Raw genomic sequence first — 55,314 nt, 5'->3', positions numbered from 1 at the left:
GAGCTGCCGGTACCGAAGTCCGGTCCGGCAACGAGCACAGTCGCGCCGTCGAAGCGCGACTGGTTCAGCACGAAGTCGGGCTCGTTCGCCCGCCAGGCGTTGAACAGGCCGTCCTCGAAGCCGGTGCGCGTCACTCGCTTGAGATACACCGCCGGGATGATCTGGTCGGTGTCGACGTTGGTGCGCCGCAGCGGCACCGCGGTGCCGACATGTACCGAGAAACTGTCCATCGTCGGGTCTCCTACAGGTCTGCGGGGCTGGCGAGGTGGCCGGTGAGGGCGGTGGCCGCGGCCACGAGCGGCGACACCAGATGCGTGCGTCCACCCTTGCCCTGCCGGCCCTCGAAGTTGCGGTTCGACGTACTGGCACTGCGCTCGCCCGGCTTGAGTTGATCGGGGTTCATCCCCAGGCACATCGAGCAGCCGGCCTGGCGCCATTCGGCGCCGGCCGAGGTGAAGATCGCGTCGAGACCCTCGCGCTCGGCCTGCTGCCGCACCCGTACCGAGCCCGGTACGACGAGCACTCGCACACCGTCGGCGACCCGCTTGCCGTCGAGCACCTGCGCCGCGGCACGGAGGTCTTCGATGCGACCGTTGGTGCAGGACCCGACGAACACGGTGTCGACCTTCACCTCGCGCAACGGTGTGCCGGCGGTCAATCCCATGTAGGCAAGGGCTTTCGTGGCGGCTGCGCGATCGCCCTCGTCCTCGAAATCGGCCGGGTCCGGAACCGTGGCCGACAGCGGCGCGCCCTGCCCCGGGTTCGTGCCCCACGTGACGAACGGGGCCAGCCCGGCAGCGTCGATCACAATCTCGGCGTCGAACTCGGCGTCGTCGTCGGTGCGCAGGCTTGTCCAGTACTCGACCGCTGCGTCCCAGTCGGCGCCCTTCGGCGCGTGGTCGCGACCCTGGACGTAGTCGAAGGTGGTCTGGTCGGGTGCGATCATGCCGGCCCGCGCACCCCACTCGATGCTCATGTTGCAGACCGTCATGCGGCCCTCCATGGACATCTGCTCGAAGACCGAGCCGCGGTACTCGACCATGTAGCCCTGGCCACCGCCGGTACCCGTGCGGGTGATGACCGCGAGGATGACGTCTTTCGGGGTGACGCCAGGGGGCAGCTCGCCGTTCACCGTGACGGCCATCGTCTTCGGGCGATCCATGGGGAGCGTCTGGGTTGCCAGCACATGCTCGACCTGGCTGGTGCCGATGCCGAAAGCGAGCGCGCCGAACGCACCATGCGTGCTGGTATGGCTATCGCCGCAGACAATCGTCATGCCCGGCTGGGTGATACCGAGCTGCGGGCCGATGACGTGCACGATGCCCTGCTCGTCATCGCCCATCGGGTAGATGGTGACGCCGAACTCGGCGCAGTTGCGGCGCAGGGTGTCGATCTGCGTGCGGCTGACCTCGTCCTTGATCGACTCGGTGCCGATCAGCGGCAACACATAGTCGGTCGGGGTGTTGTGGTCCTCGGTGGCGAGCGTGAGATCCGGTCGATGCACGGGGCGACCCTCGAGGCGCAGGCCGTCGAACGCCTGCGGGCTCGTCACCTCGTGTATCAGGTGCATGTCGATGAACAGCAGGTCGGGCTCGCCCGCGGCAGCGTGCACCACGTGGCTGTCCCAGAGCTTCTCGGCGAGCGTCTTGCCCATGCCTCACACCTCGCGTGTTGGTTGCTTGTCTCATCCTGCGAGACAGTAGTATCGCTGTATGGGACAGCCTAGCAGCGCGGAGCGACCGGGCGACAGCGGCCAGAGCGGGATCGGCGTCGTCGACAAGTCAGTGGCGATCCTGGCCTCGGTGGCGCTGGCCCCGCGGGCGCTGGCGGACCTTGTCGCGGCCACCGACCTGCCCCGGGCCACCGCGCACCGGCTGGCCGTCGCGCTCGAGGCGCACCGCCTGTTGGCCCGCGACGCCGAAGGCCGCTTCATCCTCGGCCCGCGCCTCGGTGAGCTGGCCGCGGCGCTGCCCGACCCGGTGGTCGCGGCGGCCGGACCGGTGCTGGCGTGGGTGCGCGACGAGTGCGGCGAGAGCGCCCAGCTCTACCGCCGCGATGGCGCGGAGCGAGTGTGCGTAGCCGCCGCCGAGCGAGCACACGGCCTGCGTACGACCGTGCCGCTGGGCACCCGGTTGCCGCTGAACGCGGGTTCTGGTGCGCAGGTGCTGTGCGCGTGGTCGGACCCGGCCTCGCTCGTCGGGGTCGAGACGTTCTCCGAACGCTCGCTCGCCGAGGTGCGGCGCCGCGGCTGGGCGCAGTCCATCGGGCAGCGTGAGGCCGGCGTCGCGTCTGTGTCGGCACCGGTGCTTTCCCCCGAGGGCGAGCTGCTCGCCGCCATCTCGGTCTCCGGCCCGATCGAACGCCTCGGCCGCTCCCCCGGCACCCGCCTCGCCCCGCTGCTCACCCGCGGCGCGCACCGCATCACCACGTCCCTCGCTACCTGACCCCTCGCCCTCCGGTCAGTGGTCACTTACGTACGTCCGTGGTCACAAGAGACCGACCATCGACAACAGCAACTGACCACTGTTGTTACGGCAGCAAGTGCGGTGCCCGCTCCGACATAACGTGACGCACCTCAGGTTTGATCTGCCACGGCCGCCCCAGGAACCTCGGCTGGCCCGAAGTACAAGCACAGCCAACGCTCGGACGCAGGTCAGCGGCGCGAGTGATGTCCTTGCGCATGCGAATGGGGTCGGCGTGATCGGCGCCCTGGTACTCCAGGGCGAGCTTGGCTGCGGCCAGTAAACCGCCTCGTTCACCTCGAACACCGGCATGTCGGGCCCGTGCAGTGCCACGCGGAGGTGACTCTCGGGCCGGGACCTCGAACGCTGGTTCACCAGGGTCAGCGCGAGCCTGGCGCGCCTGACGTGGTGGCGTTGGGATCCAGTGGCTACTGCGGACGCCAGATCATCCACGGTGCGCCGGAACGCAGTGCGCTGTCCCCGGTGTCCGTGGCCACCGCGCGCCGACCATTGAGTGCCCCAGGTGATGATCGGCCCCAGGTGACTAGGGTCAACGGACGAGGGACGGACGGCCGAAGCGGGCGCGGACGCCTGGCGACCAGAGCGCTCTGAGAGGCACCCCGGCTGCGCGCACTCCGCTGGCCGCAAGCAGGTCGTCGTCCAGCTCGAGGAGCGATGCCTCGCGTAGCGGCCACGGCGCGTGCTCGTTCGGCACCCACACCGTGCGTCCGGCCACCCGGCTGTGCGCACCCCACCGCGACGTCAGCCAGGTCTCGAGCGGCGTCGGCTCGACGACCTCGCCGAGGCGCAGTGACAATCGGCTGCGCAGACCGCGCCGGGGCCAGCGGCGCACGCTGTCGTAGGTGACGACGTCGCCGTCTCGACGCGACGTCGCGTCCAGCGACATCCGCGCCCACGTGTACGGCATGCCGAACCCGATGCGCGCGAACGGCACGATCGCGAACCGCGCCGCCTCGAGCGAGCGGAACAGCACGCCGTGCCGACCAGCGTCGTCCACCGAGTACAGCCGGATGTTGGTCTCCAGGAAAGAGCCGAAGTACGGCACCGGCAGCCCCCGGCCGAATCCAGCTCGCCGCATCGCGAACGGCACGAGCGCGACGTAGGTCTGCCCATCGCTCCACACGTCGGGCCGCGTGCCAGGCGGGAAGAACCGAACCACGCTCGCCGGCTCGACCGGCCAATGGATGAAGGCGAGGTCGTTCCACCACTGGTCCATCAGCACCGGCCGCGGCAGCGGCGGCGCGAGTGCTGGGTACTCGGCGGGCAGGTTCACCAGTTGGTGGCGACGTACGTGGTCTCGAGGTACTCCTCGATGCCCTCGAACCCGCCCTCCCGACCGAGGCCGGACTCCTTAACGCCACCGAACGGTGCGGCCGGGTCGGACACCAGTCCGCGGTTCAGGCCGACCATGCCGACCTCGAGCTTCTCGCTGACCCGGAGCCCGCGCGCGAGGTCGCGGGTGTAGACGTAGCCGGTGAGTCCCATCTCGGTCGCGTTGGCCACCGCAATCGCGTCGTCGTCGTCCTTGACGACGATGATCGGCGCCACCGGCCCGAAGATCTCGTCGACGGCCACCGGCGCGTCACGTGGCACGTCGGTCAGCACAGTCGCCGGGTAGAAGAAGCCGCTGCCCTCAGGCGTCGACCCGCCGAGCACCGCCTTCGCCCCGGCCTGCACCGAGCGGGTCACCTTGTCGGCGACGCCGTCGCGCTGCTTGGCGTTGATCATCGGCCCGAGCTTGGTGCCCTCGGCGGTGCCGGGACCCATCGTCAGCTCGCCCATCTTCGCGGCCAGCTTCTCGGCGAACTCGCCGGCCACCGACTCCACCACCAGGAACCGGTTCGCCGCCGTGCAGGCCTGCCCGCCGTTGCGCATCTTGGCCAGCATCGCGCCCTCGACCGCGGCGTCCAGATCGGCGTCGTCCAGCACGAGGAACGGTGCGTTGCCGCCCAGCTCCATGGACGAGCTGACCACGTGCTCGGCCGCTTGCTTCAGCAGCAGCGACCCGACCCGCGTCGAGCCGGTGAACGACAGCTTGCGTACGCGCTCGTCGGCCAGCGCGTGTTCGACGAGGTCGCCCGGCTTGTCGCAGGTGATCACGTTGACGACGCCGGCCGGCACGCCGGCGTCCGTGAGCACCTGAGCGAGCACGAGCGCGGTCATCGGCGTGTCCTCGGCGGGCTTGAGTACCACTGAACATCCTGCTGCCAGGGCGGGTCCGAGCTTGCGGGTGGCCATCGCGGCCGGGAAGTTCCACGGGGTCAGCAGCAGGGCGACCCCATACGGCTTCTTGAAGGTGACGATCCGGTTCGCGCCGGTCGGCGACATCCGCACCTCGCCGCCGACGCGAACGGCCTCCTCCGAGTACCAGCGGAAGAACTCGGCGGCGTAGGTGACCTCGCCGCGGGAGTCGGTGAGCGACTTTCCCATCTCCAGCGACATCAGGAACGCGATGTCCTCGCTGCGCTCGATCATCAGCTCGTAGGCCTTGCGCAGCACCTCGGCGCGTTCGCGGGGCGCTCGTCCGGCCCAGTCCGGCTGTGCAGCAGCGGCCGCGTCGATGGCCGCGTCCAGGTCGTCCAGCCCTGCCCGGGCGACGGAGGTCAGCACGTCGCCGGTCGATGGATCAACGACCTCGAAGGCGCCCTGCGACCCGTCTCGCCACTGACCGTCGATGTACAGCTGGGTGGGGATGCCGGCCGGCAGTGCTGTCATGAGAAATCCTCCGCTTGCGTGGGGCGCATCGTCATCGTTCAGCTTGCCACTCGCACGAGAACCACGGTCTTGCGCTTCAGTGCACAGTCGTTCACTGTGTATGCATGAGGTCGGACGAGATCCGCGACGCCGGTGGCTTCGCCGGCCACGCCCTGGGCGACATCACCACTGCAGTGCGTGACACGCACGTCGCCGTCGCCGGGCGCATCTTCGGTCTGCTCGGCTCGGCCGGCGCCCCGATCAAGCTGCTGCACGACAGCATCTCGACGGTCGCGTACATCTCAACCCGATTGGGTTTGACCTATGGGCCGCAGGCGGCGGGCCTGCTCGCCGAGGCGCTCGGTCACGGGTCGGACGAGTCGATGCACGACCGGCCCAGGGCCCGGCTCGCGATCGGCGCGATCAACGGTGTGCTGGGCGACCAGATCGCCGACGAGCACCCCGCGCTGGCGCCCGAGCTGCGTTTACGCCACCACGCCGGACCGCTGCGCCGGTTGCCGGTCAACCTCGCGCACGACGCCGACGAGCGGGCGACCGGCCGCATCGTCGTCTTCCTGCACGGGCTGTGCGAGACGGACCTTTGCTGGTCGTACTCGGCCGTCAAACGGTGGGGCGATGGCACCGTCACCTACGGTTCCAAGCTGCGTGACGACGACGGATGGACTCCGCTCTACGCCAACTTCAACACCGGCCTGCACATCTCGGCGAACGGCCGCGAGTTGTCGGACCAGTTGACCGGCCTCGTCGAGGCGTGGCCGGTGAAGGTCACCGAGATCGCACTGGTCGGCCACTCACTCGGCGGCCTCGTGGCGCGCAGCGCGGCGCACCAAGGGCACGAGGACGGCATGCGCTGGACGAAGCTGCTGCGCCACGTGGTCGGGCTCGGCACGCCGCACCACGGCGCGCCGCTGGAACGCTTCGCCAACTGGGGCGCACAGCACCTTGCCCGACTGCCCGAGACCAGGGCCGTCGCCGGCTTGATCCATCGACGCAGCGTCGGCATCAAGGACCTGCGGCACGGCTCCATGCTCGAGGCCGACTGGCTGGACTGGCATCCGAACGACCCCCAGAACCGGGTCACCGAGGCGCCCCTCATCCCGGGCGTCGCGTACTCGATGGCCTCGGCGACGCTGTCGCGCCGGACCGAGGGGTTGTTCGCAATGGACCTGCTGGTGCAGCACAGCAGCGCGCACGGCAAGGGCAAGTCACGGACGATTCCGTTCGACGCCGCTCGCACGCACCACATCGGCGGCGGCAAGCACCACTTCGACCTGCTCGCCGACGCCACGATCTACACCGCGATGCGCGGGTGGCTGGCCGGCGCCGACGGTGCCGGACGAAGCAACGAGGACACCGCCGCCACGCGGCGCGAGAACCGTCGCACCGGGCGCACTCGCCAGCAGCATCGCGCCGGCTGATCACGACTGCGCGAGCAGCGTCCTCAGCTGGCGCACGAAGGTGTCCTGCTCGCGGCCGAGCGCGGCGAAGAACTGCCGGTCGCAGGCCTCGACGGCGACGAACGCCCGGTTCACCAGTTCGACACCGACCGCGGTCGCGTGCAGGGCGACGGCCCGGCCGTCGTCGGGGTGGGCTCGCCGCTCGACCAAGCCGCGGCCGGCGAGGGCGCGGGCGACCTGAGAGGTCATCATCGGGTCGGTCGCCGCGTGCTGGGCGAGCCGCACCTGGGTCACCGGGCCCTCGTCGACGCTGTTGAGCCAGGTGAGTGAGGCCAGCAGCACGAACTGCACGTGGGTCAGCTCGAACGGGCGCAGCTCGGCCCTGACGGCCGACTGCCAGCGGTTCGTGACCTGCCACATCAGCAGGCCGGCACTGTCACCGGCCTCGGCGTGCGCAGTGGCGAGGCGGCCCCGCGACGTCATGCAGCCTGCGACTCGAGTACCGCAGCACCGAGCCGGTCGAGGTCGGGCTGCATTGACGCGCGGATGCCGCGGCCGAGGATGCGTCGCCAGAAGAAGGCAAGCGGGCCGTCGAGGCCGACCTCGACCGCGACGTGCGTGCCCCGTGCATCGGTGGACACCCGGTGGTCGAAGGTGAGCCGGGCACCGAACAGCAATGAGACGTCGGTAAAGCGCCGACCGGGCTCAAGGCGCTCGATGATGAAGCGCACCTTCGGCCCGCCCTTCGGCTTGAGTATGCCGGTGGCGCCCTCGGTGAACTCGCCGTCGAGCCGTACCCACTCGGTGTCGAGATTCCATTCCGGCCACGTGGCCATGTCGGCCCACCTCGCGAAGAACGCGGCCGGGGCAGCGGACGAGTCGATGGCAGCTGACGCAAAGACAGGCATGGAAATAGTATGCACGCATAGTAACTAGTGCACAAGCCTCACCCCGCCGTTTCCTTCGTCCGGCAACCGGCCAGAATCGCAGGGAGTCCGAACCCGCGAACTAGGAGGCACGCCGTGAGCCGAAACCCCTACGACGATCTACCGCAGGTCGCGAGCTTCGAGGTGACGAGCGCCGACGTCACCGACGGCGAGGCATTGAACGCGCCGCAGGTGTCGGGCGTGATGGGCGCGGGTGGCGAGGACGCCTCGCCCCAGCTGTCCTGGACGGGCGCGCCCGAGGGCACGCAGAGCTATGCCGTGACCGTCTACGACCCCGACGCACCGACGGCCAGCGGGTTCTGGCACTGGGCGGTGTTGAACATCCCGGCCGACGTCACGGAGCTGGCGGCCAACACGAGCAAGACCGGCCTTCCGGACGGTGCGGTGCAGCTGAACAACGACGCGCGCTTCCCCGGATACGTCGGCGCGGCCCCCCCGGCCGGCCACGGCACGCACCACTACTGGGTGGTCGTGCACGCCGTCGACGTGCCCAGCCTAGACATCCCAGAAGAGGCAACGCCCGCCTACCTGGGCTTCAACCTGTTCAGCCACACGCTGGGCCGCGCCACGATCGTGGGCACCTACGAGGTCGCAGAATGAGCCAGCAGGTGAAGGGCGTGATCGCGCGGTCGAAGGGCGCCCCGGTCGAGGTGGTCACGATCAACGTCCCCGACCCGGGCCCAGGCGAGGCGCTGGTGACGGTGCAGGCCTGCGGCGTGTGCCACACCGACCTGCACTACCGCGAGGGCGGTATCAACGACGAGTTCCCGTTCCTGCTCGGCCACGAGGCCGCCGGCGTCGTCGAGGCAGTGGGCCCCGACGTCACCGACGTCGCACCGGGCGACTTCGTTGTCCTCAACTGGCGCGCCGTCTGCGGCGAGTGCCGCGCCTGCAAGCGCGGCGAGCCGCAGTACTGCTTCAACACCCACAACGCCACCCAGAAGATGACCCTCGAGGACGGCACCGAGCTGTCGCCGGCGCTGGGCATCGGCGCGTTCGCCGAGAAGACCCTCGTCGCCGCCGGACAGTGCACCAAGGTCGATGCTGGCGCTCCGCCCGAAGCAGCCGGCCTGCTCGGCTGCGGCGTCATGGCCGGCATCGGCGCGGCCATCAACACCGGCGCGATCAAGCGCGGGCAGAGCATCGCGGTCATCGGTTGCGGCGGGGTAGGTGCGGCGGCCATCGCCGGCGCACGGCTCGTCGGCGCGAACACGATTATCGCCATCGACATCGACGACCGAAAGCTCGAGACGGCCAAGGAGTTCGGCGCCACCCACACCATCAATTCGAAGGGTCTTGATCTCGACGCCGTCGTCGAGGCGGTCCAGGACCTCACTGGCGGTTTCGGTGCCGACGTCGTTGTCGAGGCCATCGGCCGGCCCGAGACCTACAAGCAGGCGTTCTATGCCCGCGATCTCGCCGGCACGGTCGTCCTCGTCGGGGTGCCGAATCCCGAGATGATGCTGGAGCTGCCGTTGATCGACGTCTTCGGCCGCGGTGGTGCGCTCAAGTCGTCCTGGTACGGCGACTGCCTGCCCAGCCGCGACTTCCCGCTGCTCGTGGACCTGTTCCAGCAGGGCCGCTTCCCGCTCGACAAGTTCGTCACCGAGAAGATCGGTATCGACGACATCGAGGCTGCGTTCGAGAAGATGCACAAGGGCGACGTCCTGCGCTCGGTGGTGATGCTGTGAGCGACGCTTGCGGAGCGAACCGACGGCATCGTGCTTCAGCAGAGTCGAACGAAGTGAGGCTCTAATGGCGGCTCGGGTCGAGCACACCGTCACGAGCGGAACGTTCAGCCTGGACGGCGGCACGTGGGACGTCGACAACAACGTCTGGGTGATTGGCGACGACACCGATTGCGTGGTCATCGACGCGCCACACCAGGTCGAGCCGATCGCCGAGCTGATCGGCGAGCGCAACCTGCTGGCCGTGCTGTGCACGCACGCGCACGACGACCACGTGACGGTGGCCAATGAGCTTGCCGACCGCTTCGACGCGCCGGTCCTGCTGCACCCCGACGACTCACCGCTGTGGCGGATGACCTACCGGCACGGTTCGTTCGAGGAACTCGCGGACGGCCAGACCTTCGACGTGGGCGGCACGCAGCTGCAGGTCTTGCATACGCCCGGGCACGCACCCGGAGCGGTGTGCTTCTACGCGCCCGAGCTCGGGTGCGTGTTCACCGGCGACACGTTGTTCAACGGCGGTCCCGGCGCAACCGGCCGATCCTTCTCGGACTTCGACACGATCGTTGGGTCGATCCGCTCGCGGTTGCTGACCCTGCCGGCCGAGACGGTCGTGCACACCGGGCATGGCGACGACACCACGATCGGTGCCGAGGCTGCCGCTGCGGACGGCTGGACCAAGCCGGAATAACGATCAGGCCGGGACGCCACCAGGTTCAGGGTCCGGGTCACCGTCGGGGATGAGCGGCTGACTCGGCGAAATCGCCGGCACCGGATCGGGACCGTCCGGCCCGGGCTCACCCGGCGCCGGCTCGATCGGTGCGGGCGGCAGTTCGACCGGTGCGTCGGGATCCAGCTCACCGGGGTCGTCGGGCACCGGCTCGGTGGGATCGATCGGCGGCAGGTCGTCCGGATCGGGCGTCGGCAGGGCCATGGGCCTAGTAGACACCACGAGGCGGAGATCGTCGTAGCGGTTCCGGACGGTGGCAACGCGCTGAGTACGTTCTGGTGAACCCACCCCTGACATCAAGGAGCACCATGCCCACTCGCACCGCACGCACCGCCTGGAACGGCACCCTGCAGGACGGCTCCGGCCAGGTCGAGCTGACCAGCTCGAAAGTCGGCACCTACGAGGTTTCATTCCCGAAGCGGGCCGCCGACGACGCCGACGGCACCACCAGCCCTGAGGAGCTCATCGCCGCGGCGCACTCGTCCTGCTACGCCATGCAGCTCTCGGCCCTGATCGCCGAGGCCGGCGGCACCCCGCAGGCTCTTGACGTGACCGCCGACGTCTCGCTCGGCCCGGACTCGGGCGGCGGATTCAAGCTGACCGGCATCAAGCTCACCGTTCGCGGCGAGGTCGACGGCCTCGACGCGGACGGTTTCGCCAAGGCCGCCGCCGACGCGAAGGCCGGCTGCCCGGTGAGCAAGGCCCTCACCGGCGTCGAGATCACCCTGGACGCCGCGCTGGACAGCTAGACCCCTGGCTGATCAACAGCGCTGAAACGTCAGATCGTGCCGTTTCAGCGCTGTTGATCACCGGAGGGGTGGCGGGGGCCCCACAATGTCGCCATGCAGACCCGAGCCGATGCCGTGGTGCTCTTCGGAGTCACCGGCGACCTGGTGTTCAAGAAGCTCTTCCCGGCGCTCTACCAAATGTCCCGGCAGGGCCGGCTGGGCGTGCCGGTCATCGGCGTCGCCCGCTCGGCCTGGGACGACGAGCAACTGATCGAACGGGCCCACAAGTCCATCGAGGCCGCGGTGGGGCAGCCTGACGACGCCGCCTTCCGGGAACTCGCGGCGCGGCTGACGATGGTCACCGGCGACTACGCCGACCCGGTCACCTACGAGCGGCTCGCCGAGCAGCTGCGGGAGTCGACGCGCCCGGTCTTCTACCTGGCCATCCCGCCGTCGGTCTTCGGCGACGTCGTTGCCGGCCTGGTGAAGGTCGGACTGGCCGAGAAGGGTCGCGTCATCGTCGAGAAGCCCTTCGGGCGCGACCGCGAGACCGCTGCCGATCTCAACCAGACCCTGGCCGGCGCGTTCACCCAGTCCGACATCTTTCGTATCGACCACTACCTCGGCAAGGAGTCGGTCGAGGGCCTGCTGGTCTTCCGCTTCGCCAACGCCTTCCTGGAACCGGTGTGGAACCGCAACTACATCGCCAGCGTCCAGGTGACGCTGGCCGAGGAGTTCGGCACCGAGGGCCGCGCCGGCTTCTACGACGGTGTGGGCGCCGTCCGCGACGTACTCCAGAACCACTTGCTGCAGGTCGCGGCGCTGCTGGCCATGGAACCGCCCATCGCCGACGATGCCGACGCGTACCGCGATGAGGAGGTCAAGGTGCTGCGTCAGGTCGAACCCCTCGACCCGGCCACCACCGTGCGTGGTCAGTACGTCGGCTACCTCGACGAGGCCGGGGTGGCGGCCGGTTCCACGACCGAGACGTTCGTGTCGACCAAGCTGTCCATCGAGTCCTGGCGTTGGGCCGGTGTGCCGTTCTACCTGCGGGCCGGCAAGTGCATGCCCGGTACCGCCACCGAGGCAGTCGTCGAGCTGCGGCGGCCGCCGCGGTTGCTGTTCAGCGAGATCGACGCGCCGCTGCCGGAGGCCAACCTCGTGCGCTTCCGGCTCGGGCACAGCGACGGCGTCACGATGTCAGTACAGGCCAAATCACCCGGCACCGAGACGGTCAGCCAGCCCGTCGACCTCGGGGTGGATTTCGCCACCGCGCTCGGCCACCGGCAGGAGGCCTATGAGCGCCTGCTCGACGACGCCATGGACGGCCGGCGGCACCGGTTCGCCCGCGCGGACACCATCGACCAGGAATGGCGCATCGTTTCGCCCATCCTCGACGTCGCAGAACGACCGGTGCCCTACTACAAGGGCACCTGGGGGCCGGCCCAGGCCGACGTTCTGGCCGGCGGCTGGCACGACGTCTCGCTAAGAATCAAGAACCAGGGGTGACGAGCCACTGACGCTCGCGTCGGCGGGGCCGTGTTGGATCGGGACGTGCCCACCGAACCGGACGCCCTGTTCTCCGCCGCCACTGCACTGACACCCGCCGGACCAGCTCTGGACGGCGTGCGCACGTTCACCGCTGACGCGCATCCGCGGTGGACGATCGGCGGCAAGCCCAACGGCGGCTACCTGCTCGCCATGCTCGGCCGCGCCGCCGCCGAGACGTCGACCCATGAGCACGTCATCGCCGCGAGCGCGCACTACCTGCGGGCACCCGAGGCGGGACCGGTCGAGGTGACCGCCGAGCTACTGCGCGCGGGCCGCTCGGCCAGCCAGCTGCGGGCCCGCCTCGTGCAGGACGGTCGCACGTGCGTCGAAGCGCTCATCACCACCGCCGACCTGAACCCCGAGGCCGATCCCTACTGGGCCGATGGCGTGCCCGATCCGGGAGCGAGCAACCGCGAGGCAGCACACCGGCTGCCCGCGGTGAATCCCAGCGGGGTGCAGGTCGACATCATGGGCCTCGTCGACATCCGCATAGACACTGAGACGTTCGGCTGGGCCCGCCGCGAACCCAGCGGTCGCGGCGAGCTGCGCGGCTGGCTGGCGCTGCCCGGCGGCGAGGACTTCGACCCTATCTCGCTGCTGTACGCCGTCGACGCGTTCCCGCCGGCCACCTTCGACATCGCCCTGACCGGCTGGGTGCCGACCCTCGAACTCACCGCCTACGTGCGCGCCCTGCCGGCGCCCGGCCCGCTGCGGGTGCTGCAGCGCGCGAGCCTCGTCGACGACCAGCGCGTCGACGAGCAGTGCTGGGTCTGGGACTCGCGAGGTCGGGTGGTGGCGCACGGCAGCCAGCTCGCCGGCATCCGGCTCGGCTGAGACTCCGCCGCGACTCCCCCTCCGGGGTGAGCCGCCAACCCCGCCTGTCGGGCACACTTCACTCGTGCCCCACTTTCCGCCGCAGCGCCTGGTGGAGAACCGCCGCGTCGTCGCGGGGCGCGCGTGGTGGGATCAGAGCATCGCCGGTCAGGGCGTCAGCCGGATGCGAGAGCTGGACCTCGACACCCACGCCCTCGCGCTGTGCGCGCAACAGGTGCTGTGCACCGCTCCGTTGGTGGTAGCGATGTCGGCGGTGCTGCAGCGCACCACCGGCCACAACGTCAGCGTCGTCATCGCCCGGTTCTTCGGCCTGACCCAGAAGTCGCGACATGACCTCTCGCTGCTGTTCGGTCGCGCGTCGCCGTCGATCAGCACGTCCGTGCTCGTCCTCGGGCTCGTCACCGCGGTGATCTTCATGACCAGCGTCGGTGCTGTGCAACAACGAGCCTTCGAACTGATCTGGACGCTGCCCCGTGCGAGCGGCGTGCGCACCCACTTTCGCCTGCTGCTCTTCGCGCCCGCCTTTACGGCCTTCATGGTGGCCGTCCTGCTGGCCGGTCGCATCGGCCGCTCCGTCGACGCCGAGTTCGCGCACGTGGGGCCCGTCTCCATCGCTGTCCTGCAGGCCGCGCTGGCGTTCGTCTTCTACTGGTGGACGCAGTTCTGGCTGCTGAGCGGACGCGTCTCGTACCGAGCGCTGCTGCCGGGCGCGGTCGCTGTCGCGGTGCTCACCACCGTCCTGGTGCGCCTGTCACGGCTGATCGTGCCCGGCCAGATCTCCTGGCAGGTCGACGCCTACGGGCTCATCGGAGCCGTGTTCGTACTGTCGGTCTGGCTGATGGTGCTCAGCGCGGTCATCTTCGCGGGTGTACTGATCGGTGCGCTCGTGGCTGAGCGGCGTACCAAGCCGAACGCAGAGGACGACGCGCTCGAGCCGACGCCACTCACCAGTGCGGGTCTGACCTCGGCCGCCGAAGAGCACGCACCGACCGGGAGCTAGCTGTTCGCTGCGATGTACTCCTCGGGATCGCGCTCACTGGTGTCGATGCCCTTGCCCTCAGGGTGCTGGCGCCAGAAACGCAGCCACTGCATGGCGAGCTCGTGCCGCACCTCGCGCGAGGCGCTCTTGATGAAGTCGGGCATGCCCTCGCGCTCCTCCTCGTCGAGGTGCTCGCCGTTCTCGGTGCGGGCCTTGCCGACTGCCTCGAACCACTCGTCGGATCCGGTCTCGTGCTCGCCAGCCGCGCGTACCGCCTCGCGGATGCTGTTGTGGTCGCTGATCGCGTCCTCGGTCTCGTCCTCGGGGTCGCCCTCCTTGCCGCCAAGCTTCAGCAGAGCCGGGTAGAACACCGTTTCCTCGGCCTCGGCGTGGATATCGAGCCGGGTGGCCAGCGGCTCCCAGATCGCGTCGAGCTCGGCCACATTGCTGGCCTCGTCGAGCAGGAAGAACTGCCGGCGGAACCAGTCGTGGTCGGCGTAGATCAGTTCGATGATGTCGGCCATGAGTCGTCACTACCCACCGGGGCGAGGCGGGTCACCGGAGGGTGACGGCAGTGGGTGGCCGGGGTACCAGGCTCCCGTGCAGATACTGGTGACCGGCGCGTCCGGCTTCGTGGGCCGGTCGCTCGTCCTGGCTCTGGTCGACGCCGGCCATGAGGTGCGGGCCATGACCCGTCGCCCTGAGGTGTACGACGGGACGGGCGAGCCGGTGTTCGGCGACGTCGACAACCTGGACTCGCTGCCCGCGGCCCTGGCCGGCTGCGACGTCGCCTACTACCTAGTGCACTCGCTGAACCACCGTGACTTCGTCACGCGCGACGCGGCCGCCGCGCGCGGCTTCGGCGACCTGGCCGCGGCAGCCGGGGTGCGGCGCATCGTCTACCTCGGCGGTCTCGGCGATCCGGACGACCGGCTGTCGGCCCACCTGCGGAGCCGCCAGGAGTGTGAAGGCCTGTTGGGCCTGGGGGGCGTACCGGTGAGCACCCTGCGGGCCGGCATCATCATCGGTCACCGCGGTGCCAGCTGGGAGATCATCCACAACCTCGTCGGCAAGCTGCCCGCGCTGACCGTTCCGCAGTGGGGCCGCACGCTCACCCAACCCATCGCCCTGTCCGACATGGTGCGGTACCTCGTCGGTGTGCTCGACGTCGACGACCGCGAGACCTACACCTTCGAGGTCGGCGGTGCCGACGTGCTGCGTTACTCGGACATGCTCAGCCGGGTCAGCGTCCTTGAAGGCCGGACGTCGATCTTCCTGCCGATCTGGCTGCCCGGCGGCACCCGGCCGGCCGCCCGGGCGGCGGCCGAGGCGTTGCCGCTGCTCACCGGCGTCGACCGGCACACCGTTCGGGCGCTGATCGAGTCGATGAAGAACGAGGTGGTCGTGCGCGACGACCTCGTGCGCAGCGTGGTGCTCTTCGAACCGATGGGCTACGACGACGCCGTGCTGGCCGCACTGCGCGACAGCGCCCAGGACAAACTGCGCGACAGCGCCCAGGACAAACTGCGCAACAGCGCCCAGGACAAAGTGCGCAACAGCGCCGCCGACGAACTGCGCCGGTAGGGGGAGCGCCGGGAACCTCGCTGGCGAGGTTCCCGGCGCAACCGCCGCTGCGCGTCGCGATCGCGCGTGCTGCCCCAGGTCCCCCGATCCGGAACATGCAATGCGGAGTGCAGACAGCGTTGCGGGTCGAGTTCAGCACTGTCAATCACCAGGCGGCGTGTTCGGCGCGGATTGCCTGCTGGCAGGCTGGAGGTGTGCTGGGACTTCCCGACTCCGTCCACGTCTGCTTGTTCGACCTCGACGGCGTACTGACCGACACCGCCTCGGTGCATCGCGCCGCGTGGAAGAACACCTTCGACCCGGTGCTCGACAAGCACGGTCAGCAGCCGTTCACCGATGACGACTACGCGCAGTACGTCGACGGCAAACCGAGAATGGACGGCACGCGGGACTTCCTGCGCTCACGCAACCTCGACATCCCCGAGGGGGGCAAGGACGACGGCCCCGACGACGAGACCGTGCACGGCATCGCGGCCCGTAAGAACGACGAGGTGCTCGCCAAGATCGCGAAGGACGGCGTCAAGGTCTATCCGGGATCCCGGCGCTACCTCGAAGCTGCCCAGCAGGCGGGGTTGCGGCGCGTCGTCGTGTCCTCCAGCGCGAACACCGAGCAGGTGCTTCGGGTGACCGGTCTGGACGCCTACCTCGAGGGCCGCGTTGACGGCAAGACGATCGAGGAGCAGGGATTGCAGGGCAAACCGGCGCCGGACTCCTTCCTGGCTGGGGCCAGGCTCGTCGACGCCGCCCCGGACACCTGCGCAGTGTTCGAGGACGCGACCGCCGGCGTCCAGGCCGGGCACCGCGGGAAGTTCGGTTTCGTCGTGGGGGTGAATCGCATCGACGCCCACCACGCCGCGGACCTTGCCAAGCAGGGCGCCACCGTCGTCGTCGACGATCTCGCCGATCTGCTCGAGGGCGACGCATGAGCACCTCGTTCGCCGACCGCTTCCCGGCCGACCCCTGGATCCTGCGCGAGGTCGGCCTCGACCACCGTGAGCTGGCGCAGTCCGAGTCACTGTTCGCACTCGGCAACGGCCACATCGGCGTTCGCGCCAACCTCGACGAGGGTGACCCGAACGGGTTGTCCGGCACCTACCTCAACTCGTTCTACGAGACCCGGCCGCTGCCGTACGCGGAGGCCGGTTACGGCTACCCCGAGACCGGCCAGACGATCCTGAACGTCACCAACGGCAAGATCATTCGCTTACTCGTCGACGACGAACCGCTGGACCTGCGTTACGGGCAGCTGATCTCGCACGAGCGCATCCTCGATCTGCGCCGCGGGGTACTCGAGCGCCACGTCGAGTGGGAGTCGCCGTCGGGCACCCGCGTCAAGTTGCACACCGAGCGGCTGGTGTCGCTGGCGCGGCGGTCCATCCTGGCCATCCGCTACCGCGTCGAGGCCATCGACACCCCGCTGCGGATCGTCCTGCAGTCCGAGCTGGTGGCCAATGAGCCGCTGCCTACACAGTCGGGCGATCCGCGGGCTGCGGCGGCGTTCAAGGATGCCCTCGAGTCGATCACCCACGACTCCGAGGGCAACCGCGCCCACCTCGTGCACCAGACCCGCTCAAGCGGACTGCGGGTGGCTGCGGCGATGGGCCACCAGCTCGACGCGGCGCAGGCGTGCGCCACCGAGATCATCGACCACCCGGATTGGGCGCGGTACACGGTGTCGAGCACGCTCGCGCCGGGTGAGACCACGGAACTGGTCAAGTTCGTGGCCTACGGCTGGTCCGCCACCCGCACGACCCCGACCCTGCGTGACCAGGTCGACGCCGGGTTGATCAGCGCCGACCAGGCCGGCTGGGACACCATCGAGCAGGAGCAGCGCGAGCACCTCGAAGAGTTCTGGTCCGGTGCCGACGTCGAGATCGACGGGCCGGTCGAGATCCAGCGCGCGGTGCGGTTCGGCATCTTCCACGCCTACCAGGCCAGCGCCCGCGCCGAACACCGCTGTATCCCGGCCAAGGGCCTCACCGGTCCCGGTTACGACGGCCACGCGTTCTGGGACACCGAGATGTTCGTCCTGCCGCTGCTGACCGCAACCGCGCCGCACGCCGCAGGCGACGCCCTGCGCTGGCGGGCCGACACCCTCGACGCCGCCCGCGACCGGGCCCGCACCCTTCGGCTGCGCGGCGCGGCCTTCCCCTGGCGCACGATCGCCGGCGAGGAGTGCTCGGGGTACTGGCCCGCGGGCACCGCCGCGCTGCACATCAACGCCGACATCGCTGCTGCGGCCGCGCGGCACTTCTGGTGGACCCGCGACGACGACTTCGCCCGCACGGTGGCCGTGCCCCTGCTCGTCGAGACCGCCCGGCTGTGGTGCTCGCACGGTTACGACGGGCCGGACGGGCAGTTCCACCTCGACGGCGTCACCGGTCCCGACGAGTACACGGCCGTCATCGACGACAACGTCTTCACCAACCTGATGGCCAAGCGCAACCTGACGTCCGCGGTCGAACTGGCCCGCCAGTTCGCCGAAGACGCGCAGGCCCTCGACGTCGACGACGACGAGATCGAACGGTGGGCCGACTGCGCCGCGCGCATGGCGGTGCCTTACAACGAGCGGCTGCAGGTGCACGAGCAGGACCGCGGGTTCACCTCTCGCGAGATGTGGGACTTCGAGCGCTCGGAGCGCAACGACGAGTACCCGCTACTGCTGAATGCGCCCTACTTCGAGCTCTACCCTAAGCAGGTCGTCAAGCAGTCCGATCTCACCCTCGCCCTGCACTGGTGCGGCAGCGACTTCGACGCCGAGCACAAGGCCCGCGACTTCGCCTACTACGAGCCGCTGATCGTGCGCGACTCGTCGCTGTCGGCCTGCACGCAGGCCATCGTCGCCGCCGAGTGTGGGCACCTCGACCTCGCCGCCGACTACCTTGCCGAGGCTGCACTCATGGACCTGCACAACCTGCAGCACAACGCGCGCGACGGGCTGCACATCGCCTCGCTTGCCGGCGGTTGGCTGGCGCTCGTCGCAGGTTTCGGTGGCATGCGCGACATGGGTGACCAGCTCATCTTCCGCCCGCAGCTGCCGCCGGGGTGGACGGGCCTGCGCTTCGCGCTGCGCGTCGGGCAGCAGCGGCTGCGGGTCGACATCGGGCCGGACACCGTGCGCTACAGCACCGACGGCGACGCCACGATCCCCGTCCTGCACCTCAGCGACGACGACGAGCACGAGCTGGTCGAGATCAAGGCCGGCGCCGACGTCGAGCGGCCGTGGACACCTGTGGTCCCGCAGACGCCCACGCCGACGCAGCCCGCCGGGCGACCACCGTTCTCGCTGTCGGACATGGCTGCGCGGTCCTGATGGCCACGCGGCGGAAAGGCCCCGATGAGAACCGTAAGCGGTTGGCCGCCGAGCGGGCGGCCGAGGCGCGCCGGCGCATAGCCGAGGAGCAGCGCCGCCGCCGAATGATCACGGTGGCCGGCGCCGTGGTGGCCATCGTCGTGGTCGTTGCGGTCTTCGTGGTGGTGAAGGTGGTTTCCGACGGCACCGCCCGGAAGTCGGGGACGAAAGCCACCGCGGCGGGCGCCGCCGTCACGACACAAATCGCGACAATCCCGAACTCGGTGTTCAACACGATCAAGCTGGGCGACGCCCGCGCGGCACCCAAGCCGACCACGGGGGCCCCGCTGACCGGCGACGGAAAGCCGCGGGTGCTGTTCGTCGGAGCCGAGTGGTGCCCGTTCTGCGCGGCCGAACGATGGCCCCTTGCCGTGGCGCTCGAGCGGTTCGGTGATCTGCACAACCTGCAGGAGGTCTCGTCGTCGCCGGACGATTCGTACCCCGACACCGCGTCGCTGGGCTTCAGCGGCTCCACTTACACCAGCAGCTACCTCGCCTTCACCGGCAAGGAACTGGAATCGAACCAGGTGTCCGGCGGGAAGTACACAAAGCTCGACACCCTGACCAGCAGCGACAAGGCCCTCTACGAGAAGAAAGCCAACGGCTACCCGTTCATCGATCTCGGCGGGTCCTCCTTGATCGAGGGAGCGCAGTACGACCCGGCCGTCCTGAAAGGCAAGACGCAGGCTGAGATCGCCGCCGCGCTCGCTCGGCCCACGACCAGCATCTCGCTCGGCATCGTCGGTTCGGCCAACCTGATCACGGCGAAGCTCTGCACCCTGACAAACGGCGCACCCGCGGCGGTCTGCTCGTCGTCCGGCGTCAGGGCCGCTGCCGCGGCACTGCCCACGGAGTAGCAATGAGCCCCGATCGCTCGGCTCCGCGGCGCTGGGGTGCGCTCGCACCGGCCGTCCTCGGGCTCGTCGCGTCCGGCTACCTGACCGTCGAGCACTTCAGCTCGTCGACGACCTTCGCCTGCCCCGAGAACGCGACCGTGAACTGCCAGAAGGTGACGACGAGCAGCTACTCGCACCTGCTCGGTGTGCCGGTGGCCCTGGGCGGGGCGCTGTACTTCGTGGTGATGGTGGCACTGGTCAGCCCGCCGGCCTGGCGGGTGCCGATGCTGAACCGGGTGCGGCTCGTCGCCGCCGTGCTGGGCGTCGTAGCTGTGCTCTACCTGGTGTGGGCGGAGCTGTTCCGCATCGACGCGATCTGCCTGTGGTGCACCGTCGTGCACGTGTGCACGGTGTGGCTGTTCGCCGCCGTGCTCTGGTACGCACCACTCACCGACCCAGCGATCACTCCCAGCGATCACTGAGCGGCGAGGTAGCCCATCAACCCGGTGAGGTGCAGCAGCCGGGTGACCCGCTCGGGCACCTGCCGCAGCGCGAAGTGCGCGCCGCGGTCCTCGGCAAGCTGACGCAGGCTGACCAGCAGTCCGAGTCCGGACGAGTCGATGAACGCCACCTCGGCGAGGTCGACGATCAGGGTGTGCGTCCCGGCCGGGCGCAGCAACTCACGGGCCTGGCGCAGGGTGGGCGTGACGTCGGCCTCGTCGAGCGAACCGGACAACCGCAGGGTGACGACCCCGTCGGTCTGGTCCGAGGTCTGCAGGTCGGCCACAGGGCGACGATACCGAGTCCCGCAAGATCGGCTTGGATGGTGTGGTGACCGATCTCGAGACTCTGCACGCGTTGGCCGGGACGTACGGCATCGACACCGAGTACTGGGACTGGCAAGGCCAGCACCGGACGGTGCCTGACTCGACGCTGATCGCCGTGCTCGGCGCCATGGACGTCGACGCCTCGACGTCGCAGCGCTGCGCCGAGGCGCTGGCGGCTCGCCGGGACCGCGACGACTACGGCGTGCCGCCCTGCATCGTGCTGCGTGCCGGGCAGTCGTGCGCCGTTCCTGCGCCGGGGCGCGTCGAGCTGGAGGGCGGCGGCAGCCGAGCTGTCGGGGATGAGCTGCCCCGCGACCTGCCGTTGGGTTACCACACCCTCGTGCTCGACGACGGGGGCTCGACCCCGATCATCGTCACCCCTGAGCGTCTCGAGTTGCCCACGGCCCTGCAGGAGCAGCCGGGCTGGGGCCTGGCCGTCCAGCTCTACAGCGTGCGCTCGCGCGACTCGTGGGGCGTCGGTGATCTTGCCGATCTACGCACCCTGGCCACGTGGTCGGCCTACGAGCACAGCGCCGACTACGTGCTGGTCAACCCTGTGCACGCCGGTGAGGCCGTCCCGCCGCTGGACCCGTCGCCATATCTGCCCGCGAGCCGCCGATTCGCCAACCCGCTCTACCTGCACCTCGAGGACCTACCCGAGTACGGCGCGCTGGCCGCGGCACAGCGCGCTGAGGTGGACCGGCTCGGGGCCGAGGTGCAAGCGCGCTCGGACGAGCGCATCGAGCGCGATCCGGCGTGGACGGCCAAACTCGCGGCACTGGAGATCCTGCTCGCGCCCGAGCCGCCACCCGAGCGTGAGAGCAGCTTCGCCGCGTACCGGGAGCGGCAGGGCGCTGCCCTGCCTCGCTTCGCGACCTGGTCGGCGCTGTCCGAGGCGTACGGCAACGACTGGCGCGTCTGGCCCGAGCGCTACCGCGACCCGGCCGATCCGGGCGTGGCCGAATTCGCTGCTGAACACGCCGCGCGCGTCGACTTCTTCGCGCGCGTGCAATGGTTGCTCGACGAGCAGCTGACCGCGGTGCAGGCTACGGCGCGCGACGCAGGCATGGCGCTGGGCATCGTGCACGACGTCGCGGTGGGGGTCAACCCGGCGGGAGCGGACGCCTGGGCCTACCAGGATGCGATGGCGACAGCGGTGACGGTCGGCGCGCCGCCGGACGCGTACTCGCAGCTCGGCCAGGACTGGCGGCAACCGCCGTGGCGGCCTGATCGGCTGGCCAGCATGGGATACGCGCCGATCCGCGAGCTGTTCGCAACGGCACTGCGCTACTGCGGTGGCCTGCGCGTGGACCACATCATCGGGCTGTTCCGGCTCTGGTGGATTCCGGATGGGCGGCCATCGCTCGAGGGCACCTACGTGCATTACGACCATGAGGCCCTCATCGGCGTCCTCGCCCTCGAGGCCCACCGGGCCGGCGCCGTCGTGATCGGCGAGGATCTCGGCAACGTCGAGCCGTCGGCGCGTGCCTACCTGCACGAGCGCGGGCTGCTGGGCACGTCGATCCTGTGGTTCGAGACCGATGTCGACGGCGCTCCACTCCCCCCGCAGCGTTGGCGCGCGCTGTGCCTGGCGTCGGTGACCACTCATGACCTGCCGCCCACGGCCGGGTACCTCGCCGGCGAGCACATCCGCCTGCGTGACCAGTTGGGCCTGCTCACCCGCCCGGTCGAGGACGAACTTGCGGCCGCGGAGACCGAACGCACCGCGTGGACAGCAGAGCTGGTCCGCGAAGGACTACTACCCGCCGGTAGGACACCGTCGACGGAGCAGGTGGTGCTGGCCCTGCACCGCTTCCTGACGCTCACGCCGGCACGGTTGCGGTGCGTGGCCCTCACCGACGCAGTCGGGGACCGCCGGATCCAGAACCAACCCGGGACGGGCGACGAGCAACATCCCAACTGGAAGGTGCCGCTGTCCGGACCCGACGGTGTGCCGCTGCTGCTGGAGGACGTGCTGACCGACGCCCGAACCGCAGCCGTGCTGGGCGTGTTCCGGATCTAGGGTTCCGGGCCTAAGGCTTCCGGGCCTAAGGCTTCCGGGCCTAAGGGTTCCGGACCTAGGCCGACGCGGCCCGCAGCTTTTCCAGCAGGGGCCCAGCAGCCTCGGCCAGGAACTGCTCCTGGCTCTCGTCGCCGGCCTGCACGATCGCGATGTCGGTGAAGCCGGCCGCCCAGAACGGCCGCACGGCCTCGACGATCTCGTCCAGGTCAGGCCCGCACGGGATAGCGTCGGCGACGTCGTCGAGGGTGACGAACTGGCTGGCCGCGTCGAAGGCCACCGGCGTCGGGAGGTCGGCGTTGACGTGCCAGCCCCCGCCGAACCAGCGGAACAGCTCGTGGGCCCGCTCGACAGCCCGGTCCTTGTCGGGGCCCCAACAGATCGGGATCTGACCGATCTTGCGGCTCTCCGGCAGCCCGGCGGACGAGCGCGCGGCGTCCCAGTTCTGCACGAACTCACCCTCGGGCTCGACGGCGATCAGGTGGTCGACCAGCGGGGAGAACTTGGTGATCGACGAATCACCGGATACCGCGGCGGCCAGGGCGATGGGCTGATCGGGCAGGTCCCACACCTTTGCCGAGTCGACGCGGAAGTGCTCGCCGACCCAGGTCGTCTGCTCGCCGGTGAGCAGCGCCTTGATGATCTCGATTGCCTCGATGAGGCGCTCCTGACGCACCGAGGCCATCGGCCAGGGCGCGCCCACGACATGCTCGTTGAGGTTCTCGCCCGAGCCGAGCCCGAGGGTGAACCGGTTGTCGCTGAGCAGCGCGAGCGTTGCGGCCTGCTGGGCCACGATCGCCGGATGGTAGCGGAACGTCGGACAGGTCACGTAGGTCATCAGCTCGACGCGTTGCGTCACCTGCGCGACGGCGCCGAGCATCGTCCAGGCATGCGGCGCGTGACCCATCTCGGTCAACCACGGGAAGTAGTGATCGCTCGAGACCTCGAAGTCGAAGCCGACGTCCTCGGCGCCCTGCGCGTAGCGCACCAGCTCCCGTGGTCCGCTCTGCTCGGTCATGAGCGTGTAACCGAACTTCGTCATGCGTCGTGCCCTTTCTGGCTTGTGCCGAGCGGCGTGTGCGCCCAGCGTTCGAGCAGGTCGGCAGGATTTCGGAAGACGTCCGTGGCCCCGGCTTCGCGCAGCTCGGCCTCGCTCGTACCGCCGCACTCGACGCCGAGGCATTCGACGCCGGCCTTGGCCGCGGCCTGGACGTCCCACACCGAGTCGCCGAGGAACACCATCTCGTGCGGCTGCAGACCGGCCTTGTCCAACGCAACCTCGACCAGGCCGGGGTCGGGCTTGCTCGCCTCGCTGTCGTCGGAACTCGTGACGTGGTCGAGCACGTCGTCGAGGTCGAGGACGGCGCGCAGCACCCCCAGCTCGGTGCTGCTGGCCGACGACGCCAGCACGGTGCTCAGGCCGGCGTCATGGCAGCGCCGAACGAGTTCGCGAGCGCCCGGCAGCGGCTGCAGGCGGTCCCAGTAGGTGGCATAGAGCGCGTCGTGCGAGGCGATGAGCGCGGACAGCTCGTCCGCGTCCATGTCGTCGGCCGCCTTGCCGAGCACGTGCGGCACGAGCTGGTCCCCGCCCATGCCGACCGAGCGATGGATCAGGGCCGTCGGGATGTCGTGGCCGTGCTGACGCAGTGCCTGCCACCAGCAGACGGCGTGGATGTATCCCGAGTCGACAAGCGTCCCGTCGACGTCGAACAGCACTCCGCGTGTCCTCATGCGAGATTGCCTACCCGGAGTGCGGTCGGGACACACCCGCGGCGAGCTTGCCGAGGTAGCTGGCGAAGCCGTTGGGTGCGCGCCCACGGGTGCGCGAGCTGGTCTCGACGACGACGTCACCGCAACGGCGCACCTGGGTAGCTGGGTGCTTCTCGACGCGTGCCGTCAGGTCGACGTCCTCGTGGCTGCGCAGCGGCGCCCAGCCGCCGACGGCGTGGTAGGTCGATGCGCGGATGCCCAGGTTTGCGGCGTGGACGTGCTCGTGTCCGTCGCCGAGCCGGTGCGCATCGAACCAGGCCCGGCGCACCGTGTCGGGCAGGCCTGCGGCCGACGGCCGGACGGTGCCCAGCACGAGGTCGGCGCCGTCGTCGGCGTGGGCGAGCATCCGCACCAGCCAGCTCGTGGGTACCCGGCAGTCGGCGTCGGTGCTCGCCAGCCAGTGCTGCGGACTCGCCGGTAGGTCCGCAGCACCGATCCGGCGGGCCGCCCCGACCGACCGCTCCTGCGCGGTGCGCAGCTCGACATCCGGGTACCCGCCCGCGACCACGGCCGTGGCGTCGCGGCAGTCGTCCAGGACGACCACCACACGCGAGCGGACCGACGTGCGGCGGTGCAGCTCGGCACACGCCACGGCGAGGGACTCGAGACACCCCCTGATCTCGTCCTGCTCGTCGCGCGCAGGCACGACGACGGAGACGTCGGTGATCACGCGGCGCCCCTCGTCACGACAGGACACCGGTCTCGACGGCCACCGAGCGGCCGGTGCGCGTCCAGACGTGCAGCAGGAAGTCGTCCTCGATGTGCGTGACGATCGCATGCAGCCGCTCCTCGAACACCCGGTGAACGGCCTGTGCGGACTGCGCGTGTCCGGGCGCCGGATGCCGCCAGTGGCAGGCGACAACCACACCGTCGTCGGACAGGCCGGCCAGGGTGCGCTCGGCCAGCGCCGTGAGGTCGGCACAGTAGTAGCCGACCTCGCTGAGCAGGACGAGGTCGAAGCAGCCGTCCGGCCAGTCGTCGGGGATGCGCCCCCGGGCCACCGTCACCGGCAGACCGGCCACCCTCGCGCGGGTCTGCTGCAACGCGCGGTCGGTGACGTCCCACGCCACCACCTCGTCCGCGCGGGTCGCGAGCCGTTCGGCGAACAGGCCGGTCGCGCAGCCCGGTTCGAACGCGCGCCGGAAGTGCGGCCGGGGCAACGCGGCGAGCACCAGCTCACGCTTGCGCTGCTCGTAGAACCGCCCGGCCAGCCCCCATGGGTCGTCGGTCTGCGCGTACAGGGCCTCGAAGTCAACCGGCGCCCCAATCTCACGCGCACGCCCGCTGGTGGCGACGAAGCACTCGAACGGGCGGGTGAAATGGGCCAGCATCCGCGGCGGCAGGATCGCCTCGTCGCCCGCGTGGTCGGACAGCGCGGCGTGCTGCGACTGATGGCAGGCCAGAGCGCGGGCCTTCGCCGCGCAGGTGTCCGAGTCGAGGTCGAGACGGGCCAGCCCTGGCACCGCCGTCTCGGCGGGATCTCCCCAGTGCCACCACCAGATCGGGTATTGCCAGTGCCCAAGGTCGTGCTCGGTGGCGACCTCGGCCGCGGCACGAGCACACGCCGCGTGATCGGGATGCCGGTCTCCGGACCAGGGGCTGACGATCAGCGTGCAACCCGCAGCGTGGTGCGCCACCTGCGCCTGCAGCGCGGCCCGGTGCTCGGCCAGCTGCCCGTCGGGCAGCCCGAGGAAGCGCACCGCGCAACCGGGTACGAGCTCGGCCACCGCGGCCTGGACCTCGAGTCGACGCCGGGTCGCGAGCTGGGCCGGCGTGGTCGTCGGCGACTGCGGGTGCGAGGCCTCGCCGTCGCTGGCCACCACGACGATCACCGCAACGTCGCGCTGTGCGCAGGCCGCCAGCAGCCCCCCTGCGCCGAGCGTCTCGTCGTCGGGATGGGCGGCCAGCACCAGCACTCGCTCGCCGCCGCCGGGCGCCACCAAGCGGGGCAGGCCGTCGAGGACCCAGAGCGCCTCGTCGGTGCCGGCAGCGAGGTGGTCGAAGGCCGTCATCGGGTGCCGGCCACGAGCCCACCCAGGGCGGCCAGGTCGCGTTCGGCGTGGTGCTGGCGGACGTAGAGCGTCAGGTCGGCCACCCGTGCCGCGTGCTCGGCATCGAAGGCCAGCGGCGTAGGCCCGAGCGCGTGGCCGACGTGGCGAAGCACGTCCTCTACGCAGCCGGCCACCACCGCCCGTGTACGCAGCGCTAGCACCTCGGGCTCGGTGACTCCGCCGTCGACGGCGCGAGCGGCCGAGTCGAGGACACACTGCGCGGCGTGCAGGGCGGTGTCGACGGCGCCGCGGTGCACGTCGTCGAACGGGCGTGGGCGCGCGGCGAACAGCGTGTCGGCCAGCCCCAGTGCTCCACCGAGCCAGCAGGCCGCCACGCCGATGCCGCCCCATGCGAAACCGGGCCGGTGCAGGTACCACCCGGGTGCGCCGATCCGCTCGGCCGGGCTGTCGGTGAAGGTGACAGGCCCGCTCGTCACCGTGCGCAGCCCGCGAGCCACCCAGCGCTCAGGCGGGTCGGCCCGCACGTCGCAACGCTGCAGCTCGACCGCGTACAGACCCCGCTCCGTGCCCAGGTAGGCGGTGACCAAGGCGGCGTCGAGGGCGCCGCCGAGCGAGCACCAGGGCTTGACGCCGCTGAGCGTCACGCGGCCGTTCTCAGCCGGCTCGGCGGCCAGGCGCACCCCGGGCGCCTCGGCTGCGAACACACCCCACGTCCGATGCTCGGCGCGCATGTCGCGCCCGCTCTCGGCGAGAATGGCCAACGCGTCGGTGTGCGCCTCGACGACCCGGGCGACGGTCAGGTTCGCGCGACCGAGCTGCGTCAACACCTGCCAGCGTCCGGCGGTGTTGCCACTGCCCGGCAGCGGCAGGGCCGTGCCGATGTCACGGGCGAGTTCGAGCGCCGACGCGACGTCCTCGCCGCAGGCGCGCGCTCGGGCTGAGAGATCAGCCGAGGACGCGCCGGGGCCATGCTCGATCGGCTGGGCAGCTACTCGCGCGGACATTGCGACTCCGGTTTGAGTCGGGAGGCGAGCATCTTCACCTTGCTCTGACCCTAACCCCGGATACCGACACCGTGCGGTTCAGCACCTGTGTTCGCTCCGCAAGCGTCGCTCGCGCCTTGTTGTTCGCTGCGCAAGCGTCGCTCAGCTCGGCAGGACTCCCGTGCTGGCCACCTCTTCGGCCACCGAGGCCACCTTGCGGTTGGAGCGTTGGGACGCGGTCGAGAGCAACGTGAAGGCGACGTCGGCGGTGATGCGGTGACGTTCCATGAGGATGCCCTTGGCCTGGCCGATCAGGTCACGGTTCTTCAGTGCGAGTCCGAGGTTGTCGATGCGCTGCGCATCCGAGAGCACGACCGCCGCATGCACGGCCAGCAGCTCGGCAACGCGTTGCGCGCGTTCGCCGAAGGCGTTGGGGGTCGTGGAGTACAGGCTCACCGAGCCGAGGCGGTGCTCATCCACCCAGAGCGGGACACACAGCATGCTGCGCACCCCGAGCACGATTCCCCGCGCTGTGAAGTCGGGCCAGCGCGGATCTCGGGCGAGATCATCGACGACGATCGGTAGCTGCGAACGCGAGGCCTCAATGCACGGACCCTCGCCGGTGCGCTGCTGGATGACGTCGAGCTCATTGGGCGGCTCGCCCAAGGCGGCCTGCGGCTCGAACGAGCGGCCGCGCAGGATGTTGACGCCTGCGAAGTCGACCAGCTCGATACAGTCCGTGGCCGCGAGCAGGATCGCATCGAGCGTCCCTTGCAGGCCTGCGGTGCGGGCCCGGAGGGCGCGCCCGATGGCGTCGACGGCGGTGACACCGTCGCTGATCGTGTTGCCGTCCATCTCATCGAGTTCCATCGCACACCTCCATGGCAGCTGAGTATCCCCCGCGCGCACCCGAAGATCGACAGGGAGGGGACGCGCTGCGGCTCCAAGGCACAAGCATGTTCCCAGCGGAAACCGGTAGGTTCGGGTAGTCGAATACACGGCTGCCCCGGGCATCACCTGCCCCGGTTCTGGGAGCTCTGCTCGTGCCGGCCTCGGCCAAATCCTCTGCGACCTCCGCCCTCGTCGATTTCGTCCACGCCCGGCTGGACGACGAGGACAGTGACATCGCCCGTAGTCCCGATTCAGACGAGCGGCAACGACGCGCCGTCGACGTTCGCGCCCGCCGCGAGGTGGTCGCCTCGGTGCAGGAACTGCTCGGCCTGCGCGACCAGCCGAACGAGAAGGCGGTCCGCGACCTCGCAATCTCGATCCTGCGCTCGCTGGCCACGCCGTTCGCCGATCATCCAGCCTTCCGCGAGGAGTGGCACGCCGCCACCCGCTGATCAGCGTTCAGGTGGCGTCTCACCCATATTCACCGAAACTGATCCTTGTCCCGTAGCGGTTTCAGTCTTGCTAAATACAACGTCAAGCAGAATGGAGGTTCTTGACGTCGCGTCAGCTCGATTCCAGCGCGCGACGCGCGTAGATTCAACGACATGAACACCTCACGCCCCTTCACCGCCGACAGCAACAAGCTCGCCTACGCCCAGGTCTTCTCGCGCACCACCGCGGGTCACCCGCACACGACCGATCAGCGCACGTCGTCGCTGCGCGGGCTCGCCGCCCGCCTGCGCTCGGGCAAGCCCACCCGCTGACCCCGCCGCTCGACATGTTCGACGCCGTCGTCTTCGACTTCGGCGGGGTGATCATCGACAGCCCGTTCGACGCGTTCAGCGAGCTCGAGCAACGGGACGGCGCCGCCCCCGGCAGCATCCGGGCCATCAACGCCCGCAATCCCGACAACAACGCCTGGGCGCGCATCGAGCGCGGCGATGTCGACACCGACACCTTCGTTGCCCTGTTCGAGCAGGAGGCCGCCGCGGCCGGGGTGACGCTGCCCGCCCGCGACGTCCTCGCTGTCGTCACCGGCGCCTCCTTGGCACGCCACGTCGCCCGGCCGGTGATGCTTGACCTGCTCGCCGAACTGCGCTCCCGTGGGCTGAAGCTGGCCCTGATCACCAACAACATCCGCCCGCTCGGTGACAGCCCCGACGTCGCCTGGGTCTTCGACGCCTTCGACGTCGTCGTCGAGTCCTCGCTGGTGGGCCTGCGCAAGCCCGAGCCGGGCATCTACGCGCTGGCTCTGGATTCCCTGGACGTTCCCGCCGAGCGCGCCGTGATGCTGGACGACCTGGGCATCAACCTCAAGCCGGCGCGGGCACTCGGCATGGCCACGATCAAGGTCACCGACCCCGACCGGGCCGCTGGCGAGCTGCGTCAGCTGCTGGGCTGGTCGACCGGCTGAGAGGCCTCGGCGCCCGCCCTGATCCGCGCCCGCGCGCGAGCGATCGTGATCGCGCTCTTGAGTGAGTGGATGTCGTAGGCGCCGTAGTGCCGCTGACCGTTGACGAAGAACGTCGGCGTGCCCGACACCCCGCTGAGGTCAGCCGAGTCGACGTCGCGGGCCACCCTTGCCGCGAACCGGTGGCTCATCAGGTCCTCGAGGAACCGGTCAGTGTCCAGCCCCAGATCCTTGGCGTAGCCGAGCAGATCGGCCGTCTTCAGGTGCTCCTGCCGGGTGAGCAGCAAGTCGTGCATCTCCCAGAACCGGCCCTGCGCGTGCGCGGCCTCGCTGGCCTCGGCGGCGAGCTGGGCCTGCGGGTGGACGTCCGTGAGCGGCAGGTGGCGCCATACATAGCGGAGGTCGAGGTCGTCGAGCAGTTCCCGAACAACGGGCTCGGCCTGGCCGCAGAACGGACACTGCAGATCGCCGTACTCCACTAGCGTCACGCTTGCCTCGGCAGGCCCGCGCACGTGATCATGCTCGGGCTCGACCGGCGCCTCGAGGTCGACGAGCTGATCGGCGTCGCCGAGCAGGGCACGTGCCCGGCGGGCCGCCGGCAGCCGTGAGGTGATCGAGTAGACGACCCAGGTCAGCGCGGCGGCGATGACGCCGGCCGCAAGGACACCGAATTTGGCTTCGTCGAGCTCGCGACCCGACAGCGCCCGCGCCGCGATCACGAACGACACCGTGAAACCGATGCCGGCGATGGTGCCGCTGCCCGCGACCGCCGCCCAGCCGACGTCCGGTCGCAGACGTCGTGAGCTGACCCGCTCGATGAACCAGGACGCTGCGACCACCCCTAGTGGTTTGCCCAGCACGTAGCCGACGACGATGCCGAGCGTGATCGGCGACGCGATCGCATCGCGCAGGAACGCCCCGTCCAGCACCAGCCCGGCGTTGGCCAGCGCGAACAGCGGCACGATGACGTAGCTCGTCCACGGCAGGTACAGGTCCTGCGACCGAGCGTTGGGCGAGAGCGTCTGGGTGAGTCCGGTGCTGGCCGAGCGGGCGAGTTCAGCCGTCGGCTGCTCACGGAAGAGCCGGAACAGCCCGCTGGCGTTCTCCAGGTCGGAGCGCGAGGGCGTGTAGTCGGTCGTGGCCAGGCCCATGATCAGCCCGAGCACGATGGGGTCGATCCCGCTGCCGAGCAAGGCGAACCACCCGACCACGCCCAGCACGGCGAACGTGACGCCCGAGCGCAGCCCGCTGGCCCGCACGGCGAAGATGACGCCCACCACGACCAGGGCCGTCAGCAGCGGCCCGACCTGGATCGGGTCGCTGTACACCACCGTGACCACGATCAGCGCAATGACGTCATCGACCACGAACACGGTCAGCAGGAAGATCCGGACCCGATCGGGCACGTCGCGCCCGACCACGGCCAGCAGGCCCAGCGCCAGCGCGGTGTCGGTGGACATCGCGATACCCCAGCCGGAGGACCCGGCTCCCCCGTGCGTAATGACCAGATACAACGCGACCGGCACGATCATGCCGAGTGTGCCGGCGGTGGCCGGCAGCAGGAAACGACGCCGCTCGCGCAGGTCACCGAGGTCGAACTCTCGACGCGCCTCGAGACCGACGACGAAGAAGAACAGCGTCATCAGCCCGCTGTTCACCCACGTCCGGACGTCGCGCACGACGCCGACGTCGCCGAGGCGCAGCGACAGCTTGGCCTCCCACGCGCTTGCGTAGGAGGCGGCGTCGAGGTTGCTCCAGATCAGCGCCGCCACGACAGCCGCCAGCAGCACCCCGGCACTGCCGGACTCGGTGCGCAGGTAAGCCCGGACCGGAGCGGTCATGCCGCGGGTCCACTGGGTCACCCCACGCAACGTCGGTTCGCTCATCGCACCCGTCACCCGCTCAGGACGTAGCGGCCAGGCCTACGCGCGTGCAACTGCGTCCAGCCCTTACCGTCGGGCTTCAACGCACCGGCCGGACCGCGCAGGTCGAGCAGCGTCGACCAGCGGACTTTGAGCCGATAGACGCCGGCCGCGGGCACCGCCACGGTCAGCTGGGCCTGGGTCGAACGGACCATCGTCGCGGGTGTGGCCACAATCGGCCTGGGCGAGGTGACCGCGTACAGCTCCCACTTGCCGTCGGACCAGACCCGGTGCAGGTAGGGCAGCCGGCCCGAGCGCACCAGGGTGTCCTCGGGACCGTGCTTCAGCGTGCGGTGGTCAATGGCTACGTAGCCGACCGCGTTGTCGTCCAGCCAGCGTCGATACCTCGCGGCGTCGAGCCTCGGCGAGGCCAGCACGCTGTCGTAGGCGTTGTCGGCCTGCGTCTCGAAACCGCGGGCCAGCTGGGCGTGTCCCAGCAGCGCGTATGCGGCCACGTGCGTGCCGTCGGGCACCGTCTCGACCCGGTAGTTGTCCAGGCCGCGGACCGAGTCGAGATGCCGTACGAGGCCGGCCACGTAGGCCTGCTCCGACATCGGCTGAGCGGCGACCCAGAGATCCTTCGCCGAGCCCACGATGCCGATCGACACCGCGAAGGCGGCAACAAATGCGGTGACGCGCCAGCCCGCGCGGGAGGTGGCCACGACCGCCGCGGGCAACACGATCCAGGCGAAGCGCTCGAAGTTGGAACCCAACCCGTTCGGGACGAGAGCCACGATCGGGCAGGCCACCAGAGCCAGCAACACCACGGTGCGCACGTAGTCGGGCGGTCGGGCGAGCAGCATGGCCGCGAGAGCGGCTGCCGTGAACCACGCCTGCACCGGCTGGAAGCCCTCCGGTCCGGGCGTAGCGAAGTACACGACGACGAACAGCAGGCAGACACCGGCTGCGCCCACGGCGGCCAGCGCAGCGAGTCGCCGGCGGCGGTCGTGCAGGAGCACCCCGGCCACGCCGAGCGCGAGAAACGCGCCGGACACCGGTGACACCAGAGCCGTCAGCGCAGCTACGGCCCCGGCGAGCCACGGCCGGTTCGCGCGCACGCACAGCAGTGCCACCAGCATGAACACCGAGCCGAACGCGAAGGGCACCCGACCACTCCACAGGCTGAAACCGGTGGCGATCGCCGAGGTCCAGGTGGCGGCGACGGGGTGGCGCGTCCCGCGCGCCAGGACGTGGACGAGCGCGGTGACCGCGATCGTCGAGGCTGCCCCCAGCAGTCCCGGCTGCACGACCTTCGAGACGTACGGCGTCAGCACCGAGTAGTGGCCGGGCACCGTGCCGCCGAACCACGCGAACCAGTAGTGCAGCCCGACTCCGTGCGCCGCCGCGGACGAACGGGCGCGAGCGGCCCAATAGTCGCCCACCGGGGGGTCGATGACGAGGAAGGCCACCGAGACGAGGACGGCGAACGGCAGGGCCGCAAAACGCAGCCCGGTTGCCCGGATCTTCAGATCCCGCAGTGTCATGCGACGACGCAGTCAGAGCAGGATGGGGGGGCGTGGCGTTCGGCGCCCAGAGCGCAGCGGAGGGCGGTCATCCGCCTAGGTCATCGAATGTCGCGTCGGAATGCAAGCCGGCCGGCCGGTGAGCTCAAGGACGATGCCCGATTTAGCGGTTTTGCGCAGAGTGCGTGACTTCGCGGCGGTCGGGTCGTTAGACGAAGAACAATGCCGCGCCGCCCCGTACAGGACCCGGGACGGTGCGGCGTTGCTGTGTGCGGAGCGACGCGGCGCCCCGGTCAGGTTCGGTCGAGGTCTGCCCACACCTGTTTGCCGCCGTCCCGGCTTTCCGAACCCCATTCGGTGCACAGGGCCGATACGAGCATCATCCCGCGTCCGCTGGGACGCTCGTGCGACAGTTCGGCGATGACCGGCTTGATCGAGGAGCCATCGGCAAGGGCGATCCGGACCCCGGCGTCGCGTTGGACGAGGAGCAGTTCGAACCCCGCAGTCCCCTGGGCGTGCCGGTAGGCATTGGTGACCAGCTCGCTAGCGATCAGTTGGGCATCGGAGATGAGGTCGCCCAGATCCCATGCCGGGAGCAACGCCGCGACGATGTTCCGCGCCGCTTCCGGCGCGTGCACGTCGGCCGGGATCTCGATCGATGCTCGCCATCGATCCACTGCGTCCTCCAAGTTGGTCACGCGTTCCAGCGGGGAGTAACCCGCCAAATCCCCCGGGGCAAGGCGGGTTACTCCCCTCACCGATCCGCGTGCAATTACCGCGCATCGATGCCCCCACGACTCGGGCCTTGTGCCCGTCATCGGGAGTTTCGTACCCCGGCCGCGGACCGGACAGAGATCACGTCAACGCGGACACGAGGGCACCGGATCAACCACGGAATGACGTCGTCCGGACGTCATGGACGTCGCGCCAGGGGCTGCTATCCCAACCCGCGCATGATCGTTCCACAGCGCCTGCTACGGCGCAAGGACCGGATCTCGGGTGTTCCCGACAGCGTAGGCTTGGATTACTGAGGGTCCTTCGTGTGTCGCCACAGGCGGCGTCGCCTTTGGCGAACGCCTACCGCTCCGCCGCGCAAGCGACGGGCAGTCGGGAACGCACGAAGTGCAGTCAGATGGCGAACGCACCCTGCAACCGCAGCCGATCGAGCTGGCCGACGCCTATTCGGAGTTGCAGAATCTTCTCCTCGACGGACCCGACGTCGCGGACTTCTTGAGTCAACTCGCCACCCTGGCCGCTGCGGTAGTTCCCGGGACGCATTGCGGGATCACGCTTCGACGCGACAATGAGGTCGCGACCGTGGCCGGCAGTGACGCCGTCGCCCTGCTGATGGACGAGATCCAATACCTACGCGGACACGGACCGTGCCTGGAAGCGATGCACACTGGGACCCGGGTCGACGTACCGGACATGGTCGAGGAAACCCGGTGGGGCGACTACAGCGCGCACGCCCTGGCCAGCGGCATCCGAAGCGCCGTTTCCCTGCCGCTCACCCTCGCCAGCGACACCATCGGCGCGCTGAACCTGTTCAGTGCGGCCTCGCACGCTTTCGTCGAAGCCGACATCCAGCGAGCCCTGGCCTTCACCCGCCAGGCCGCCACCGCCTTGACCATCCTCGTGCGTCAGGTCAGAACCCTCGTTCTCGACGACCAGCTACGCGAGGCCATCGCAACGCGCGCGACGGTCGACCAGGCCCTCGGCATGCTCATGGTGACGCGCAAGATCAGTTCCACCCACGCGTTCGAGGCACTGCGCCACGCTTCCCAGTCCAACAACCGCAAGATCAGCGACATCGCCGCAGAACTCATCGAGACCATGACGGGGCACCCGCCCCAGCCACCGCGGCCACTCACCGAGCGCGAGTGACCTCGTCCCATGCGACTGCACCCCTCGGAAGACCGAGGGGTGCAGGTGTGGGTAGCCCCAACGGGATTCGAACCCGTGCTACCGCCTTGAGAGGGCGGCGTCCTAGGCCACTAGACGATGGGGCCGCTGGAAAAGCCGGTAATGCAGACAGCTGATCTCATTGCGCTGGGGTACCAGGACTCGAACCTAGACTAACTGAACCAGAATCAGTTGGGCTGCCAATTACCCCATACCCCATGGGCTGACCCGCGGCGATTTCCTCGTCCGGGCCAGCGTCAGACTCTACCGGACGCTCGCAGCCGGTTGCACCACACACTCGTCGCGCGGACATCCCGGTCGCTCAGAGGAACCGGCTGATGATCTCCTTCATGATCTCATTGGTGCCGCCGTAGATCTTCTGGATGCGGGCGTCGGTGTACATCCGCGAGATCGGGTACTCGGCCATGTAGCCGTACCCGCCGAAGAACTGCAGGCACTCGTCGACGATGTCGCACTGCTGCTGGGTCAACCACCATTTGGCCATCGACGCGGTCGGTACGTCCAGCTCGCCCTGCAGGTGCTTGCTGATGCAGTCGTCGATGAAGACGCGCCCGATCTTGGCGTTGGTCGCGGCCTCGGCGAGCTTGAACTTGGTGTTCTGGAAATTGAACACCGGTTTGCCGAATGCTTGCCGTTCCTTGGTGTACGTGACGGTGATGGCAATCGTCTCCTCGATCGCTGCGATGGCCGCAACGGCCAGTACGAGACGTTCCTGCGGCAACTGCTGCATGAGCTGGATGAAGCCCTGGCCCTCGACCTCGCCGAGCAGGTTCGATGTCGGCACCCGAACGCTGTCGAAGAACAGCTCCGCAGTGTCCTGGCCGTGCTGGCCGATCTTCTGCAGCACCCGTCCCCGCGAGAATCCTGCGAGGCCGCGGGTGTCGATGCCGATGAGGGAGATGCCAGCCGCTTTGTTGTCGGGGTCGGTCTTGGCGACCAGGACGATCAATTCGGCCTGCAGACCGTTGGAGATGAACGTCTTCGAGCCGTCGATGACGTAGTGGTCACCCTCGCGGATCGCGCGGGTCTTGACCGCCTGCAGGTCCGACCCGGTGCCCGGCTCGGTCATGGCTACCGCGCCGACGAGCTCGCCGGATGCCAGCTGCGGCAACCAGGTGCGCTTCTGCTCGTCCGTGCCGTAGGAGTGCACGTAATGAGCGACGATGGTGCTGTGCACCGCGGTGCCCAGGCTGGGCGCGCCGGTGCGTACCTGCTCCTCGGCCAGGACCGCCTCATGAGCGAATGTGCCGCCCCCGCCGCCGTACTCCTCGGGGATGGACGGGCACAGCAGACCGAGCTCGCCGGCCCGGAGCCACACCTCGCGGTCCACGTGCTGCTGTTCGCCCCACCGCTGCTCGTGCGGCGCGCACTCCTTCTCGAGGAAGGTGTGCGCGAGGTCGCGGAACGCTTCGAGGTCGTCGTCGCTCCATGCCGGGCGGGGTGTGGTTGCCGTCATGCATCAGCCTCTCGGTTGGTATCCGGGACATGTTGGTATCCGGGACATTATGTCCCTTATACCTCCCGGAGGCCAGGCGGTGGCTCAGGCGGCGTCGACCTCGGCGTCACGTACGGCGGCCAGCGGCCGACGCAGGAAGGGCAGCACCTCGGATAGCAGCGCGTCCGGCTGGTCGATCTGCGGGCAGTGTCCGCACCCGGGCAGCACCACCGCGGTGTTCGAGTGACCAAGTCGCTTCACGGCGCGAGCCGGGGTCAGCATGTCGCGCGACCCGAACACGATGAGCGTGGGGATGGACGAGTCGCCGATCAGGCCGCCGAGTCGTGCCGAGCCGAGCTCACGCACCAGGACGCGGCCAATGGGCAGTAACCCGGGCATCCGGCCACGCTCGCCGAACGGATCGATGAAGCCGCGGCGCACCTCGGGGTCGAGTCGGCGCGGGTCGCCGGCCGCGATGTGCGCATAGAACCAGCCAAGGCCCAGGACCGCACCACGTTCGGGCACGACCCGCAGCGCGGTACGTAGGCCGAGTTCGGCCGGCCGCGACATCGCCAGGCGCCAGAGCTTCGGGACCGCGCTGAGCCCTGGCATGTCGGTGAGCACCACCCGCTCGGTCCGCTCGGGGAAGCGCGCCGCGAACAGCGCCGACACCGCCGCGCCCATGGAGTTGCCGATGAACGACACCGCGTTCTCAGCGCCGGCAAGCCCCTCGGCGTCGAGCACCTCGGCCACGACGTCGACGTAGCCGTCCAGCAGCGGGTCGGTCCAGCGCCGGGTGCTGGCGCCGAACCCGGGCAGGTCGATGGCGATGACCCGGTGGCTCGTGGCCAACGCCGGCACCAGCCGGTTCCAGGTCGTCAAGTTGTCGGAGAAGCCGTGCAACAGAACCACGGTGCGCGTCTGCCCGGCGTCGCCGGTGACCGTGTAATGCACGCCGTCGACGCCTGCCGGGGCAAGCGGGCGCGGCGCGGATCGCGGCTGCGGTGCCTTCAGCGTCGTCACGGGTGCGTGGTTACCCACGTCACACCTAAAGAACACCGAATCTCGCAACGTCGCGTCACAGACAGGACGAACGGCACGAATAGCCCCGCTCGTTGTCGCCCGTGCCATGCCCTGCCTAGGCTGACCTCATGGCCGATGTCGTGATCTGCGCACCCGTCCGCACGCCCGTCGGAGGGTTCCAGGGGGTGTTCGCCGATCTCACGCTGGCCGAGCTCGCCTCGTCCTGTCTCACCTCACTCGTCGAGCGCACCGGACTGAGCGCGGGCGACGTCGATGACGTCGTTCTCGGCAATTGCTACCCCAACGGCGAGGCGCCGGCCATCGGCCGGATCGCCGCGCTGGACGCCGGACTCGGCACGTCGGTGCCCGGACTGCAGATCGACCGGCGGTGCGGCTCGGGTCTGCAGGCCGTCCTGTACGCCGCCATGCAGGTCGGATCGGGGGCTGCGAGCCTCGTCGTGGCCGGTGGTGTCGAGGCCATGAGCCAGACCGAGCACTATGCGCTGGGCCTGCGCAAGGGCGTCAAGGGTGACGGAGTGCAACTGATGGACCGCCTCGCCCGCGGACGCACCACCGCCGGCGGCAAGTTCCACCCCGTGCCGGGCGGGATGCTCGAGACGGCCGAGAACCTGCGCGCGGAGTACGGCATCAGCCGCGAGGAGCAGGACGAGTACGCGCTCACCTCGCAGCGCCGGTGTGCTGCCGCCGTCGAGGCCGGCCGGTTCGACGACGAGATCGTGCCCGTCGAGGTGCCCGGCAAGCGCGGCGCGGACCCGACGCTGATCACCAAGGACGAGCACCCGCGCCCGGACACCACCCTTGAGAAGCTGTCCGGACTGCGCGCAGTGATGGGCAAGACCACCGAGGGCGCGACGGTGACCGCCGGCAACAGCAGCGGGCAGAACGACGGCGCGGCCATGTGCGTCGTCACCACCGCCGCGAACGCTGAGCGTCTGGGCCTGCGCCCCATGCTGCGCCTCACGTCATGGGCGGTGGCGGGCGTCGGCCCCGAGGTCATGGGCATCGGCCCCGTGCCGTCCACCGCCCTCGCCCTCGAGCGCGCGGGGCTGACGCTGGCCGATATCGACCTCATCGAGCTGAACGAGGCGTTCGCCGTACAGGTGATTGCCGTGCTCCGCGAGTGGAAGTTCACCGACGCCGACTACGAGCGGCTCAACGTCAACGGCTCGGGCATCTCGCTCGGCCACCCGGTCGGCGCCACCGGCGCCCGCATCCTGGCCACCCTGGCCCACGAGATGCAGCGCCGCGACAGCCGCTACGGGCTGGAGACGATGTGCATCGGCGGCGGCCAGGGCCTCGCGGCGGTGTTCGAAGCGGTCCGCTGATGGCGTGGCGTCAGTCGACAGCGGCGATGAACATGCGCGAGCCGGGCGGGGCGATCCGGCCGTAGTCGGCTGCGGTTGCTCTGCCCTGGTCGGTGCTCATTGCCGCCTGCAGTGCGTCCTGGTCGGCGAAGTACAGCTCGGCCATCCGGTAGTACGTCTGCTCGCCACCGTCGGCGGCCGCGACGAGGCGCGCGGTGTCCCAATTCTGCAGGCCGGGCAGTTCGTCGACCAGCGGACCGTGAACGCCGAGATAGTGCTGGTCGAAGCTTTCGGCGTCATCGGGTTGGGTGTAGAGGACTACGAGCTTCACCGTCATGATTGGACGGTAGCTGCCTGCAGCCGAGCCAGGGAACGCTCGCGGCCGAGGATTTCCATGGACTCGAACAGCGGCGGCGAGACAGTGCGCCCGGTGATCGCCACCCGCAGCGGGCCGTAGGCGTTGCGCGGCTTGAGCTCCATGGACTCGACGAGCTGCGTGCGCAGCACGTTCTCGATCGACGCTGTCGACCAGTCGGACAGCGCCTCGAGCACGGGCAGAGCTGCGGCCAGCACGACCTGCCCGGCGTCGCCGAGCTGCTTGGTGGCGGCGGCCTCGTCGACGCTGAACTCGTCGTCGGGCACGAGCAGGAAGCGGACCATGTCGGCGCCCTCGCCGAGCGTCTGCACGCGCTCCTGCACGAGCGGAGCTGCGGCGGCGACCACCGCGTCGTCCGTAGGCAAGCCGTCGGCAGCCGCCTGCGTGGCAAGGCGCTGCCCGAAGTCCGCGCCGTCGAGCAGCCGGATGTGCGACGCGTTGATCGACTCGCACTTCTTGCCGTCGAAGCGTGCGGGGTTGGCGTTGACGTCCGCGATGTCGAACGCGGCTACCATCTCGTCGAGGCTGAAGATGTCGTGGTCGTCGGCGATCGACCAGCCGAGCAGCGCAAGATAATTCAACAAACCTTCGGGTATGTAGCCGGCCTCGCGGTACGTATTCAACGATGCCTGCGGGTCGCGCTTCGACAACTTCTTGTTACCCTCGCCCATGACGTAGGGCAGGTGGCCGAACGTCGGGACGAAGTCGGTGACACCGATGTCGATCAAGGCGCGGTAGAGCGCGATCTGCCGCGGTGTGGACGGCAGCAGGTCCTCGCCGCGCAGCACGTGCGTGATCTTCATGAGCGCGTCGTCGACGGGATTGACGAGCGTGTACAGCGGGTCGCCGTTCGCGCGGATAACCACGAAGTCGGAGACGTTCGCCGCCGCGAACGTGACGTCACCGCGGACCGCGTCGTGCCAGGTGATGTCCTGGTCGGGCATCCGCAGCCGGAACACCGGCTCGCGGCCCTCGGCACGAAACGCAGCCTGCTGATCAGAGGTCAGTGTGCGGTCGAAGTTGTCGTAACCGAGCTTGGGGTCGCGCCCGGCTGCGCGGTGTCGCGCCTCGGTCTCGTCGGGCGTCGTGTACGACTCGTAGAGGTGCCCGGCCTGGAGCAGCTGCCCGGCGACGTCGCGGTAGATGTCGCCCCGCTCGCTCTGCCGGTACGGGCCGTACGGGCCACCGACCTCGGGGCCCTCGTCCCAATCCAGTCCGAGCCAGCGCAGCGCGTCGAGCAGCTGGTGGTAGGACTCGACGGAGTCACGCGCGGCGTCGGTGTCCTCGATGCGGAACACGAACGTGCCGCCGACATGCCGCGCGTACGCCCAGTTGAACAGGCAGGTACGGATCAGCCCGACGTGCGGGTTGCCGGTGGGTGACGGGCAGAACCGCACCCGAATCTCAGCACTCATGCCTGCACCACCGTGTTCGTCAACGTGCCGATGCCCTCGATCTCGACGCTGACCGAGTCACCCGCGGCGAGCGGCCCGGTTCCAGCAGGCGTGCCGGTGAGGATGACGTCGCCGGGCAGCAGCGTCATGATCGTCGAAACGAAGGCGATCAGGTGAGCGACGTCGCGGGTCAGCCCACTCGTCCTGCCGTCCTGCTTGATCTCGCTGTTGACACGGGTGACGACGCGCAAATCGATCGGGTCGAGGACTGTCTCCACCCAGGGCCCGAGCGGGCAGAACGAGTCGTATCCCTTGGCCCGGCCGGCTTCGCCGTCGGCGCGTTGCTGGTCACGCGCGGTGACGTCGTTCGCCGCGGCGTAGCCGAAGACGTGGCGCAGCGCGGTCTCGGACGGCACATTGCGGGCCGGGCTACCGATGACCACGGCCAGGCCGCCCCCAGGCTCGACCTGCGAGCTGGACGGCGGCAGCCGGATGACGTCGGCCTCACCGATCACCGATGTCGAGGGCTTGAGGAAGATCACCGGTGACCCGCTCGCATCGTCGCCGTAGTTGTCACTCACGCCGACAACCTTGCTGGGCAGGAACGGCGACAGCAGCCGCACATCGCTCAGCGCCCAGCGGTCGCCGGTGAACTGCAGGGCGCCGAACGGGTGCCCATCGATGGCCGCAACGGTGAGCGCTTCCGGACCTGCGCCCGCCGGACCCTCGACCGTGCCCCACGCGACACCGGAGGCAACGGTGGCCGACCCGGGATGGACGAAGCGAGCGATACGCACGGTGAGTCACGCTACCGGGGTTCGCGCTTCGGCCCAGCGCCGTGTCCGCCGCGCGGATCGCGCATACTTGATGACGTGTCCTCACCGCTGTCGGCCCTGCCCGTGGACAAGCGCAAGCAGCTCGCGGCCACCCTCGGGCTGTTCTCCGTCCTGTTCGTCGCCGTCGGGACGGTCGCCGCCACCGGGCCCGGCACCGCGGTCATTCGGGCGTTCGTCATCATCGCGCTCGTCGTTGCGCTGCTTCTCGCGCTGCTGGCCTGGGGCGTGCTGCACTCGCTGCGGATCGACGCCGCCGACACCCGCCTCGACGCCGCGATCGAGACAGCCATCGCCGCGTCGCCGCAGAAGTTCGGCCAACTGTGCAACTGCGGACACCAGCACGATCCCACCGAGCTGCACATCACCGATGCCGACCAGCCCGCGCAACGGGCCGGTGCTATGACGGACTGCTCGCACGATGGTGCGGGCGCGGCGTGCGCCCATGACTGCGCGTCCTGCATCCTGGGCACGCTGCGTCCGTTGCCCAGCCAGACCCGCGGGGAGCGGCTCAGCTCGTAGCGTGCGCATCCGCCGGCTCTAGGTCGCCGCCCTGGTCGCGGTGCTCGCCGCGACCAGCGCATGCACGTCGTCGAGCCCGCACCGTTCGGATCCGAGCTCGCGACCGGCGCAATCGCCACCGTTGATCCCGTCCGGCACGCCTTTCGCCACCCCGGCGCCGACGCGGACCGTCGCCACTCCCGCGCAGCTCGTTACGGCGTTGGCCACGGCGCGCGCCGGGACGGTCATCAGGCTGGCCGACGGTAGGTACCAGAACCGGAAGGGCGACCGGTGGCAGCTCGCCGCCAGCGGCACCGCCAATCATCCGATCACCCTCGAGGGCGGACGCGGCGCAATCCTGCAGTCCGATTCGACGAAGGGCGACTACGGCCTTTGGCTCACCGCCAACTACTGGCACGTCACCGGCATCACCGTCCGCAATGCCACCAAGGGCATCGTCCTGGACGGGTCACAGCACTCGATCATCGACAACGTCGAGGTGTACGACACCGGCGAGGAAGGTGTCCACTTCCGGTCCTGCTCGTCGGACGGTGTCCTGCAGAACTCGTCGATCCACGACACCGGTCTGCAGAGGCCGCAGTGCGGCGCGGGCGTGTACGTCGGCTCCGCGCAGTCGAACTGGAAGAAGTACGGCTGCACCGACGGACAGGACAAGAGCGAGCGGACAGCGATCAGGTCGAACCTGTTCCGGCACATCGCCGCCGAGGGAGCCGACCTGAAGGAGGGCACCGACCCGGGGTTGCTGGCGGACAACACCTTCACCGACACGGGGTAGTCAGGCCAGAACAGCGCGGATCCGCGGTGGACGACAAGGGCAACGGCTGCTTGGTTCAGCGCAACACCGTGACCGATCCGCAGGGCGACGACCAGGACGCGTTCCAGACCCACGCCCTCTACCCGGGCGACGGCACGAACAACACGTTCACGCGCAACGTTGTCCGGGGTCGGTGGCCAGGATTTGGGATCGGGCTCTATCCGCCGGCGGCGAACGTCGTGCGCTGCGACAACACCGCGCCCGGTGCTGCATGAGGGCTCGTCGGCGCGCAGAACAAGGCCAGCACGTGCGCCTGACAGGCCGTCAGACGCCCGGGGTTGTCGTGAGCAGTCCGTACCGGACGGCGTCGTGCAGCGCGAGCCACGAAGCCTCGAGCACGTTGCCGTGCACCCCGACGGTGGTCCATTCGCGCTCGCGGTCGGACGTCTCGATGAGCACCCGGGTCACTGCGTCGGTGCCGTGCCGGCCGGCCATGATGCGCACCTTGTAGTCGGTGAGCTCCATCTTCGCGAGCTGCGGGTAGGTGCGCTCGAGTGCCTTGCGCAGCGCGCGGTCGAGCGCGTTGACCGGCCCGTTGCCCTCCTCGGTCGAGATGACCCGGCTGCCGCCTGCGGTCAACCGCACCGTTGCCTCGCTCACCGTGCCGCCGTCGGCTCGGCTGTCGGTGATGACGCGGTAGGACTCAACCGCAAAGGGTGGGGCGACGTCCGGGCCGGCGAGCTCGTCGCGCAGCAGCAGCTCGAAGGACGCGTCGGCGGCCTCGTAGGACCACCCGTCGGCCTCGCGCTGCTTGACCGTCTCCACGACGCGGGCGACGACCTCGGGTGCTTGCGATACGTCGACCCCGAGCTCCTTGGCCTTGAGCTCGACCGACGCCCGACCGGCCATTTCGGTGACCAGGATGCGCTGGCCGTTGCCGACAACCACCGGGTCGAGGTGATTGTAGAGCTCGGGCGAGACCTTGATCGCCGACGCGTGCAATCCCGCCTTGTGGGCGAACGCGGCAGCGCCGACGTAGGGCGCGTGGGTGTCCTGCGACAGGTTGGCGATCTCGGCGACGGCGTGCGAGACGCGAGAGATCTCGGGTAGGCAACCCTCGGGCAGGACGTCCAGGCCCATCTTGGTGACCAGCCCGCCGATGACCGAGAACAGGTTGGCGTTGCCGGCCCGCTCGCCGTAGCCGTTGGCGGTGCCCTGTGCGTGCGTCGCGCCGGCATCCACAGCGGCCAGGGTGTTCGCCACTGCGCAACCCGTGTCGTCCTGGGTGTGGATACCGAGCCGGATACCGGCGCGACGACGTACGTTCGACACCACGTCGTGCACGCCCATGGGCAGCATGCCGCCGTTCGTGTCGCAGAGCACCCCGACGTCCGCTCCTGCAGAAGCGGCGGCGTCCAGCACGCGTACGCCGTAGTCGGGGTCGTGTTTGTACCCGTCGAAGAAGTGCTCGCAGTCGACGAAGACACGTCGGCCTTCAGCAACGAGGAAGGCCACGGTGTCGGCCACCATGGCCAGGTTCTCCTCCTGGGTGGTGCGCAGCGCACGCTCGACGTGCCAGACGTCGGACTTGGCGACGAGGGTGACGACGGGAGCCTGGGAGTCGAGCAACGCGCGAACCTGCGCGTCGTCTGCGACCTTGACGCCTGCCTTGCGCGTGGCCCCGAAGGCTACGAGCACCGCGTGCCGCAGCTCGAGCTCGCCGGCCGCCGCGCGGGCGAAGAACTCGGTGTCCTTCGGCATTGCGCCGGGCCAGCCGCCCTCGATGAACCCGACGCCGACCTGGTCGAGCAGCCGAGCCACCGCGAGCTTGTCAGCGACCGAGTAGGTGATTCCCTCGCGCTGAGCGCCGTCGCGCAGCGTCGTGTCGAAGACGTGGAAGGCGTCGGTCTGCATGGTCTGATCCTCTTCGCGGGTGTGTCAGGGCAACAAAAAACCCTCCGCCAGGAGGCGAAGGGTTGAGCGCGTCGGTGATGGGAGCTTGGTCCGACGCGCCTAACTAATGATCGAGGTGATGATGAGCTGGAACTGCACGAGCCGAGTGTGCCACACGGCGCGGGGTTGCGTCACCCCGCGACGGCTTTCGACAGCCGCTCGCCGATCTCGGCCGTGCTGCCCGGCTGCTTCGGTTCGCGACTGACGAGGTCGGCGGCGACGGCGGCCTCGACCTTTGCCGCCGCCTCCTGTTCGCCGATGTGCGCAAGCAGCATCGACACCGACAGCACCGCAGCCGTCGGGTCGGCCTTGCCCTGGCCGGCGATGTCGGGTGCCGAGCCGTGCACGGGCTCGAACATCGACGGGTTGGTGTGACTCGGGTCTAGGTTGCCGCTGGCTGCAAGGCCGATGCCGCCGGCGATTGCTGCGGCGAGGTCGGTGAGGATGTCGCCGAACAGATTGTCGGTGACGATGACGTCGTAGCGGCCCGGGTCGGTGACGAGGTAGATCGTTGCGGCGTCGACGTGGTTGTAGGCGATAGTCACGTCCGGGAAGTCCTGGCCGACCTCCTGCACGGTGCGGAACCACAGGTCGCCGGCGTTGGTCAGGACGTTGTTCTTGTGCACGAGCGTCAGGTGCTTACGTGGACGCGCCTGCGCCCGGGCGAATGCGTCGCGGACGACCCGTTCAGCGCCGAAGCGGGTGTTGAGGCTGACCTCAGTGGCGATCTCGTGCGGGGTGCCCTTGCGCAGCACTCCCCCGTTACCGGCGTACGGGCCCTCGGTGCCTTCACGCACGACGACGAAGTCGATCGGCGGCTCGCCGGCCAGCGGCGTGCTGACGCCTGGGTACAACGTGGCGGGACGCAGGTTGACGTAGTGGTCGAGCGCGAAGCGCAGCTTCAGCAGCAGCCCGCGCTCGAGCACCCCGGACGGGACGGACGGGTCGCCCACCGCGCCGAGCAGGATCGCGTCGTGGCCGCGGATCTCCTCCAGCACCGAATCGGGCAGCACCTCGCCGGTGCGATGCCAGCGCGCGGCTCCGAGATCGTAGGTCGTGGGCTCGACGCCAGGAAGCACCGCATCGAGGACGCGCAGTGCCTGATCTGTGACGTCGATACCGATTCCGTCGCCAGGGATCACCGCGAGCTTCATAGGGTGAACCCTAGCGACGGACCGTCCAGTGCCGCTTAGCGGGCGGCGGTGCCCTCGACGTAGTCGTCGTCAGAGGAGACCCAGCTCATCAGGCCACGCAACTTGCGACCCGTCGTCTCGATCGGGTGCTGCTCGCCCTTGGCCCGCAGCTCCTTGAACTCAGGCGCGCCGGCGTCCTGGTCGGCGATGAAGCGAGCCGCGAACGTGCCGTCCTGGATGTCCTTGAGCACGGCCTGCATGTTCTCCTTGACGCGCTCGTCGATGACGCGAGGACCCGACACGTAGTCGCCGTACTCGGCGGTGTCGGAGATCGACCAGCGCTGCTTGGCGATGCCGCCCTCGTACATGAGGTCGACGATGAGCTTGAGCTCGTGCAGGCACTCGAAGTACGCGACCTCGGGGGCGTACCCGGCCTCGGTGAGCGTCTCGAAGCCGTACATGACCAGCTGCGACGCGCCGCCGCAGAGCACGGCCTGCTCGCCGAACAGGTCGGTCTCGGTCTCCTCGGTGAACGTGGTCTCGATCGCACCGGCCCGGGTACCCCCGATGCCCTTCGCATAGGACAGCGCGAGCGCCCGCGCGCCCCCCGTGGCGTCCTGCTCGACGGCGACGAGAACCGGCACGCCCTTCCCGTCGACGTACTGGCGGCGGACGAGGTGGCCGGGGCCCTTCGGCGCGACCATGGCGACGTCGACGGAGGCCGGCGGCTTGATGTAGCCGTAGCGGATGTTGAACCCATGGCTGAAGAACAGCGCGTCGCCGTCCTTGAGGTTCGGCTCGATCGACTCGGCATACAGCTTGCGCTGTGCCGGGTCGGGGGCCAGCACCATGATGAGGTCGGCCTCGGCGCACGCATCGCCGGGCGTGAGGACCCGCAGGCCCTCGTCCTCGGCCTTGGCCCGGCTCTTGGAACCCTCGAGCAATCCGATGCGGACGTCGACGCCCGAATCGCGCAGCGACAGCGCGTGTGCGTGCCCCTGGCTGCCGAACCCGAGCACTGCGACCTTGCGGCCCTGCACGATCGACAGATCGGCGTCGTCGTCGTAGAACATCTCCACTGCCATGGCTTGTGCGTCCTCTTCCTGGATTCGTTTTCGGAATTGTCTCTAAGCGCTGCGGTCGACCGCGCGCAGGGCTGCATGCGTCATGGAACGCGGCCCTCGCCCCAGCGCCACCATGCCGGACTGCACCATCTCGCGGATGCCGTAGGGCTCGAGCATCTTGAGCAGCGCGTCGAGCTTGTCGGGACGACCGGTCAGCTCGACGGTGATCACCTCGGGTCCGACGTCGGCCACCTTGGCCTTGAACAACTCGACGATCTGCAGCACGTCGCGCCGCGTCGTCTCGTCGGCGCGGACCTTGACCAGCAGCAGCTCGCGCTGCACGGCCTGCTTCTCTTCGAGCTCGACGATCTTGATGACGTTGATCAGCTTGTTCAGCTGCTTGGTCACTTGCTCGAGCACTGCGCCCTCGACGCTGACCAGGATGGTGATGCGGGAGATCTCGGGCACCTCGGTGGGGCCGACGGCCAGCGACTCGATGTTGAACCCGCGACGGGCGAACAGTCCCGCGACGCGGGTGAGCACGCCCGGCTTGTTCTCGACGAGGACGGACAGCGTGTGGATGGTCATGCCTCAGACTCCGTGGTCGAAGTTCGGGCGGATGTCGCGCGCGGTCTGGATCTCGTCGTTGCTGGCGCCGGCCGCGACCATCGGCCACACCATGGCGTCCTTGCCGACCGTGAAGTCCACGACGACCGGCTGGTCGTCGATGGCCATGGCCTGCTCGATCGTGGAATCGACGTCGGCCTTCGTCTCGCAACGCAGCCCGACACAGCCGTACGCGTCGGCCAGCTTCACGAAGTCCGGGATGCGGTGCTTGTGGGTGCCGAGCTCGGTCTGGCTGTAGCGCTGGTCGTAGAGCAGCGTCTGCCACTGGCGCACCATGCCGAGGTTGCCGTTGTTGATGACAGCCACCTTGATGGGGATGCCCTCGATCGCGCAGGTGGCGAGCTCCTGGTTGGTCATCTGGAAGCAACCGTCGCCGTCGATGGCCCACACCAGCGTGTCGGGGCAGCCGACCTTGGCGCCCATGGCCGCCGGCACCGAGTAGCCCATCGTCCCGGCGCCGCCAGAATTCAGCCAGGTGTAAGGGTTCTCGTACTTGATGAACTGGGCGGCCCACATCTGATGCTGGCCGACGCCGGAGGTGAAGATCGTGTCCGGGCCGGCGATCTCGCCGAGGCGCTGGATCACGTACTGCGGGGACAGCGTGCCGTCGGCCGGGTCCTCGTAGCCGAGCGGGTAGGTGTCGCGCCAGTTGTCGATCTGGCGCCACCACTCGGTGAGGTCGGTGCGGTTGCCGGCGTCGAACTCGGCCTGCAACACCGGCGCCAGCTCGAGCAGCACCTCGCGGACGTCGCCGACGATCGGGACGTCGGCAATGCGGTTCTTGCCGATCTCGGCCGGATCGATGTCGGCGTGGATGACCGCCGCGTTCGGGGCGAACGTGTCGAGGCGGCCGGTGACCCGGTCGTCGAAGCGGGTGCCGAGCGCGATGAGCAGGTCGGCCTTTTGCAGCGCGGTGACCGCGGAGACGTTGCCGTGCATGCCTGGCATGCCGAGGTTCTGCCGGTGGCTGTCGGGGAACGCCCCGCGGGCCATGAGCGTAGTGACGATCGGGATGCCCGTGAGCTCGGCGATCTGGGCCAGCTGGCGGGTGGCCCGACCCTTGAGCACACCACCACCCACGTACAGGACGGGTCGACGCGCGCCGGCAATCAACCGGGCCGCCTCGCGGATCTGCTTGCCGTGTGGGCGGGTGACTGGGTGGTAGCCCGGCAGAGCCATCTTCGGCGGCCAGACGAAGGGGGCCGACAGCTGCAGGACGTCCTTGGGGATGTCGACGAGCACCGGGCCGGGACGGCCGGTGGCGGCAAGGTGGAAGGCCTTCGCGATTGCCTGCGGCACCTCCTCGACCGACTGCACCAGGAAGTTGTGCTTGGTGATCGGCAGGGTGATGCCGGAGATGTCTGCTTCCTGGAAGGCATCGGTGCCGATCATCGGACGGCCGACCTGGCCGGTGATGGCCACCATCGGCACGGAGTCCATGTAGGCGTCGGCGATCGGCGTCACCAGGTTCGTGGCGCCTGGACCCGAGGTGGCGATGCAGACGCCGACCTTGCCGGTGGCCTGCGCGTAACCCTCGGCAGCGTGCCCGGCCCCCTGCTCGTGGCGCACCAGGATGTGCCGCACCTTGGTGGAGTCGTAGAGCGGGTCGTAGGCCGGCAGGATCGCTCCGCCCGGGATCCCGAAGATGACGTCGACGCCGACGTTCTCGAGCGATCGCACGAGGGCCTGGGCCCCCGTCAGCTCGGTGGTACCGGCGGTGCTGCTGGTGGTGTGGCTGGCCGGGTTGGTCATCCCGAGTGCCCTTCTAGATGGAGCTGGTAATTGACCGAACAACTGCAAGATCACAACAAAAAACCCCTCGTGCCGAGAGCACGAAGGGTGAGCGCGTCGCTGGAGTTCTGGAAGAACCTAGGCGGCGCGCCAGCTAACGAGTACGAGGCGACTCATGGCTGAAACAGTACACGGCGGCCGAGGAGGTGAACACATGAATCCGTTCGTCGCGCGACGTTAGGGACATTTCCCTCACGGGCAGAGTCGGGGGGACCTAGTCCCCCATCATCGCTTCCGCCGACCCGCCGGTCTCGTCGCAAGCGCCGATCGATTCGCACCGTAGGCAGTGATCGCACCCTGGGTGGGCTCGAATCGCACCCGCGCTTCGGTACAGCCCAGGGGAACGACAGCCCACTCGCGCCCCCTCTCGGACGGATGCCATGACCCCCACTCGCCGCCCCGCCCTCCTCGTCGCTCTCGGACTCGTTGTCGCTCTGCTGTTTCCGCTGTTCATCGGCACCGCTGCGGCAGACGCCCGGACATCGACCGAACGCAGCATCGCCAACGCGGTCACCGCGCTGCTCAACAGCGAACGACAGGCCAACCACCTGCGGGCACTGCGAACCGACGTCCGCTTGATCTCCTCGGCGCGCAGTCACAACCTGGCCATGGCCCGCCGCAACACCATGGCGCACCAGCTTCGCGGCGAGTCCGCGCTCGGCCGCCGCCTCGACCGCGCGGGCTACCGCTGGACCCAGGACGGCGAGAACATCGGCTACAAGAACCGCTTGACGACGGCCGCCGCGTTGGCGCTGCAGAAGGCGATGTACCACGAGCGGGCGCCGTACAACGGCCACCGGCTCAACATCCTGAACAAGCACTTCCGCCACGTCGGCGTCGATGTCTACCTCGACCGCGCGCACCACAAGATCTGGCTGACGGTCGACTTCGGTAACAAGTGACCGGCTGAACCGGGCGTTCTCGCTCCGCTCAGTCGCAGACCGCACCCTGGGCTGCACTGCCGACGAGCTTCGCGTACTTGCGCAGGACTCCGTAGTCGAATTGCGGCGGCAACGGCTTCCAGTCGGCCCGGCGCGCCTCCAGTTCTGCCTCGTCGACCATGAGGTCGAGCGTGCGGGCGGTCATGTCGAGGCGGATCCGGTCGCCGTCCTGCACCAGGGCGATCGGACCGCAGTGCGCCGCTTCCGGGGCGATGTGCCCGATGCACAAGCCGGTCGTCCCGCCGGAGAAGCGGCCGTCGGTGAGCAGCAGGACGTCCTTGCCGAGTCCGGCGCCCTTGATGGCACCGGTGATGGCCAACATTTCGCGCATGCCCGGCCCACCCTTCGGGCCCTCCCAGCGAATGATCACCACGTCACCGTGGCTCAGCTCACCCGCGGCGAGCGAGTCCATGGCCGCCTGTTCGCGGTCGAAGACTCGTGCGGTGCCGTCGAAGACGTCGGCGTCGAACCCGGCGCTCTTGACCACCGCGCCATCGGGAGCGAGCGAGCCGCGCAGCACCGTGAGCCCACCGGTGCGGTGGATCGGCGAGCTCATCGAGTGGATGATCTTGCCGTCCGGGTCGGGCGGTGCGATCTCGGCGAGGTTCTCGGCAAGCGTCTTCCCGGTGACGGTGAGGCAGTCGCCGTGCATCAGCCCGGCGTCGAGCAGGGCCTTCATGACGACCGGAACACCGCCAATGGCGTCGACGTCGGTCATGACGTAGGAGCCGAACGGTTTGACGTCGGCCAGGTGCGGCACCTTGTCGCCGATCCGGTTGAAGTCGTCGAGATCGAGGTCGACATGCGCCTCGTGCGCGATGGCCATCAGGTGCAGGACGGCGTTGGTCGAACCGCCCAGCGCCATGACGACCGTGATGGCGTTCTCGAAGGCCTGCTTGGTGAGGATGGTGCGGGCCGTGATTCCGGCGTCGACGAGCGCCACGGCCGCCTCGCCGGAGCGGATCGCGAACGCGTCGCGGCGCTTGTCCGGAGCGGGCGGCGCGGCACTGCCGGGCAGCGACAGCCCAAGGGCCTCGGCGGCGCTGGCCATCGTGTTCGCCGTGTACATCCCGCCGCAGGCACCCTCGCCCGGACAGATCGCCTTCTCGATGGCGGTGACCTCGTCGCGGGTCATGTGCCCGGCCAGGCAGGCGCCGACGGCCTCGAAGGCGTCGATGATGGTGACGTTGCGGTCCTGGTAGCGACCGGGCAGGGTCGAGCCGGCGTAGAGGAACACGGCGGCGACGTCGAGGCGCGCGGCGGCCATCATCATCCCGGGCAGCGATTTGTCGCAGCCGGCCAGGAGCACGCCGCCGTCGAGCTGCTCGGCGCGGAAGACCGTCTCTACCGAGTCGGCGATGACCTCACGCGACACCAGCGAGTAGTGCATGCCGGAGTGGCCCATCGAGATGCCGTCGGAGACCGAGATGGTGCCGAACTCGAGCGGGAAACCGTCGGCCGCGCGCACGCCCTCCTTGGCCGCTTTGGCCAGCCGATCGAGCGACAGGTTGCACGGCGTGATCTCGTTCCACGACGACGCGACGCCGATCTGCGGCTTGCGCCAGTCGTCATCGCCCATCCCGACCGCGCGCAGCATCCCGCGGGCGGCGGCACGCTCAACCCCGTCGGTGACGATCGAACTGTGCGGCTTGCGGTGCTGTGCGGGAGTCTGCTCGCTGCTCACGTCTGAAAACCTTACGGGTACCGTTTCGACGTGTCCGCACTCGTTCCCGATTCGCCGTGACTACCGCGACGCCCGAGGTGCGCGTGTTCCGGCTGCCCGCAATGACATGGGTGCCAGTGCTGTTCCTCTGGGTCGGCTCGATCCCGGTGGCCTTCGCCGCCGACGGTAGTGAAGGCGCACGCATCCGCGTCGGTCTCGGGATCCTGGTGCTCCTCATCCCCGCGCTGGCCAGCGTCTTCGTCGCGCGCACGGCCACCGTGGTCAACGGCGCGGGGTTGCTGGTGCGCGCACCGTTCGGCAAGCGGGTCATGCCGTGGAACGACGTGCGCGGGCTGTCGGTCACCGGACGCAGCGTGTACGCCGTGCTGCGCGACGGCGCCGTCCGGCTGCCCTGCGTGCGGGTCTCGATGCTGTCCGAGTTGGCCCGGGCCAGCGGCGGGCGGCTGCCCGAGATGGCCGACCCGGTGCTGAAGGGCCCGCCCGAGCGCCGTCGCCGCCGGTAGCCGTCAATATCCGTTCGCCACTTTGTTTTCGAGCTCCTCGCCGGCCGCGTACCGGGTGATCTGGCGCGTGACGAGCCGGTACGCGCGCCCGTCCGATCCGCTGGTGCCGCCCCCGATGTGTGGTGTCAGCACCAGGCCGGGCGCGGTCCAGAGCGGGTGGTCGCCCGGTAGCGGTTCGGGGTCGGTGACGTCGAGGAAGGCGCGCAGCCGACCGGCCTGCAGCTCGGCCAGCAGAGCCGCGGTGTCGACGATGCCGCCGCGTGCGATGTTGACCAGGATCGCCCGGTCGGGCATCGCGGCCAGGAAGGCAGCATCGACGAGGCCGGCCGTCTCTGTCGTCTGCGGGACGGCAACCGCGGCGACCTGGTGCTGCGGCAGCAGGTCGGGCAGCTCGCCTAACGCGTGTACGCCGTCGCGGGCGGTGCGCGCGACCATCGTCGTCTCAGCGCCGAACACCCGGGCCGCGGCGGCTATCCGGGCGCCGATGTCGCCGGCGCCGATGACCAGGACCCGAAGTCCGTCCAGACTCTCGGTGGACGTGTCGACCCACTCGTGGCGGCGCTGCGCGGCGGCGAATGCGGGCAGGCGACGCAGCAGGGCGAGCATCCCGGCGACTGCGAGCTCGGCCGTCGACGGACCGTGGACGCCGCGTCCGTTGCACAGCAGCACGCCGTCGGGCACCACCGGCAACCATGGTTCGACGCCCGCCGAAACGAGCTGGATCACCTTCAGTCTGGAAAGACCGGCCAGCACGTCGGGCGGCGGCGGGCCGGCGTCGTAGCGGCCGACGAAGAACTCGATGTCGTCGGCACCCCCGGGTCGTGAGCGGTGACCGTCCCAGACGAGCACCCGCACGCCGTCGGGCAGTTCGCCGAGCAGGTCACGGGCATCGTTGCTGGGGACGCTGACGGTGATCACGGCACCAGAGTAGGGAGCCGCGGGGCGCCCACAGCTGGACCAGGCAGACTGGAGATCATGCGCCGCGCTTCCTGCCTCGCCGTCGCGGCGGTCGCGGTCCTCGTCACCGCCTGCTCGTCAGGTTCCCCGGACACCGACTTCTCACCCAGCCCCGGCGGTACCGACGTCGAGGGCCAGGGCGGCGTCCACATCGACCCGATCATTCCGACGCCGTCGCTGAAAAGCGGTTCGACCGGCAGCGGACCGCCAGCGGGGTCGTCCGGCTCGTCATCGGGCACGGCCGGGCCGGACTCGCTGGTGGTGGCCAGCAAGCTGACCACGCCGGTGGGCATCGCGCTGTTGCCCGACGGAACGGCGCTGGTCGGCGAGCGCACGACCGGGCGCATCGTTCGGGTCCAGCCCAAGGCGGGCAAGCCGGTGCCGACCGTCCGCACGCTGACCGGCCTTTCGACGGCGGGGGGTGGTGGGCTGATGGACCTCGCGGTCTCGCCCGACTACGTCGAGGACAACCTGATTTACGCCTACATCTCCACCGCTACCGACAACCGCGTCGTCGACTTCACGCTGAAGGGCCCGGTCACGCCGATACTCACCGGCATCCCGCGGGGCAGCAGTGACAATGCCGGACGACTCACCTTCGGCGCCGACGGCGACCTGTACATCGCGACCGGCGACGCCGGGCGGCCGACCCTGGCTGCGAACGCGACAAGCCTGGCCGGCAAGGTCTTGCGGATCACCGACATCGGCGAGCCGGTACGGCGCAACCCGACCGCCCGCTCCCCCGTGCTAGCGCGCGGCTTCCGCTCCTCGGCAGGGCTGTGCGCGTCGACGGCCAGCCCCAACGTCTTCCAGGTCGAGCAGCGTGGGTCGGCGGCGCCGGTCGTCAACGTCGTCACCTCCGGCGGCAACTACGGCTGGCCCACCGCCTCGGCCGCGACCAAGAAGCCGGTGTCGACGTTGCCTGCGGCCGACAGCGGGCCGGGCGGTTGCGCCGTGCAATCGGGCCGGCTGTGGGTCACCTCGCTCGACGGCAAGACGCTGATCTCGGGCGGATTGGTGGACAGCCCGTCGCCGCAGGTCGGGCAGTACTCGACCGTCCTCACCGACGTGTACGGCCGGCTGCTGAACGTCGTGCCCGCCCCCGACGGCGCGCTGTGGATCACGACGTCCAACCGCGACGGCAAAGGCACGCCGGTCGCGGCTGACGAGCGGGTCATCCGGTATCCCCCGGCGTCGGTCGGCGGCGCCGGCGGGCGCACCACCTGACTCAGGCGTGCTCGCGCTCCTCCATGCAGGCACCTCACTGCAGGAGCGACAAGGCGGGCCGCAACGGAGCCATTCGGGTTCCGCAGCAGCTATCGAAGTGACCCGCCTGACGAGAGGCGACAGCGTCATTGGCGACATCACACCCCATCCTGTAGGTCGACGAGCTTCTCGGGTGGGGCTTGATCAACAACCGCTCATGCCGATGACCGCGCCGCAGATAGGTCTCGTTCGTCGCAGCGTGATCTTCGAGGACGCGATGGCATGCTCGGGCAGTGACCCCTCGCCACCAAGCAGAAGCCCGCGCAACGTACCTGCGCGATCTTGGCGACGATGTGAGCCGTGGGCTCGAACTCGTCGTACACGACCTGGTCGCGACGAACGCGATGGAGCGCCCCCGAGCTGAGGCCGCCGTACGCATCCGAGCGGAAGATCACCTCGGGTTCGTGCGGAGCGCCGGCCTTCCAGTGACCGCTCAGGAGATATCGGTTTGGGTCGCTGAGGCCGTCCAGGAAGATCTCATCGAAGGACGGGGCACCACGCCGCCCGGTGACTTGGCCTCGCTGTCCTGACCACCCCAACCACCCGTTGTGGCTAGAGGGAGACTCTCAAAGTGGCGGCGATCGCGACGAAACCTGGACATGCATCACCACGCATCAGTCGTTTGCCGAACTCGGGACTGCCCCGGGTTCGGTTGACTCTCGGGGTGTGTTGATCAGGCCGCGGTTG

General features: G+C 69.4%; 57 protein-coding genes and 2 tRNA genes (1 of these 59 only partly in view). 26 read left to right on the top strand and 33 right to left on the bottom strand.

Annotated elements, in window-relative coordinates; translation table 11 throughout:
• Both leuD and leuC read right to left on the bottom strand, forming a co-directional pair.
• A protein-coding gene (gene leuD / locus ACFFC4_RS12200) for a 3-isopropylmalate dehydratase small subunit (RefSeq protein WP_375501176.1) crosses the window boundary here: on the bottom strand, window positions 1-230 show its 5' portion. Its footprint begins 364 nt before the window's first position; the window shows 230 of its 594 coding nt (coding positions 1-230); it begins with the start codon at window positions 228-230; its stop codon lies beyond the left edge, outside the window.
• An 11-nt stretch (window positions 231-241) separates the two neighbouring features.
• The gene (leuC, locus tag ACFFC4_RS12195) at window positions 242-1,654 is read right to left on the bottom strand and encodes a 3-isopropylmalate dehydratase large subunit (protein ID WP_375501174.1); all 1,413 of its coding nucleotides are present in this window, start codon (window positions 1,652-1,654) and stop codon (window positions 242-244) included.
• A 58-nt stretch (window positions 1,655-1,712) separates the two neighbouring features.
• Between leuC and ACFFC4_RS12190 the strand changes: the two genes are divergently transcribed.
• Complete coding sequence (locus tag ACFFC4_RS12190; protein WP_375501172.1) at window positions 1,713-2,444, top strand: IclR family transcriptional regulator; 732 nt, start codon at window positions 1,713-1,715, stop codon at window positions 2,442-2,444.
• A gap of 568 nt (window positions 2,445-3,012) precedes the next feature.
• Here the strand turns inward: ACFFC4_RS12190 and ACFFC4_RS12185 are convergent.
• Window positions 3,013-3,699 (bottom strand): YqjF family protein, encoded by a 687-nt coding sequence (locus ACFFC4_RS12185; RefSeq protein WP_375501258.1) that lies wholly within the window; start codon window positions 3,697-3,699, stop codon window positions 3,013-3,015.
• Window positions 3,700-3,752: 53 nt separating this feature from the next.
• Entirely contained in the window at window positions 3,753-5,198 is a 1,446-nt protein-coding gene (locus ACFFC4_RS12180; protein WP_375501170.1) for an NAD-dependent succinate-semialdehyde dehydrogenase, read from the bottom strand.
• Window positions 5,199-5,302: 104 nt separating this feature from the next.
• Here ACFFC4_RS12180 and ACFFC4_RS12175 point away from each other — a divergent pair, with 104 nt between their 5' ends.
• Window positions 5,303-6,616: an esterase/lipase family protein gene (locus ACFFC4_RS12175; protein WP_375501168.1), complete on the top strand. Its 1,314-nt coding sequence runs from the start codon at window positions 5,303-5,305 to the stop codon at window positions 6,614-6,616.
• Here ACFFC4_RS12175 and ACFFC4_RS12170 read toward each other — a convergent pair whose 3' ends face one another.
• The gene (locus ACFFC4_RS12170) at window positions 6,617-7,078 is read right to left on the bottom strand and encodes a MarR family winged helix-turn-helix transcriptional regulator (RefSeq protein ID WP_375501166.1); all 462 of its coding nucleotides are present in this window, start codon (window positions 7,076-7,078) and stop codon (window positions 6,617-6,619) included.
• Window positions 7,075-7,503, bottom strand: a complete 429-nt coding sequence (locus tag ACFFC4_RS12165; protein ID WP_375501164.1) for an SRPBCC family protein — start codon at window positions 7,501-7,503, stop codon at window positions 7,075-7,077. The genes ACFFC4_RS12170 and ACFFC4_RS12165 overlap by 4 nt, the downstream gene beginning before the upstream one ends.
• A gap of 114 nt (window positions 7,504-7,617) precedes the next feature.
• Here ACFFC4_RS12165 and ACFFC4_RS12160 point away from each other — a divergent pair, with 114 nt between their 5' ends.
• The 3 genes from ACFFC4_RS12160 to ACFFC4_RS12150 all read left to right on the top strand — a co-directional run bounded on the left by ACFFC4_RS12160 (window position 7,618) and on the right by ACFFC4_RS12150 (window position 9,921).
• Window positions 7,618-8,142 carry a YbhB/YbcL family Raf kinase inhibitor-like protein gene (locus ACFFC4_RS12160; RefSeq protein WP_375501162.1) on the top strand — a complete coding sequence of 175 codons (525 nt, stop codon included), beginning with the start codon at window positions 7,618-7,620 and terminating at the stop codon, window positions 8,140-8,142.
• Entirely contained in the window at window positions 8,139-9,233 is a 1,095-nt protein-coding gene (locus tag ACFFC4_RS12155; RefSeq protein WP_375501160.1) for an S-(hydroxymethyl)mycothiol dehydrogenase, read from the top strand. Before ACFFC4_RS12160 ends, ACFFC4_RS12155 begins: the two co-directional genes overlap by 4 nt.
• Before the next feature lie 64 nt (window positions 9,234-9,297).
• The gene (locus tag ACFFC4_RS12150) at window positions 9,298-9,921 is read left to right on the top strand and encodes an MBL fold metallo-hydrolase (protein ID WP_375501158.1); all 624 of its coding nucleotides are present in this window, start codon (window positions 9,298-9,300) and stop codon (window positions 9,919-9,921) included.
• Between the two features lie 3 nt (window positions 9,922-9,924).
• Here the strand turns inward: ACFFC4_RS12150 and ACFFC4_RS12145 are convergent, their stop codons facing one another.
• On the bottom strand, window positions 9,925-10,164 hold the full coding sequence (locus ACFFC4_RS12145; RefSeq protein WP_375501156.1) for a hypothetical protein: 240 nt from the start codon (window positions 10,162-10,164) through the stop codon (window positions 9,925-9,927).
• Between the two features lie 104 nt (window positions 10,165-10,268).
• On the opposite strand from ACFFC4_RS12145, the gene ACFFC4_RS12140 reads away from it, so the two are divergent.
• From ACFFC4_RS12140 to ACFFC4_RS12125, 4 genes are all read left to right on the top strand, one after another.
• Complete coding sequence (locus ACFFC4_RS12140; RefSeq protein WP_375501154.1) at window positions 10,269-10,709, top strand: OsmC family peroxiredoxin; 441 nt, start codon at window positions 10,269-10,271, stop codon at window positions 10,707-10,709.
• A 93-nt stretch (window positions 10,710-10,802) separates the two neighbouring features.
• Window positions 10,803-12,197: a glucose-6-phosphate dehydrogenase gene (gene zwf / locus ACFFC4_RS12135; RefSeq protein WP_375501152.1), complete on the top strand. Its 1,395-nt coding sequence runs from the start codon at window positions 10,803-10,805 to the stop codon at window positions 12,195-12,197.
• A gap of 45 nt (window positions 12,198-12,242) precedes the next feature.
• Entirely contained in the window at window positions 12,243-13,073 is an 831-nt protein-coding gene (locus ACFFC4_RS12130; RefSeq protein WP_375501150.1) for a thioesterase family protein, read from the top strand.
• Window positions 13,074-13,137: 64 nt separating this feature from the next.
• Window positions 13,138-14,073, top strand: a complete 936-nt coding sequence (locus ACFFC4_RS12125) for a hypothetical protein (protein WP_375501148.1) — start codon at window positions 13,138-13,140, stop codon at window positions 14,071-14,073.
• On the opposite strand, the gene ACFFC4_RS12120 is transcribed toward ACFFC4_RS12125, so the two are convergent.
• The gene (locus tag ACFFC4_RS12120; protein ID WP_375501146.1) at window positions 14,070-14,576 is read right to left on the bottom strand and encodes a hemerythrin domain-containing protein; all 507 of its coding nucleotides are present in this window, start codon (window positions 14,574-14,576) and stop codon (window positions 14,070-14,072) included. The genes ACFFC4_RS12125 and ACFFC4_RS12120 overlap by 4 nt on opposite strands.
• 76 nt (window positions 14,577-14,652) lie before the next feature.
• On the opposite strand from ACFFC4_RS12120, the gene ACFFC4_RS12115 reads away from it, so the two are divergent.
• The 5 genes from ACFFC4_RS12115 (at window position 14,653) to ACFFC4_RS12095 (ending at window position 20,306) form a co-directional block, all read left to right on the top strand.
• Complete coding sequence (locus tag ACFFC4_RS12115; protein ID WP_375501144.1) at window positions 14,653-15,636, top strand: NAD(P)H-binding protein; 984 nt, start codon at window positions 14,653-14,655, stop codon at window positions 15,634-15,636.
• A 194-nt stretch (window positions 15,637-15,830) separates the two neighbouring features.
• Window positions 15,831-16,562 carry an HAD family hydrolase gene (locus tag ACFFC4_RS12110; protein WP_375501142.1) on the top strand — a complete coding sequence of 244 codons (732 nt, stop codon included), beginning with the start codon at window positions 15,831-15,833 and terminating at the stop codon, window positions 16,560-16,562.
• Window positions 16,559-18,949, top strand: a complete 2,391-nt coding sequence (locus ACFFC4_RS12105; RefSeq protein WP_375501140.1) for a glycoside hydrolase family 65 protein — start codon at window positions 16,559-16,561, stop codon at window positions 18,947-18,949. Before ACFFC4_RS12110 ends, ACFFC4_RS12105 begins: the two co-directional genes overlap by 4 nt.
• A complete protein-coding gene (locus ACFFC4_RS12100; protein WP_375501138.1) occupies window positions 18,949-19,845 on the top strand; it encodes a DUF929 family protein in 897 nt (298 codons plus the stop codon). Before ACFFC4_RS12105 ends, ACFFC4_RS12100 begins: the two co-directional genes overlap by 1 nt.
• Window positions 19,846-19,847: 2 nt before the next feature.
• The gene (locus ACFFC4_RS12095; protein WP_375501136.1) at window positions 19,848-20,306 is read left to right on the top strand and encodes a vitamin K epoxide reductase family protein; all 459 of its coding nucleotides are present in this window, start codon (window positions 19,848-19,850) and stop codon (window positions 20,304-20,306) included.
• Here the strand turns inward: ACFFC4_RS12095 and ACFFC4_RS12090 are convergent.
• Window positions 20,300-20,611 (bottom strand): STAS domain-containing protein, encoded by a 312-nt coding sequence (locus tag ACFFC4_RS12090; RefSeq protein ID WP_375501134.1) that lies wholly within the window; start codon window positions 20,609-20,611, stop codon window positions 20,300-20,302. The two genes, ACFFC4_RS12095 and ACFFC4_RS12090, sit on opposite strands and share 7 nt — an antisense overlap.
• A gap of 44 nt (window positions 20,612-20,655) precedes the next feature.
• Between ACFFC4_RS12090 and malQ the strand changes: the two genes are divergently transcribed.
• Window positions 20,656-22,674: a 4-alpha-glucanotransferase gene (gene malQ, locus ACFFC4_RS12085; RefSeq protein WP_375501132.1), complete on the top strand. Its 2,019-nt coding sequence runs from the start codon at window positions 20,656-20,658 to the stop codon at window positions 22,672-22,674.
• Between the two features lie 55 nt (window positions 22,675-22,729).
• Here the strand turns inward: malQ and ACFFC4_RS12080 are convergent, their stop codons facing one another.
• The 6 genes from ACFFC4_RS12080 to ACFFC4_RS12055 form a co-directional block, all read right to left on the bottom strand.
• Window positions 22,730-23,713: a TIGR03557 family F420-dependent LLM class oxidoreductase gene (locus ACFFC4_RS12080; protein ID WP_375501130.1), complete on the bottom strand. Its 984-nt coding sequence runs from the start codon at window positions 23,711-23,713 to the stop codon at window positions 22,730-22,732.
• Window positions 23,710-24,402, bottom strand: coding sequence for an HAD family hydrolase (locus tag ACFFC4_RS12075; RefSeq protein WP_375501128.1), 693 nt, complete (start codon window positions 24,400-24,402; stop codon window positions 23,710-23,712). The genes ACFFC4_RS12080 and ACFFC4_RS12075 overlap by 4 nt, the downstream gene beginning before the upstream one ends.
• 10 nt (window positions 24,403-24,412) lie before the next feature.
• Window positions 24,413-25,111, bottom strand: a complete 699-nt coding sequence (locus ACFFC4_RS12070; RefSeq protein WP_375501126.1) for a glycosyltransferase — start codon at window positions 25,109-25,111, stop codon at window positions 24,413-24,415.
• A 13-nt stretch (window positions 25,112-25,124) separates the two neighbouring features.
• Complete coding sequence (locus tag ACFFC4_RS12065; protein WP_375501124.1) at window positions 25,125-26,453, bottom strand: PIG-L family deacetylase; 1,329 nt, start codon at window positions 26,451-26,453, stop codon at window positions 25,125-25,127.
• Complete coding sequence (locus tag ACFFC4_RS12060) at window positions 26,450-27,457, bottom strand: acyl-CoA dehydrogenase (RefSeq protein ID WP_375501122.1); 1,008 nt, start codon at window positions 27,455-27,457, stop codon at window positions 26,450-26,452. Before ACFFC4_RS12060 ends, ACFFC4_RS12065 begins: the two co-directional genes overlap by 4 nt.
• A gap of 141 nt (window positions 27,458-27,598) precedes the next feature.
• Complete coding sequence (locus ACFFC4_RS12055; RefSeq protein WP_375501120.1) at window positions 27,599-28,306, bottom strand: GAF and ANTAR domain-containing protein; 708 nt, start codon at window positions 28,304-28,306, stop codon at window positions 27,599-27,601.
• A gap of 173 nt (window positions 28,307-28,479) precedes the next feature.
• On the opposite strand from ACFFC4_RS12055, the gene ACFFC4_RS12050 reads away from it, so the two are divergent.
• From ACFFC4_RS12050 to ACFFC4_RS12040, 3 genes are all read left to right on the top strand, one after another.
• Window positions 28,480-28,779 (top strand): DUF6221 family protein, encoded by a 300-nt coding sequence (locus ACFFC4_RS12050; protein ID WP_375501118.1) that lies wholly within the window; start codon window positions 28,480-28,482, stop codon window positions 28,777-28,779.
• 153 nt (window positions 28,780-28,932) lie between these two features.
• On the top strand, window positions 28,933-29,091 hold the full coding sequence (locus ACFFC4_RS12045) for a hypothetical protein (RefSeq protein WP_375501116.1): 159 nt from the start codon (window positions 28,933-28,935) through the stop codon (window positions 29,089-29,091).
• Window positions 29,092-29,105: 14 nt separating this feature from the next.
• Complete coding sequence (locus ACFFC4_RS12040) at window positions 29,106-29,741, top strand: HAD-IA family hydrolase (RefSeq protein ID WP_375501114.1); 636 nt, start codon at window positions 29,106-29,108, stop codon at window positions 29,739-29,741.
• On the opposite strand, the gene ACFFC4_RS12035 is transcribed toward ACFFC4_RS12040, so the two are convergent.
• The 3 genes from ACFFC4_RS12035 to ACFFC4_RS12025 all read right to left on the bottom strand — a co-directional run bounded on the left by ACFFC4_RS12035 (window position 29,714) and on the right by ACFFC4_RS12025 (window position 33,821).
• A complete protein-coding gene (locus tag ACFFC4_RS12035) occupies window positions 29,714-31,624 on the bottom strand; it encodes a Na+/H+ antiporter NhaA (protein ID WP_375501112.1) in 1,911 nt (636 codons plus the stop codon). The two genes, ACFFC4_RS12040 and ACFFC4_RS12035, sit on opposite strands and share 28 nt — an antisense overlap.
• Window positions 31,625-31,632: 8 nt before the next feature.
• Complete coding sequence (locus ACFFC4_RS12030; protein WP_375501110.1) at window positions 31,633-33,144, bottom strand: hypothetical protein; 1,512 nt, start codon at window positions 33,142-33,144, stop codon at window positions 31,633-31,635.
• A 272-nt stretch (window positions 33,145-33,416) separates the two neighbouring features.
• Window positions 33,417-33,821: an ATP-binding protein gene (locus ACFFC4_RS12025; RefSeq protein WP_375501108.1), complete on the bottom strand. Its 405-nt coding sequence runs from the start codon at window positions 33,819-33,821 to the stop codon at window positions 33,417-33,419.
• 424 nt (window positions 33,822-34,245) lie between these two features.
• Here ACFFC4_RS12025 and ACFFC4_RS12020 point away from each other — a divergent pair, with 424 nt between their 5' ends.
• Entirely contained in the window at window positions 34,246-35,007 is a 762-nt protein-coding gene (locus ACFFC4_RS12020; protein WP_375501106.1) for a GAF and ANTAR domain-containing protein, read from the top strand.
• A 52-nt stretch (window positions 35,008-35,059) separates the two neighbouring features.
• Here the strand turns inward: ACFFC4_RS12020 and ACFFC4_RS12015 are convergent.
• From ACFFC4_RS12015 to ACFFC4_RS12000, 4 genes are all read right to left on the bottom strand, one after another.
• Window positions 35,060-35,132 (bottom strand) — tRNA-Glu (locus ACFFC4_RS12015).
• Window positions 35,133-35,172: 40 nt separating this feature from the next.
• Window positions 35,173-35,244, bottom strand: a tRNA-Gln gene (locus tag ACFFC4_RS12010).
• 103 nt (window positions 35,245-35,347) lie between these two features.
• The gene (locus ACFFC4_RS12005; RefSeq protein WP_375501104.1) at window positions 35,348-36,502 is read right to left on the bottom strand and encodes an acyl-CoA dehydrogenase family protein; all 1,155 of its coding nucleotides are present in this window, start codon (window positions 36,500-36,502) and stop codon (window positions 35,348-35,350) included.
• Window positions 36,503-36,586: 84 nt separating this feature from the next.
• A complete protein-coding gene (locus ACFFC4_RS12000) occupies window positions 36,587-37,504 on the bottom strand; it encodes an alpha/beta fold hydrolase (protein ID WP_375501102.1) in 918 nt (305 codons plus the stop codon).
• A gap of 128 nt (window positions 37,505-37,632) precedes the next feature.
• On the opposite strand from ACFFC4_RS12000, the gene ACFFC4_RS11995 reads away from it, so the two are divergent.
• Window positions 37,633-38,850: an acetyl-CoA C-acetyltransferase gene (locus tag ACFFC4_RS11995; RefSeq protein WP_375501100.1), complete on the top strand. Its 1,218-nt coding sequence runs from the start codon at window positions 37,633-37,635 to the stop codon at window positions 38,848-38,850.
• Window positions 38,851-38,860: 10 nt separating this feature from the next.
• Here the strand turns inward: ACFFC4_RS11995 and ACFFC4_RS11990 are convergent, their stop codons facing one another.
• From ACFFC4_RS11990 to ACFFC4_RS11980, 3 genes are read right to left on the bottom strand one after another with little or no spacing between them, the layout of a single operon-like run.
• On the bottom strand, window positions 38,861-39,166 hold the full coding sequence (locus ACFFC4_RS11990) for an EthD family reductase (protein ID WP_375501098.1): 306 nt from the start codon (window positions 39,164-39,166) through the stop codon (window positions 38,861-38,863).
• Window positions 39,163-40,620: a glutamate--tRNA ligase gene (gene gltX, locus ACFFC4_RS11985; protein ID WP_375501096.1), complete on the bottom strand. Its 1,458-nt coding sequence runs from the start codon at window positions 40,618-40,620 to the stop codon at window positions 39,163-39,165. Before gltX ends, ACFFC4_RS11990 begins: the two co-directional genes overlap by 4 nt.
• On the bottom strand, window positions 40,617-41,396 hold the full coding sequence (locus ACFFC4_RS11980; protein WP_375501094.1) for a fumarylacetoacetate hydrolase family protein: 780 nt from the start codon (window positions 41,394-41,396) through the stop codon (window positions 40,617-40,619). Before ACFFC4_RS11980 ends, gltX begins: the two co-directional genes overlap by 4 nt.
• A 75-nt stretch (window positions 41,397-41,471) precedes the next feature.
• On the opposite strand from ACFFC4_RS11980, the gene ACFFC4_RS11975 reads away from it, so the two are divergent.
• A complete protein-coding gene (locus ACFFC4_RS11975; RefSeq protein ID WP_375501092.1) occupies window positions 41,472-41,954 on the top strand; it encodes a hypothetical protein in 483 nt (160 codons plus the stop codon).
• An 18-nt stretch (window positions 41,955-41,972) separates the two neighbouring features.
• Here ACFFC4_RS11975 and ACFFC4_RS11970 read toward each other — a convergent pair whose 3' ends face one another.
• On the bottom strand, window positions 41,973-42,131 hold the full coding sequence (locus tag ACFFC4_RS11970) for a hypothetical protein (RefSeq protein WP_375501090.1): 159 nt from the start codon (window positions 42,129-42,131) through the stop codon (window positions 41,973-41,975).
• A 22-nt stretch (window positions 42,132-42,153) separates the two neighbouring features.
• Here ACFFC4_RS11970 and ACFFC4_RS11965 point away from each other — a divergent pair, with 22 nt between their 5' ends.
• Window positions 42,154-42,729 (top strand): right-handed parallel beta-helix repeat-containing protein, encoded by a 576-nt coding sequence (locus ACFFC4_RS11965; protein ID WP_375501088.1) that lies wholly within the window; start codon window positions 42,154-42,156, stop codon window positions 42,727-42,729.
• A gap of 26 nt (window positions 42,730-42,755) precedes the next feature.
• Window positions 42,756-42,983 carry a hypothetical protein gene (locus ACFFC4_RS11960; protein ID WP_375501086.1) on the top strand — a complete coding sequence of 76 codons (228 nt, stop codon included), beginning with the start codon at window positions 42,756-42,758 and terminating at the stop codon, window positions 42,981-42,983.
• A 49-nt stretch (window positions 42,984-43,032) separates the two neighbouring features.
• On the opposite strand, the gene cimA is transcribed toward ACFFC4_RS11960, so the two are convergent.
• The 5 genes from cimA to ACFFC4_RS11935 all read right to left on the bottom strand — a co-directional run bounded on the left by cimA (window position 43,033) and on the right by ACFFC4_RS11935 (window position 49,291).
• A complete protein-coding gene (gene cimA / locus ACFFC4_RS11955) occupies window positions 43,033-44,622 on the bottom strand; it encodes a citramalate synthase (protein ID WP_375501084.1) in 1,590 nt (529 codons plus the stop codon).
• A gap of 170 nt (window positions 44,623-44,792) precedes the next feature.
• Window positions 44,793-45,815 carry a 3-isopropylmalate dehydrogenase gene (locus tag ACFFC4_RS11950; protein WP_375501082.1) on the bottom strand — a complete coding sequence of 341 codons (1,023 nt, stop codon included), beginning with the start codon at window positions 45,813-45,815 and terminating at the stop codon, window positions 44,793-44,795.
• 35 nt (window positions 45,816-45,850) lie between these two features.
• Window positions 45,851-46,879 carry a ketol-acid reductoisomerase gene (ilvC, locus tag ACFFC4_RS11945; RefSeq protein ID WP_375501080.1) on the bottom strand — a complete coding sequence of 343 codons (1,029 nt, stop codon included), beginning with the start codon at window positions 46,877-46,879 and terminating at the stop codon, window positions 45,851-45,853.
• A 42-nt stretch (window positions 46,880-46,921) separates the two neighbouring features.
• Window positions 46,922-47,446, bottom strand: a complete 525-nt coding sequence (gene ilvN / locus ACFFC4_RS11940; protein ID WP_375501078.1) for an acetolactate synthase small subunit — start codon at window positions 47,444-47,446, stop codon at window positions 46,922-46,924.
• A gap of 3 nt (window positions 47,447-47,449) precedes the next feature.
• Window positions 47,450-49,291: an acetolactate synthase large subunit gene (locus tag ACFFC4_RS11935; RefSeq protein WP_375501076.1), complete on the bottom strand. Its 1,842-nt coding sequence runs from the start codon at window positions 49,289-49,291 to the stop codon at window positions 47,450-47,452.
• Between the two features lie 365 nt (window positions 49,292-49,656).
• Here ACFFC4_RS11935 and ACFFC4_RS11930 point away from each other — a divergent pair, with 365 nt between their 5' ends.
• Window positions 49,657-50,178: a CAP domain-containing protein gene (locus tag ACFFC4_RS11930; protein ID WP_375501074.1), complete on the top strand. Its 522-nt coding sequence runs from the start codon at window positions 49,657-49,659 to the stop codon at window positions 50,176-50,178.
• Between the two features lie 28 nt (window positions 50,179-50,206).
• On the opposite strand, the gene ilvD is transcribed toward ACFFC4_RS11930, so the two are convergent.
• Complete coding sequence (gene ilvD, locus ACFFC4_RS11925) at window positions 50,207-51,901, bottom strand: dihydroxy-acid dehydratase (protein ID WP_375501072.1); 1,695 nt, start codon at window positions 51,899-51,901, stop codon at window positions 50,207-50,209.
• A 56-nt stretch (window positions 51,902-51,957) separates the two neighbouring features.
• On the opposite strand from ilvD, the gene ACFFC4_RS11920 reads away from it, so the two are divergent.
• Complete coding sequence (locus ACFFC4_RS11920; RefSeq protein ID WP_375501070.1) at window positions 51,958-52,404, top strand: PH domain-containing protein; 447 nt, start codon at window positions 51,958-51,960, stop codon at window positions 52,402-52,404.
• A gap of 3 nt (window positions 52,405-52,407) precedes the next feature.
• Here ACFFC4_RS11920 and ACFFC4_RS11915 read toward each other — a convergent pair whose 3' ends face one another.
• Entirely contained in the window at window positions 52,408-53,322 is a 915-nt protein-coding gene (locus ACFFC4_RS11915; protein WP_375501068.1) for a 2-hydroxyacid dehydrogenase, read from the bottom strand.
• Window positions 53,323-53,379: 57 nt separating this feature from the next.
• On the opposite strand from ACFFC4_RS11915, the gene ACFFC4_RS11910 reads away from it, so the two are divergent.
• The gene (locus ACFFC4_RS11910; RefSeq protein WP_375501066.1) at window positions 53,380-54,588 is read left to right on the top strand and encodes a PQQ-dependent sugar dehydrogenase; all 1,209 of its coding nucleotides are present in this window, start codon (window positions 53,380-53,382) and stop codon (window positions 54,586-54,588) included.
• Window positions 54,589-55,314 lie beyond the last annotated feature (726 nt).

This window comes from uncultured Jatrophihabitans sp., from assembly GCF_964244045.1.
Classification (GTDB): Bacteria; Actinomycetota; Actinomycetes; order Mycobacteriales; family Jatrophihabitantaceae; genus Jatrophihabitans.
This window is presented reverse-complemented; position numbering and strand designations above follow the sequence as displayed.

Coding starts and splice junctions, on each gene's coding strand:
- ACFFC4_RS12180 (WP_375501170.1), bottom strand. CDS start 5,198: ATGACAGCACTGCCGGCCGGCATCCCCACCCAGCTGTACATCGACGGT.
- cimA (WP_375501084.1), bottom strand. CDS start 44,622: ATGCAGACCGACGCCTTCCACGTCTTCGACACGACGCTGCGCGACGGC.
- ACFFC4_RS12065 (WP_375501124.1), bottom strand. CDS start 26,453: ATGACGGCCTTCGACCACCTCGCTGCCGGCACCGACGAGGCGCTCTGG.
- ACFFC4_RS12005 (WP_375501104.1), bottom strand. CDS start 36,502: ATGACGGCAACCACACCCCGCCCGGCATGGAGCGACGACGACCTCGAA.
- gltX (WP_375501096.1), bottom strand. CDS start 40,620: ATGAGTGCTGAGATTCGGGTGCGGTTCTGCCCGTCACCCACCGGCAAC.
- ACFFC4_RS11990 (WP_375501098.1), bottom strand. CDS start 39,166: ATGACGGTGAAGCTCGTAGTCCTCTACACCCAACCCGATGACGCCGAA.
- ACFFC4_RS11930 (WP_375501074.1), top strand. CDS start 49,657: ATGACCCCCACTCGCCGCCCCGCCCTCCTCGTCGCTCTCGGACTCGTT.
- leuC (WP_375501174.1), bottom strand. CDS start 1,654: ATGGGCAAGACGCTCGCCGAGAAGCTCTGGGACAGCCACGTGGTGCAC.
- ACFFC4_RS12175 (WP_375501168.1), top strand. CDS start 5,303: ATGAGGTCGGACGAGATCCGCGACGCCGGTGGCTTCGCCGGCCACGCC.
- ACFFC4_RS12185 (WP_375501258.1), bottom strand. CDS start 3,699: ATGGACCAGTGGTGGAACGACCTCGCCTTCATCCATTGGCCGGTCGAG.
- ACFFC4_RS12055 (WP_375501120.1), bottom strand. CDS start 28,306: ATGGAACTCGATGAGATGGACGGCAACACGATCAGCGACGGTGTCACC.
- zwf (WP_375501152.1), top strand. CDS start 10,803: ATGCAGACCCGAGCCGATGCCGTGGTGCTCTTCGGAGTCACCGGCGAC.
- ACFFC4_RS12060 (WP_375501122.1), bottom strand. CDS start 27,457: ATGTCCGCGCGAGTAGCTGCCCAGCCGATCGAGCATGGCCCCGGCGCG.
- ACFFC4_RS11950 (WP_375501082.1), bottom strand. CDS start 45,815: ATGAAGCTCGCGGTGATCCCTGGCGACGGAATCGGTATCGACGTCACA.
- ACFFC4_RS12190 (WP_375501172.1), top strand. CDS start 1,713: ATGGGACAGCCTAGCAGCGCGGAGCGACCGGGCGACAGCGGCCAGAGC.
- ACFFC4_RS12040 (WP_375501114.1), top strand. CDS start 29,106: ATGTTCGACGCCGTCGTCTTCGACTTCGGCGGGGTGATCATCGACAGC.
- ACFFC4_RS12170 (WP_375501166.1), bottom strand. CDS start 7,078: ATGACGTCGCGGGGCCGCCTCGCCACTGCGCACGCCGAGGCCGGTGAC.
- ACFFC4_RS12165 (WP_375501164.1), bottom strand. CDS start 7,503: ATGCCTGTCTTTGCGTCAGCTGCCATCGACTCGTCCGCTGCCCCGGCC.
- ACFFC4_RS12035 (WP_375501112.1), bottom strand. CDS start 31,624: ATGAGCGAACCGACGTTGCGTGGGGTGACCCAGTGGACCCGCGGCATG.
- ACFFC4_RS12140 (WP_375501154.1), top strand. CDS start 10,269: ATGCCCACTCGCACCGCACGCACCGCCTGGAACGGCACCCTGCAGGAC.
- ACFFC4_RS12045 (WP_375501116.1), top strand. CDS start 28,933: ATGAACACCTCACGCCCCTTCACCGCCGACAGCAACAAGCTCGCCTAC.
- ACFFC4_RS12105 (WP_375501140.1), top strand. CDS start 16,559: ATGAGCACCTCGTTCGCCGACCGCTTCCCGGCCGACCCCTGGATCCTG.
- ilvC (WP_375501080.1), bottom strand. CDS start 46,879: ATGGCAGTGGAGATGTTCTACGACGACGACGCCGATCTGTCGATCGTG.
- ACFFC4_RS12080 (WP_375501130.1), bottom strand. CDS start 23,713: ATGACGAAGTTCGGTTACACGCTCATGACCGAGCAGAGCGGACCACGG.
- ACFFC4_RS12150 (WP_375501158.1), top strand. CDS start 9,298: ATGGCGGCTCGGGTCGAGCACACCGTCACGAGCGGAACGTTCAGCCTG.
- ilvN (WP_375501078.1), bottom strand. CDS start 47,446: ATGACCATCCACACGCTGTCCGTCCTCGTCGAGAACAAGCCGGGCGTG.
- ACFFC4_RS11910 (WP_375501066.1), top strand. CDS start 53,380: ATGCGCCGCGCTTCCTGCCTCGCCGTCGCGGCGGTCGCGGTCCTCGTC.
- ACFFC4_RS12030 (WP_375501110.1), bottom strand. CDS start 33,144: ATGACACTGCGGGATCTGAAGATCCGGGCAACCGGGCTGCGTTTTGCG.
- ACFFC4_RS12075 (WP_375501128.1), bottom strand. CDS start 24,402: ATGAGGACACGCGGAGTGCTGTTCGACGTCGACGGGACGCTTGTCGAC.
- ACFFC4_RS12095 (WP_375501136.1), top strand. CDS start 19,848: ATGAGCCCCGATCGCTCGGCTCCGCGGCGCTGGGGTGCGCTCGCACCG.
- ACFFC4_RS12120 (WP_375501146.1), bottom strand. CDS start 14,576: ATGGCCGACATCATCGAACTGATCTACGCCGACCACGACTGGTTCCGC.
- ACFFC4_RS12145 (WP_375501156.1), bottom strand. CDS start 10,164: ATGGCCCTGCCGACGCCCGATCCGGACGACCTGCCGCCGATCGATCCC.
- ACFFC4_RS11995 (WP_375501100.1), top strand. CDS start 37,633: ATGGCCGATGTCGTGATCTGCGCACCCGTCCGCACGCCCGTCGGAGGG.
- ACFFC4_RS12155 (WP_375501160.1), top strand. CDS start 8,139: ATGAGCCAGCAGGTGAAGGGCGTGATCGCGCGGTCGAAGGGCGCCCCG.
- ACFFC4_RS12100 (WP_375501138.1), top strand. CDS start 18,949: ATGGCCACGCGGCGGAAAGGCCCCGATGAGAACCGTAAGCGGTTGGCC.